The organism is Novosphingobium sp. (assembly GCF_036820275.1).
GTDB lineage: Bacteria > Pseudomonadota > Alphaproteobacteria > Sphingomonadales > Sphingomonadaceae > Novosphingobium.
The window spans coordinates 1-57671 of record NZ_DAISLT010000007.1 but is presented as its reverse complement, the minus strand read 5'-3'; the positions used below and the strand labels follow the sequence as shown (position 1 = coordinate 57671).

Annotated in this window: 43 protein-coding genes; 22 read left to right on the top strand and 21 right to left on the bottom strand. The window is 66.2% G+C overall.

Annotation, left to right across the window (positions count from 1 at the left end):
* The first annotated feature begins 14 nt into the window (after nucleotides 1–14).
* From V7066_RS07750 to lpdA, 6 genes are all read left to right on the top strand, one after another.
* Nucleotides 15–500: a HEAT repeat domain-containing protein gene (locus tag V7066_RS07750; RefSeq protein WP_334182489.1), complete on the top strand. Its 486-nt coding sequence runs from the start codon at nucleotides 15–17 to the stop codon at nucleotides 498–500.
* Between the two features lie 423 nt (nucleotides 501–923).
* A complete protein-coding gene (mdh, locus tag V7066_RS07745) occupies nucleotides 924–1886 on the top strand; it encodes a malate dehydrogenase (RefSeq protein WP_334182488.1) in 963 nt (320 codons plus the stop codon).
* A gap of 185 nt (nucleotides 1887–2071) precedes the next feature.
* Complete coding sequence (sucD, locus tag V7066_RS07740) at nucleotides 2072–2962, top strand: succinate--CoA ligase subunit alpha (RefSeq protein ID WP_334182487.1); 891 nt, start codon at nucleotides 2072–2074, stop codon at nucleotides 2960–2962.
* 189 nt (nucleotides 2963–3151) lie between these two features.
* Nucleotides 3152–6001, top strand: coding sequence for a 2-oxoglutarate dehydrogenase E1 component (locus V7066_RS07735; RefSeq protein ID WP_334182486.1), 2850 nt, complete (start codon nucleotides 3152–3154; stop codon nucleotides 5999–6001).
* An 8-nt stretch (nucleotides 6002–6009) separates the two neighbouring features.
* Nucleotides 6010–7242, top strand: a complete 1233-nt coding sequence (gene odhB, locus V7066_RS07730) for a 2-oxoglutarate dehydrogenase complex dihydrolipoyllysine-residue succinyltransferase (RefSeq protein ID WP_277666181.1) — start codon at nucleotides 6010–6012, stop codon at nucleotides 7240–7242.
* A gap of 114 nt (nucleotides 7243–7356) precedes the next feature.
* Complete coding sequence (lpdA, locus tag V7066_RS07725) at nucleotides 7357–8754, top strand: dihydrolipoyl dehydrogenase (RefSeq protein ID WP_334182485.1); 1398 nt, start codon at nucleotides 7357–7359, stop codon at nucleotides 8752–8754.
* A 164-nt stretch (nucleotides 8755–8918) separates the two neighbouring features.
* Here the strand turns inward: lpdA and V7066_RS07720 are convergent, their stop codons facing one another.
* The gene (locus tag V7066_RS07720; RefSeq protein WP_334182484.1) at nucleotides 8919–9227 is read right to left on the bottom strand and encodes a GIY-YIG nuclease family protein; all 309 of its coding nucleotides are present in this window, start codon (nucleotides 9225–9227) and stop codon (nucleotides 8919–8921) included.
* A gap of 147 nt (nucleotides 9228–9374) precedes the next feature.
* Complete coding sequence (locus V7066_RS07715) at nucleotides 9375–9998, bottom strand: hypothetical protein (RefSeq protein ID WP_334182483.1); 624 nt, start codon at nucleotides 9996–9998, stop codon at nucleotides 9375–9377.
* A 158-nt stretch (nucleotides 9999–10156) separates the two neighbouring features.
* Between V7066_RS07715 and V7066_RS07710 the strand changes: the two genes are divergently transcribed.
* The 5 genes from V7066_RS07710 to V7066_RS07690 all read left to right on the top strand — a co-directional run bounded on the left by V7066_RS07710 (nucleotide 10157) and on the right by V7066_RS07690 (nucleotide 14574).
* Complete coding sequence (locus V7066_RS07710) at nucleotides 10157–10582, top strand: VOC family protein (RefSeq protein WP_334182598.1); 426 nt, start codon at nucleotides 10157–10159, stop codon at nucleotides 10580–10582.
* A 125-nt stretch (nucleotides 10583–10707) separates the two neighbouring features.
* A complete protein-coding gene (locus tag V7066_RS07705; protein ID WP_334182482.1) occupies nucleotides 10708–11142 on the top strand; it encodes a hypothetical protein in 435 nt (144 codons plus the stop codon).
* Nucleotides 11143–11162: 20 nt separating this feature from the next.
* A complete protein-coding gene (locus tag V7066_RS07700; RefSeq protein WP_334182481.1) occupies nucleotides 11163–11918 on the top strand; it encodes a TorF family putative porin in 756 nt (251 codons plus the stop codon).
* Between the two features lie 72 nt (nucleotides 11919–11990).
* Nucleotides 11991–13502, top strand: a complete 1512-nt coding sequence (locus V7066_RS07695; RefSeq protein WP_334182480.1) for a DUF4403 family protein — start codon at nucleotides 11991–11993, stop codon at nucleotides 13500–13502.
* Nucleotides 13503–13596: 94 nt separating this feature from the next.
* Nucleotides 13597–14574 carry a quinone oxidoreductase family protein gene (locus V7066_RS07690; protein ID WP_334182479.1) on the top strand — a complete coding sequence of 326 codons (978 nt, stop codon included), beginning with the start codon at nucleotides 13597–13599 and terminating at the stop codon, nucleotides 14572–14574.
* Between the two features lie 7 nt (nucleotides 14575–14581).
* Here the strand turns inward: V7066_RS07690 and V7066_RS07685 are convergent, their stop codons facing one another.
* The 3 genes from V7066_RS07685 to V7066_RS07675 all read right to left on the bottom strand — a co-directional run bounded on the left by V7066_RS07685 (nucleotide 14582) and on the right by V7066_RS07675 (nucleotide 19027).
* A complete protein-coding gene (locus V7066_RS07685) occupies nucleotides 14582–16234 on the bottom strand; it encodes a dipeptidyl-peptidase 3 family protein (protein ID WP_334182478.1) in 1653 nt (550 codons plus the stop codon).
* Nucleotides 16235–16497: 263 nt separating this feature from the next.
* Nucleotides 16498–18159: a DNA repair protein RecN gene (gene recN / locus V7066_RS07680; RefSeq protein ID WP_334182477.1), complete on the bottom strand. Its 1662-nt coding sequence runs from the start codon at nucleotides 18157–18159 to the stop codon at nucleotides 16498–16500.
* A gap of 70 nt (nucleotides 18160–18229) precedes the next feature.
* Nucleotides 18230–19027: an outer membrane protein assembly factor BamD gene (locus V7066_RS07675; protein ID WP_334182476.1), complete on the bottom strand. Its 798-nt coding sequence runs from the start codon at nucleotides 19025–19027 to the stop codon at nucleotides 18230–18232.
* A gap of 157 nt (nucleotides 19028–19184) precedes the next feature.
* On the opposite strand from V7066_RS07675, the gene V7066_RS07670 reads away from it, so the two are divergent.
* Nucleotides 19185–20966, top strand: coding sequence for a cation:proton antiporter domain-containing protein (locus V7066_RS07670; protein WP_334182475.1), 1782 nt, complete (start codon nucleotides 19185–19187; stop codon nucleotides 20964–20966).
* Nucleotides 20967–20969: 3 nt separating this feature from the next.
* Here the strand turns inward: V7066_RS07670 and V7066_RS07665 are convergent, their stop codons facing one another.
* From V7066_RS07665 to smpB, 6 genes are all read right to left on the bottom strand, one after another.
* Nucleotides 20970–21902 (bottom strand): glutaminase, encoded by a 933-nt coding sequence (locus tag V7066_RS07665; protein ID WP_334182597.1) that lies wholly within the window; start codon nucleotides 21900–21902, stop codon nucleotides 20970–20972.
* Between the two features lie 25 nt (nucleotides 21903–21927).
* A complete protein-coding gene (gene alaS / locus V7066_RS07660) occupies nucleotides 21928–24600 on the bottom strand; it encodes an alanine--tRNA ligase (RefSeq protein ID WP_334182474.1) in 2673 nt (890 codons plus the stop codon).
* 195 nt (nucleotides 24601–24795) lie between these two features.
* Nucleotides 24796–25872 (bottom strand): recombinase RecA, encoded by a 1077-nt coding sequence (gene recA, locus V7066_RS07655; protein ID WP_147218946.1) that lies wholly within the window; start codon nucleotides 25870–25872, stop codon nucleotides 24796–24798.
* 97 nt (nucleotides 25873–25969) lie between these two features.
* Nucleotides 25970–28408: a hybrid sensor histidine kinase/response regulator gene (locus V7066_RS07650; RefSeq protein WP_334182473.1), complete on the bottom strand. Its 2439-nt coding sequence runs from the start codon at nucleotides 28406–28408 to the stop codon at nucleotides 25970–25972.
* 35 nt (nucleotides 28409–28443) lie between these two features.
* On the bottom strand, nucleotides 28444–29028 hold the full coding sequence (locus V7066_RS07645) for a DUF2062 domain-containing protein (protein ID WP_334182472.1): 585 nt from the start codon (nucleotides 29026–29028) through the stop codon (nucleotides 28444–28446).
* Nucleotides 29025–29507, bottom strand: coding sequence for an SsrA-binding protein SmpB (smpB, locus tag V7066_RS07640; RefSeq protein WP_147218941.1), 483 nt, complete (start codon nucleotides 29505–29507; stop codon nucleotides 29025–29027). The genes V7066_RS07645 and smpB overlap by 4 nt, the downstream gene beginning before the upstream one ends.
* Nucleotides 29508–29696: 189 nt before the next feature.
* On the opposite strand from smpB, the gene V7066_RS07635 reads away from it, so the two are divergent.
* Nucleotides 29697–31652: an alpha/beta hydrolase family protein gene (locus V7066_RS07635; RefSeq protein WP_334182471.1), complete on the top strand. Its 1956-nt coding sequence runs from the start codon at nucleotides 29697–29699 to the stop codon at nucleotides 31650–31652.
* A 56-nt stretch (nucleotides 31653–31708) separates the two neighbouring features.
* Here the strand turns inward: V7066_RS07635 and dapA are convergent, their stop codons facing one another.
* A complete protein-coding gene (dapA, locus tag V7066_RS07630; protein WP_334182470.1) occupies nucleotides 31709–32590 on the bottom strand; it encodes a 4-hydroxy-tetrahydrodipicolinate synthase in 882 nt (293 codons plus the stop codon).
* Between the two features lie 80 nt (nucleotides 32591–32670).
* Between dapA and V7066_RS07625 the strand changes: the two genes are divergently transcribed.
* Nucleotides 32671–34647: a lytic transglycosylase domain-containing protein gene (locus V7066_RS07625; protein ID WP_334182469.1), complete on the top strand. Its 1977-nt coding sequence runs from the start codon at nucleotides 32671–32673 to the stop codon at nucleotides 34645–34647.
* 197 nt (nucleotides 34648–34844) lie between these two features.
* Here V7066_RS07625 and V7066_RS07620 read toward each other — a convergent pair whose 3' ends face one another.
* Complete coding sequence (locus V7066_RS07620; RefSeq protein WP_334182468.1) at nucleotides 34845–36227, bottom strand: glycoside hydrolase family 27 protein; 1383 nt, start codon at nucleotides 36225–36227, stop codon at nucleotides 34845–34847.
* A gap of 134 nt (nucleotides 36228–36361) precedes the next feature.
* Between V7066_RS07620 and greB the strand changes: the two genes are divergently transcribed.
* A complete protein-coding gene (greB, locus tag V7066_RS07615) occupies nucleotides 36362–36847 on the top strand; it encodes a transcription elongation factor GreB (protein ID WP_334182467.1) in 486 nt (161 codons plus the stop codon).
* Nucleotides 36844–37344 carry a hypothetical protein gene (locus V7066_RS07610; RefSeq protein ID WP_334182466.1) on the top strand — a complete coding sequence of 167 codons (501 nt, stop codon included), beginning with the start codon at nucleotides 36844–36846 and terminating at the stop codon, nucleotides 37342–37344. The genes greB and V7066_RS07610 overlap by 4 nt, the downstream gene beginning before the upstream one ends.
* 256 nt (nucleotides 37345–37600) lie before the next feature.
* Here the strand turns inward: V7066_RS07610 and V7066_RS07605 are convergent, their stop codons facing one another.
* Nucleotides 37601–38269: an outer membrane protein gene (locus V7066_RS07605; protein ID WP_334182465.1), complete on the bottom strand. Its 669-nt coding sequence runs from the start codon at nucleotides 38267–38269 to the stop codon at nucleotides 37601–37603.
* Between the two features lie 267 nt (nucleotides 38270–38536).
* Between V7066_RS07605 and rlmN the strand changes: the two genes are divergently transcribed.
* A complete protein-coding gene (gene rlmN, locus V7066_RS07600) occupies nucleotides 38537–39874 on the top strand; it encodes a 23S rRNA (adenine(2503)-C(2))-methyltransferase RlmN (protein WP_334182464.1) in 1338 nt (445 codons plus the stop codon).
* 147 nt (nucleotides 39875–40021) lie between these two features.
* Nucleotides 40022–40948, top strand: coding sequence for a formylglycine-generating enzyme family protein (locus tag V7066_RS07595; RefSeq protein ID WP_334182596.1), 927 nt, complete (start codon nucleotides 40022–40024; stop codon nucleotides 40946–40948).
* A 91-nt stretch (nucleotides 40949–41039) separates the two neighbouring features.
* On the opposite strand, the gene V7066_RS07590 is transcribed toward V7066_RS07595, so the two are convergent.
* The 4 genes from V7066_RS07590 to V7066_RS07575 form a co-directional block, all read right to left on the bottom strand.
* A complete protein-coding gene (locus V7066_RS07590; RefSeq protein ID WP_334182463.1) occupies nucleotides 41040–41780 on the bottom strand; it encodes a response regulator transcription factor in 741 nt (246 codons plus the stop codon).
* A gap of 1022 nt (nucleotides 41781–42802) precedes the next feature.
* Complete coding sequence (locus V7066_RS07585; protein WP_334182462.1) at nucleotides 42803–43486, bottom strand: PIG-L deacetylase family protein; 684 nt, start codon at nucleotides 43484–43486, stop codon at nucleotides 42803–42805.
* 3 nt (nucleotides 43487–43489) lie between these two features.
* Nucleotides 43490–44395: a methionyl-tRNA formyltransferase gene (locus V7066_RS07580; RefSeq protein WP_334182461.1), complete on the bottom strand. Its 906-nt coding sequence runs from the start codon at nucleotides 44393–44395 to the stop codon at nucleotides 43490–43492.
* 16 nt (nucleotides 44396–44411) lie between these two features.
* Nucleotides 44412–45647 carry a glycosyltransferase family 4 protein gene (locus tag V7066_RS07575; protein ID WP_334182460.1) on the bottom strand — a complete coding sequence of 412 codons (1236 nt, stop codon included), beginning with the start codon at nucleotides 45645–45647 and terminating at the stop codon, nucleotides 44412–44414.
* 484 nt (nucleotides 45648–46131) lie between these two features.
* Here V7066_RS07575 and V7066_RS07570 point away from each other — a divergent pair, with 484 nt between their 5' ends.
* Genes V7066_RS07570 through V7066_RS07560 form a run of 3 tightly spaced genes read left to right on the top strand, consistent with a single transcriptional unit; the run spans nucleotide 46132 to nucleotide 50359 of the window.
* Nucleotides 46132–48231: a nucleoside-diphosphate sugar epimerase/dehydratase gene (locus V7066_RS07570; protein ID WP_334182459.1), complete on the top strand. Its 2100-nt coding sequence runs from the start codon at nucleotides 46132–46134 to the stop codon at nucleotides 48229–48231.
* A 14-nt stretch (nucleotides 48232–48245) separates the two neighbouring features.
* Nucleotides 48246–49514 carry a DegT/DnrJ/EryC1/StrS family aminotransferase gene (locus V7066_RS07565; RefSeq protein WP_334182458.1) on the top strand — a complete coding sequence of 423 codons (1269 nt, stop codon included), beginning with the start codon at nucleotides 48246–48248 and terminating at the stop codon, nucleotides 49512–49514.
* Complete coding sequence (locus V7066_RS07560; RefSeq protein ID WP_334182457.1) at nucleotides 49511–50359, top strand: sulfotransferase domain-containing protein; 849 nt, start codon at nucleotides 49511–49513, stop codon at nucleotides 50357–50359. Before V7066_RS07565 ends, V7066_RS07560 begins: the two co-directional genes overlap by 4 nt.
* A gap of 7 nt (nucleotides 50360–50366) precedes the next feature.
* Here the strand turns inward: V7066_RS07560 and V7066_RS07555 are convergent, their stop codons facing one another.
* The 3 genes from V7066_RS07555 to V7066_RS07545 form a co-directional block, all read right to left on the bottom strand.
* Entirely contained in the window at nucleotides 50367–51737 is a 1371-nt protein-coding gene (locus V7066_RS07555) for an aromatic ring-hydroxylating oxygenase subunit alpha (RefSeq protein ID WP_334182595.1), read from the bottom strand.
* A 192-nt stretch (nucleotides 51738–51929) separates the two neighbouring features.
* Complete coding sequence (locus tag V7066_RS07550; RefSeq protein ID WP_334182456.1) at nucleotides 51930–54398, bottom strand: PhoX family protein; 2469 nt, start codon at nucleotides 54396–54398, stop codon at nucleotides 51930–51932.
* A 144-nt stretch (nucleotides 54399–54542) separates the two neighbouring features.
* Nucleotides 54543–55268 carry a Crp/Fnr family transcriptional regulator gene (locus tag V7066_RS07545; protein ID WP_334182455.1) on the bottom strand — a complete coding sequence of 242 codons (726 nt, stop codon included), beginning with the start codon at nucleotides 55266–55268 and terminating at the stop codon, nucleotides 54543–54545.
* A gap of 354 nt (nucleotides 55269–55622) precedes the next feature.
* Here V7066_RS07545 and V7066_RS07540 point away from each other — a divergent pair.
* On the top strand, nucleotides 55623–57671 hold a 2049-nt coding region (locus tag V7066_RS07540), incomplete at its 3' end, for an HWE histidine kinase domain-containing protein (RefSeq protein WP_334182454.1).

Below are 57671 nucleotides of genomic sequence, written 5' to 3'. Positions count from 1 at the left end.
GGCATCGTGACGCCATGAGCGAACGCTATCTTCCACCTTCCGATTTTCTCCGGGCGATTATCGACGACACCGTCCCTTTCGGCGAGCACGACTTCGGCCAAACCAATCTCGTGCGCCTCATGGAAATGACGCGCGACCTCGACCCGGCCAATCGAGACTGGGCCACCATGCTTCTGTCGCAACTCGAACTCGACAGATCGGACGTTCGCGAGACCTTGATCGGCGCAACTTCGGACAAGGAACCTGCTGTCCGTGCAGAGGCGCTGTTGGGGATCGCCATGCTGGACCGTGCCGCTGCACTGCCCCTCGTGAAACGGGAATTGACGGGCGATGTCGTCAGCATGCCACTTCTTGAAGCCGCCATTCTGGTCGCCGACCCTTCACTGGTTGACGATCTCGAAGCATTTTCAGCCCCTTCCGATGACCTTATGCTCGACAAACTGGTGAACGAAGCCATCGAAGCCTGCCGTTCCCACGCAGGGTACGGCAACATTCGGTAAGACCGTCGACACCTGCGGTTCGCCTGCACCCTCTATAAGAGCCTGATACGCAATCTCTCCAAGCGACCGCCTGCCCTTTCTTCGGGGCGACTCGCTTGCCGCGACGCTTGCCGGTCATCGGGCCGTGCGAGACACTGGGACCGAATGCGGAGGATGCAATCTGCGCCCCCTCGGTTGCGAAAAAGAGGTCGAAACCCTCGTTTCGGACCGCGTTTTCCGCGCACTTGCGTGGCTTATTGCAATTGCGAACTATTATCAGTAAAAAGCGACATACCAGCCATCGCTGCGGACTTTTCCCGGTTGCAATGTCGGTTTCAGGGGCGTAGGCCGCGCTTCGTTGAACACCGGGACCTGCCTTAGCGGGACAGAGCAGGCCACCTTTTCGTCCGTTGGTCCCGCCTTTGGGAAGGACAAGCAAGCATCATGGCTCGTAAGAAGATTGCCCTCATCGGCGCCGGCAACATCGGCGGCACCCTCGCGCACCTCGCCGCGCAGAAGGAACTGGGCGACATCGTCCTCTTCGACGTGGCTGAAGGCCTGCCCCAGGGCAAGGCGCTCGATCTGTCGCAGTGCGGCCCCGTCGAGGGCTTCGACGCCAAGATCACCGGCACCAACGACTATGCCGACATCGCCGGCGCCGACGTCATCATCGTCACCGCCGGTGTCGCCCGCAAGCCCGGCATGAGCCGCGACGACCTGCTGGGCATCAACCTCAAGGTGATGAAGTCGGTCGGCGAAGGCATCGCCGCCAACGCACCCGACGCTTTCGTGATCTGCATCACCAACCCGCTCGACGCGATGGTCTGGGCGCTGCGCGAATTCTCGGGCCTGCCCCACAACAAGGTCGTCGGCATGGCTGGCGTGCTCGACTCGGCCCGCTTCTCGACCTTCCTCGCCTGGGAGTTCGGCGTCTCGATCCGCGACGTGAACACTTTCGTGCTCGGCGGCCACGGCGACACCATGGTGCCGGTCGTGCAGTACTCGACCGTCAACGGCATCCCGGTTCCGGACCTCATCAAGCAGGGCCGCACCACCCAGGAAAAGATCGACGCGATCGTGCAGCGCACCCGTTCGGGCGGCGGCGAGATCGTCGGCCTGCTCAAGACCGGCTCGGCTTTCTACGCCCCGGCCGCCTCGGGCATCGCCATGGCCGAAGCCTACCTGAACGACCAGAAGCGCATCCTGCCGATCGCCGCCTATGTCGACGGTCAGTACGGCGTTGACGGCCTCTATGTCGGCGTTCCCGCCGTGATCGGCGCGAACGGCGTCGAGGAAATCGTCGAGATCGAACTGGACGCCGAAGCCAAGACCAACCTTCAGGTCTCGGTCGATGCGGTCAAGGAACTGCTGGTCGCCTGCAAGGGCATCGACCCCTCGCTGGCCTGATCCAAGCCATGACGCCCCCGTCCGCCCCGTCATCGCACGGGGTGGGCGGGGTCTTCGGCCTATACGGCCCCCGATTTTACTACGCTGATTTTACCACTGGGGCGGTTGCACTTCGCGGAATTTGCGCCATGGCGCTATTCAAGCCGGAATCGGCCTACACCAGGAACAGGAATTAGGATCGACCTATGTCCATTCTCGTCAACAAGAACACCAAGGTCATTACCCAGGGTATGACCGGCAAGACCGGCAGCTTCCACACCGAAGCCGCGCTGGCCTACGGCACCCAGATGGTTGCCGGCGTCACCCCCGGCAAGGGCGGCACCAGCCACATCGGCCTGCCCCAGTACGACACCGTCGCCGAAGCCAAGGCTGCGACCGGTGCGACCGCCTCGTGCATCTACGTGCCGCCCGCAGGCTGCGCCGATGCCATCCTCGAGGCGATCGACGCCGAGATGGAACTGATCGTCGCGATCACCGAAGGCGTTCCGGTTCTCGACATGGTCCGCGTGAAGCGCGCCCTCTCGGGCTCGAAGTCGCGCCTGATCGGTCCGAACTGCCCCGGCGTCCTGACCCCCGGCGAATGCAAGATCGGCATCATGCCCGGCAGCATCTTCTCCAAGGGTTCGGTCGGCGTCGTCTCGCGCTCGGGCACGCTCACCTATGAAGCGGTGTTCCAGACCACCAACGCCGGCCTCGGCCAGACCACCGCAGTCGGCATCGGCGGCGACCCGGTCAACGGCACCAACTTCATCGACGTCCTGGAGCTGTTCCTGGCCGACGACGAAACCAAGTCGATCATCATGATCGGCGAAATCGGCGGCAGCGCCGAAGAAGAAGCGGCCCAGTTCCTCAAGGACGAAGCCAAGCGCGGCCGCAAGAAGCCCATGGCGGGCTTCATCGCCGGTCGCACGGCGCCTCCGGGCCGCCGCATGGGCCACGCCGGCGCGATCGTGTCGGGCGGCCAGGGCGGCGCCGAAGACAAGATCGCGGCGATGGAAGAAGCGGGCATCCGCGTCTCCGCCTCGCCGTCGCTTCTGGGTGAAACCCTTGTGGAAGTCCTCAAGGAACTCGCCTGACCCTATTCCCCGCGGGCGGCGCGTAGTCTTCGGACCCGCGCCGCCTCGGGACCCACGAACGATCCGGCACGCTCAGAGGCCGGACGCACATGCGAACGAAACGGCCCCTCCTCTCCTCCGGGACCATCGGACGCTCTATTTAGCTTGGTAGCGCCGGCCGTTTTCCGGCGCGACAAAAGGTGACACCCGATGGGCGACGAAAGTTTCGACTTCACCCCCGATGAAGCCCTCGACGGCCCGCAGGCCGGCCCGAGCTGGCAGCGCAAGAACTGGCCGCTTGTTGGAGCGGAATTCGAGGACGACCTGACCCAGGGCCTCGACCCCAGCGCGCTCAAGATCAAGATCGAGAAAGCAGCGGCAAAGGGCGGCCAGAAGGTCGACCAGTCCCGCATAGACGAAGCCGCGGCCGACGCAATCCGCGCCATGATGCTGATCCGCACATATCGCGTGCGCGGTCACCTGGCAGCCGATCTCGATCCGCTCGGCCTCAACCAGCGGAACCTTCCCGCTGACCTCACGCCCGAATACCACGGCTTCGTAGGCGCCGCGCAGGACCGTTCGGTCTATGTCGGCGGTGCGCTCGGCCTGGAGTGGACGACCGTTCGCGAGATCGTGCAGATCCTGCGCGCGAACTACTGCGGCAAGGTCGGCCTCGAGTACATGCACATCGCCGATGTCGAGGAACGCCGTTTCCTCCAGGAGCGCATGGAAGGTGCCGACAAGGAAATCGAGTTCACCGCAGAAGGCAAGAAGGCGATCCTTCAGGCCGTCGTGCGCGGCGAGCAGTACGAGAAGTTCCTCGGCAAGAAGTACGTCGGCACCAAGCGCTTCGGCCTCGACGGCGGCGAAGCGATGATCCCGGCGCTCGAAGCCGTGATCAAGTACGGCGGCGTGCAGGGCGTCAAGGAGATCGTCTACGGCATGGCCCACCGCGGCCGCCTGAACGTCCTCGCGAACGTCCTCGCCAAGCCCTACAAGGTCATCTTCCACGAATTCTCGGGCGGCACCGCCAACCCGGAAGACGTCGGTGGCTCGGGCGACGTGAAGTACCACCTCGGCACTTCGGCCGACCGTGAGTTCGACGGCATCAAGGTCCACATGAGCCTGATGCCCAACCCGTCGCACCTCGAAACCGTCGATCCGGTCGTGCTCGGCAAGGTCCGCGCCTACCAGACCATCGCCGACGACATCGGCGACGACATCGGCCCCGGCGCCAAGCACAAGCAGGTGCTGCCGGTCCTGATCCACGGTGACGCGGCCTTCGCCGGCCAGGGCATCATCTGGGAGTGCTTCGGCCTCTCGGGCGTGAAGGGCTACAACACCGGCGGCTGCATCCACTTCATCATCAACAACCAGATCGGCTTCACGACGAGCCCGCAGTTCGCGCGCAACTCGCCGTACCCGTCGGACGTGGCGAAGGGCGTTCAGGCCCCGATCCTGCACGTCAACGGCGACGATCCGGCTGCCGTGACCTTCGCGTGCAAGCTGGCGATCGACTACCGCCAGACCTTCGGCCGCGACATCGTGATCGACATGTGGTGCTATCGCCGCTTCGGCCACAACGAAGGCGACGAGCCCGGCTTCACGCAGCCGCTGATGTACCAGAAGATCCGCCAGCACCCGCCGGTCAGCCAGATCTACGGCGAGCGCCTGAAGAAGGAAGGCGTCATCGACGACGGCTTCCTGCCGCAGACGGAAGCGGAATTCACCGCGCACCTCGAAGAGCAGTTCGAGGCGGCCAAGACCTACAAGTCCAACCAGGCCGACTGGTTCTCGGGCCAGTGGAGCGGCTTCCACAAGCCCGCCGATCCGGAAACCGCGCGCCGTAACGTCGACACCACGATCGAGACCAAGCTGTTCGACAGCCTCGGCCGTACCCTGACCACGGTTCCCGAAGACCTGACCGTCCACAAGACCCTGGCCCGCGTGCTCGCGGCCAAGGAAGAGATGTTCAAGTCGGGCGAAGGCTTCGACTGGGCCACGGCGGAAGCGCTCGCTTTCGGCAGCCTCGTCACCGAAGGCTACAACGTGCGCCTGTCGGGCCAGGACTGCGAACGCGGCACCTTCTCGCAGCGTCACTCCGTCTGGGTCGACCAGAAGGACGAGCACAAGTACACGCCGCTGACCACCCTGCCCCACGGCCGTTTCGAGGTTCTGAACTCGACGCTGTCGGAATACGGCGTGCTCGGCTTCGAGTACGGCTTCGCCAGTGCCGACCCGAAGACGCTGGTGCTCTGGGAAGCCCAGTTCGGCGACTTCGCCAACGGTGCGCAGATCATCATCGACCAGTACGTCGCCTCGGCCGAGTCCAAGTGGCTGCGCGCCAACGGCCTCGTCATGCTGCTGCCCCACGGCTACGAAGGCCAGGGTCCGGAGCACTCGTCGGCGCGTCTGGAGCGTTACCTGCAGCTCTGCGCGCAGGACAACATCCAGGTCTGCAACATCACGACGCCCGCGAACTACTTCCACGTTCTGCGCCGTCAGATGCACCGCCCGTTCCGCAAGCCGCTGATCATCATGACCCCGAAGTCGCTGCTCCGCCACCCGCTGGCGAAGTCGGCTGCATCGGAGTTCACCGGCGGCACCTTCTCGCGCATCCTTTCCGATCCGAACGGTTCGGAAGATACCGCGACCAAGAAGGTCATCCTGTGCTCGGGCAAGGTCTTCTACGACCTGCTCGAAGCCCGCGATGCCGCAGAGATCGACGATACCCAGATCATCCGCATCGAGCAGCTCTATCCCTTCCCGGGCGAGCCGCTGGCCAAGCGCCTTGCGCGCATGCCGAACCTCGAAGAGGTCGTGTGGTGTCAGGAAGAACCGCAGAACAACGGTTCCTGGTTCTTCGTCGAATCGCAGATCGAGGCTGCCGCCATCGAAGCCGGAGCGGCCCAGCCGCGTCCGCGCTACGCCGGACGCAACGCCTCGGCCTCGCCTGCCACCGGCCTCGCCAAGCGCCACGTTGCCGAACAGGCCGCGCTGGTTGCAGACGCGCTGCATCTTTCCGTTCGTTCCGAACTCCGTCGCAAGCAGAAGGCTTGAGATAAATCATGACCACCGAAGTCAAGGTCCCCGTCCTTGGGGAATCCGTCGCCGAAGCCACCATCGGCCAGTGGCTGAAGCAGCCCGGCGAAGCCGTTGCCGCTGACGAGCCCATTGCCAGCCTCGAGACCGACAAAGTCGCGATCGACGTCATGGCGCCCCACGCGGGCGTCATGGGCCAGCAGATCGCCAAGGAAGGCGACACCGTCGTCGTCGGCGCGCTGATCGCCACGATCGAGGAAGGCACCGGCGGTGCCGCCGCGCCCAAGGCCGCAGCCGCTCCGGCCGCTGCTGCCCCGGCTCCGGCCCCCGCTGCTGCCGCCGTCGCCCCGGCTGCTGCCGCGGCCGATGAAGGTTCGGCCGGTTCCTCGGTTCTCTCGCCGGCCGTGCGCCGCGCGATCCTGGAACACGGCATCGACCCGGCCACCATCAAGGGCACCGGCAAGGACGGCCGCATCACCAAGGACGACGTCCTCGAAGCGGCCAAGAACAAGCCCGCCTCGGCGCCTGTCTCGGCTTCGGCTGCCGCTGCTCCTGCCGCGCGCAGCGAGGAACGCGTCAAGATGACGCGCCTGCGCCAGACCATCGCCAAGCGCCTGAAGTCCGCGCAGGACAACGCCGCGCTGCTCACCACCTTCAACGACGTCGACATGTCGGCCGTCATCGAAGCGCGTGAGAAGTACAAGGACGTGTTCCAGAAGAAGCACGGCATCAAGCTGGGCTTCATGTCGTTCTTCGCCAAGGCTTCGGTCCTCGCGCTCAAGGACATCCCGGCCGTCAACGCGCAGATCGACGGTGACGAGATCGTCTACCACGACTACGTCGACATCTCGGTCGCCGTCTCGGCCCCGAACGGCCTGGTCGTTCCGGTCGTGAAGGACTGCGACAAGCTGGGCTTCGCGGGCATCGAGAAGGCCATTGCCGAATTCGGCAAGAAGGCCAAGGAAGGCACGCTGACCATGGCCGACATGACCGGCGGCACCTTCACCATCTCGAACGGCGGCGTGTTCGGCGGCCTGATGTCGACCCCGATCATCAACCCGCCGCAGTCGGCCGTGCTCGGCCTGCACCGCATTGAGGACCGCGCCGTGGTGCGTAACGGCGAGATCGTGATCCGCCCGATGATGTACATCGCGCTGTCCTACGACCACCGCATCATCGACGGCCGCGAAGCCGTCACCGCGCTCAAGACGATCAAGGAAGCGATCGAGGATCCCACCCGTCTCCTCATCGACCTCTGAGTTAAAAGCCCCGCCTGCCCCGATCCGGTCGGGCGGGGTTTTCACTTGAGCCGAAACGACTATTTTCCGCTCGTAGCTATTAGTGCGAAGCACGAGCGTACGGAGGCCTGAACAATGGCTGATTACGATTACGACGTCCTTGTCATCGGTGCCGGCCCTGGCGGCTATGTCGCAGCGATCCGCGCCGCGCAGCTCGGTCTGAAGACCGCCTGCGCCGAAGGCCGCGAGACGCTGGGCGGCACCTGCCTCAACGTCGGCTGCATCCCCTCGAAGGCCCTGCTCCACGCTTCGGAATACTTCGATGCGGCCAAGGGCGGCGCGATGGCCGCGATGGGCATCAAGGTGACCCCCGAGCTGGACCTCAACACCATGCAGGGCCAGCGCAAGGACGCCGTGAAGGGCCTGACCGGCGGCATCGAATTCCTGTTCAAGAAGAACAAGATCGACTGGCTGAAGGGCTACGCCCAGTTCAAGGACGCGCACAGCGTCGAAGTGGCCGGCAAGACCGTCACCGCCAAGAACATCGTGATCGCCACCGGCTCCTCGGTGACTCCGCTTCCCGGCGTCGAGATCGACAACGCCGGCGGCGTGGTCGTGGACTCGACCGGCGCGCTGGAACTGGCTTCGGTTCCCAAGAAGATGGTCGTCATCGGCGGCGGCGTGATCGGTCTGGAACTCGGTTCGGTCTGGCGCCGTCTCGGTGCGGAAGTCACCGTCGTCGAGTACCTCGACCAGCTCCTGCCCGGCATGGACGGCGAAGTGCGCCGTGAAGCCGGCAAGATCTTCAAGAAGCAGGGCATGGTCCTGAAGCTCGGCACCAAGGTCACCGGCGTGACCGTTGAGGGCAAGACCGCCAAGGTCACCGTCGAGCCCGCCAAGGGCGGCGATGCGGAAGTCATCGAAGCCGACGTCGTGCTGGTTTCGATCGGCCGCCGCCCCAACACCGAAGGCCTCGGCCTCGACAAGATCGGCCTCGAACTGAACGCCCGCGCCCAGATCGAGACCGACCACGACTTCGCCACCAAGGTGGACGGCGTCTGGGCCATCGGCGACGTGATCCCCGGCCCGATGCTCGCCCACAAAGCCGAAGACGAAGGCATCGCCGTGGCCGAGAACATCGCGGGCCTGACCGGCATCGTGAACCATGACGTGATCCCGGGCGTGGTCTACACCCAGCCGGAATTCGCGGGCGTCGGCCTCACCGAGGAAGCTGCCAAGGAACGCGGCGCGATCAAGGTCGGCAAGTTCCCGATGCTGGCCAACTCGCGCGCCAAGACCAACCACGAGCCCGACGGCTTCGTGAAGGTGATCGCCGATGCCGAGACCGACCGCGTCCTCGGCGTATGGTGCATCGCTTCGGTGGCGGGCACGATGATCGGCCAGGCCGCGCAGGCCATGGAATTCGGCGCGACCTCGGAAGACATCGCCTACACCTGCCACGCGCATCCGACCCACTCGGAAGCGATCAAGGAAGCGGCCATGGCCGTACTGGGCAAGCCGATCCACATCTGATCGGCGCCTTCCTTTGAGGCTAGGAAAAAGCCGGCGGTGCAGGTGCATCGCCGGTTTTTTTCGTTTCGGTGCGCATGTTTAGCACCACGCTTGCAAACGTGCCTTCCACCGGAAAAAGGGGCCCGATAGCACCCGCCCCCCAAGAAAACGCCCTCTCCACCCGCTCAGGCTGAGCTTGTCGAAGCCCCCTGCGGCGTGGCGCTGCGAGCCAATTGGCTCACCAGCAGCCAGTCCCCGGCCATCATCGCCTCCTTCTTGGCACGGCTCCAGCCCTTGAGTTTGCGTTCTGCTGCAAAGGCCTCGTCACGGGTCTGGAAATCCTGTGCCCACAGGAAGATGACGGGCAGACGCCGGGACGTGTAACCTGGAAGTACACCGCTCTGGTGCTCCGCAATACGGCGTTCGAGGTCATCGGTATGGCCGACGTAGTAAGTCCCGTCGCGGCAGCGCAGGATGTAGGTATGGAACGCCATCGGGTTAAAAGTCTGGCGTTGCGGGTGGGCTTCGACAAGCTCAGCCTGAGCGGGGTTGGGTTAAAACCCGGCAAGCCTGAACCCGTTTTGCTGCGCTGACGTGCGTTCACTCCATCGGTCGGTACACTGCCCGACTGTCCACATCGCTCAGTGGTGATCCCAATTCCTGAACACCGAGTCGAGATCGGCGCCCGGCTTTGCCATGGCCTCTTCAACGCGCTTGCGGCCCTGCCAATAGAGCAGTCCGGGGTGGCTGGCCCCTCCCGCAAGCAGCTTCCGCGCCTCGGCATCGGAAAGCGTGCTTTCGCCCGCCACGAAGTCGCAATAGCCTTCGCGCAGCATCGCCGGATAAAGCGGATCTGCGAAAAACCCGAAATGGGCGCGGATCGAACCATGCGTCATCTCATGCGCAACGACACCGGCCAACCCGCGCACGCCGCCGAGGGTTCGCCCGTTGTACACCTTGCCGTCAGAGGAACGGTTGATGACGATCGCATCGGTCACAGGCCGTGTCAGCGCAAAAGCGCCGCCACTGGGCAGCGACAGCCACTTCCAGCGCCACCCTCCATCGGTCAGGTAGATTGGCTGGTCGGGCGCCCGAAAGCCCCGGCCGGGAGACCGGGCGACCCGCTTGTCCGCTTCGTGAAGCGATCGAACGAGATCCGGTGAGATTTCCTGCATCGCATAGACCCGGTGCAAGCCGACTTGCCCCCGATAGGGAAAGGCGAGCAAGCTGGGAGCAAACAACGGCATTGCGGCCAAAACCGCCATTGCCGTAAATCCCATTCCCAACCGAGATGCCTTCATCCCTATCGCTCTTCCTTTTGCAAAGACGGGAAAATCTTGAGCCGCTGCCACACCATTTTCAAGTGAAGCCTTTGAAATGACGGCACATGGCTATTCGTCCCCATCCCCGCTATCCAACCGCCATGAGCCTCCGCCCGTTCCATCTCGCCTTCCCCGTCCATGACCTTGACGCCGCGCGAGCGTTCTGGGGCGGGGTCATGGGGTGCCGTGAGGGGCGCAGCAGTGCGGCCTGGATCGACTTCGACTTCCATGGCCACCAGATCGTCGCCCATCTCGTGCCCGGCATGGCGCGCGGGGATGCCGGGTCCAATCCGGTCGACGGCCACGGCGTGCCGGTGCCGCATTTCGGGATCGTGCTGGCCATGGAAGACTGGCAGGCCCTCGCCGACCGCCTGCGCGAGGCCGGGATCGCCTTCGGCATCGAACCCTATATCCGCTTCGCCGGACAGGCGGGCGAGCAGGCAACGATGTTCTTCCGCGATCCTTCCGGCAATGCCATCGAAATGAAGGCCTTCGCCGACCTAGGGCAGCTCTTCGCAACCGACTGAGCATCCTCGAAGACCGGCAAATTCAAACCCTGGAAACAAACCGGACACGTTCTACTGCTACCTCTCGTGCATAACAATTGAGCAGATGATGCCTCATTTTTAGGCACAACGAGAGGATGTAAGACGTGAGCCTCCTTGCCCTGACCACCGCAGCCGCCGCCCTCATCGGCCCGGCCCCTGCCCATAGCGTCCAGATCGACCATCGCGGCGCCAGTTATGCCGTTGAATACGTCACCCATGTCGAGACCAGCGCCAAGGCCATCGGCATGTCGCCAGGAACGCGGCCGAGCACCCGCCGCTGCATCGTCAGCGCCGAAGTCAGCGTGGAGCGCCGCATCCAGCCCGCCGGCGGCGGCCGCGCCATCGCCTCGCGCCTGCCCGGTAGCCGCAGCTTCACCCAAAACCACCCCGGCGACTGCCGCAAGGGCAGCGACGATGGTGCAAAGCTGGTCGCCGCGCGCTCCGATGCGATCGAGGCCCATGTCCGCCAGCTCGCCTCGGCCGACCACCACGACACTCTGGCCGCTATCGATGCCGCCCGCGATTTCGCGGTGAACTGAAAACAGGCTACAGCCTGCGAATGAACCGTTTCCTGATTCCGGCGGCGCTCTCGGCCGCCGCTTTCGCCGCGCCGACGACCGTCCTTGCGCAGTCCGCCTCCCCCAGCCTCTCGGTCGAAGCGACCACGGACTTGCGCGAGCGCGGGCTGAGCTGGTCGGGCGGCAAGGCGGCCATGTCGCTCGACGCCACCCTGCCCGTCTCGCCAAGCATCTCGGTCGATCTCGGTGCCGCCAGCCTGCGTGACAGCGCCCGGCACGGCGGCGCCGATCTCGGCCTTTCCGTCGCGCCCGAAGTCTCGCTGCTGTCCACCGGCGGCTGGACGCTCTCGGCCGGCGCCACCGGGCATGTCTTCGTCGGCGCATCCGGCCTCAGCTACGGCGAGCTGAACTCAACCCTTGCCTATGCCATCGGCCCGGCCCAGCTCTCGTTCGGCGCCAGCTTCGCCCCCTCGCAGAAGGCGATCGGCGGCAGCGACCTCTATCTGGAGGGCAATGCCACCGTGGGCATTCCCGGCACCGCGCTGACCCTCTACGGCGGCGGCGGCTACAGCACCGGCTCCACCCGCGACACTGCGCTCGCCGCCGAGCGGGTGCGGCGCCTGCGCCCGGACGGCAGCTACTGGGATTACTATCTCGGCGTGGAGCACCAGATGGACCGCCTCGCGCTGGGCCTGCGCTTCACCGGCACGTCCATCGGCGACGACCTTGCGCCCGGCCGCTACCTCGATCGCGACACCGGCACGCGCCTTGCGGCCTACTTGCGCTTCACGCCGTAACGCGGGCTGGGAACCGGCGCATGTCTCGGGTATTGTGCCTAATTCAGGGGCCATATCCGGGGCATTCACGGCATGACGACACGAGGCGTCCGGGAAGCTATCACGGCGGGAGGGATCGCACTCTGCCTCGCCTTCTCGGTTGCAGGCTGCAAGCGCCATGCCGACCATGAACCACCCCCGCGCGCCAACGACACCATTGCCGTGGAACCCCGCGCCTCGCTGATTACGGTTCCGCTGCACGCCGACGTAACCGGTCTCGCCGCCGCGCTGGAAAAGGAAATTCCGCGCAGGCTCTGGGCGATCGACCGTCCCGAGACCACCTGCGTCCCTTCGAAGCGGGTGAAAGTGGCCTTCGTCAAGCTCAAGACCCCCACGCTGAAATGCCGCGTCGTCGGCGAAGTGACGCGCGGCGCCCTGCGTTTCCAGGGCAAGGGCCGCGACATCGTACTCACCATGCCGCTCCACGCCGTGGTCCGGGCCGAAGATATCGGCGGCGTGCTCAAGCGCGAGACCGCCACGGCCGACGCCAATGCCCAGGCCACGATCCGCCTGACGCTCGGCTCCGACTGGACCCCGCGCGGCACGGTAAACATCCGCTACGACTGGACGAATACGCCGCATCTCGACTTTCTCGGCCAGCGCATCGACTTCACCGACAAGGCCGACGAGAAGCTGAGGCCCGTGATCGCCCGGCTGGAACGCACCCTGCCCGGTCATCTCGCCCGGCTACAACTGCGTCCGCAGATCGAGAAAGCCTGGGCTGCGGCCTTCACCTCGCTCGAACTCAACGAGAAGAACCCGCCGGTCTGGATGCGGGTGTCCCCGGAGGAACTCCAGTACGGCGGCTACGAGCTTCAGGGCAATCGCCTGCTGCTGCGCCTCGGCCTGAAGGCCGTGACCGAGACCTTCATCGGCGAGCGCCCCGCCGACCCCAGGGTCAAGCCGCTTCCTCCGCTCCGGCCGCTCGAACAGCAGGCGGGCAGGCTGGCGTTCTTCATCCCCGTCATCGCCGATTACCGCCAGCTGGAACCCGTCCTGATGCGCGCCCTGCGCAAGCGGGCGCAGCGGCCATTCGAAGTGCCGCATTTCGGGCCGATCCTGGCGGATTTCGAGAAGGCGACGATCTACGGCACCACCGGCAGGCGCATCGCCGTGGGCGTGACCTTCACCGCCCGCGACAAGGCCGGACGGGTCAAGCCCGCCCACGGAACCGTCTGGATGACCGCCATGCCGGTGAATGCCGAGAACTCGCGCAAGGTCGATTTCGCGGACTTCCAGGTCAGCGGCACCACCGATGCCGTCGGCGGCGACCTGCTGATCGGTTTCGCCAATACGCCCGGCATGTCCGGCACGCTCGCCGCCGCGCTCGGGCAGAACTTCGAGAACGACTACCAGGAACTGCTCGGCAAGATCGCCCGCGCCATCGACGACAAGCGCGAAGGAGACTTCGTGATTCGCGCCGAAGTGCGCCAGGCCCATACCGGACGGATCCAGGCGACCGGCGGCGGACTCTACCTGCCGGTCTCGGCACAGGGCACGGCTTCCATCGTCCTGAGACCGGCAATCGGGAAGCATGCTCCGTAACGGGACGCAAGAACTATGCGACAGACTTGACGTGCAAACGATTTACACAGACTTGTCCAACATTCCGATTGTGGACCGACGACGGTAGGGTTGCTTGCAGGCTGTATTTTGCTCCGGGATCGGAGGACAATCGAAACTCACCTTCGGCGATGCACCGGAGCCGGAACTCACGGCGGACAAAGTCCTGATCCGGGTGGAACTGGTTTCGATCGAAGCCATCGACCTCGTGAAGCTGGCCCTCTATCGCACCGGAATGGCCGAAGTCCCTGCCGAGGGCGTGGTCGGCTGCCAGGCGACCGGCACGGTGATCGCGGTAGGTTCGCGAGTCACCCGGTTCCTGCCCGGAGACCGGGTGGTCGCCTACGACACCTGCGGCAGCCACGCCGAACTGTTCGCGGCGCCCGAATCCTCGACATGGCTGCTGCCGCAAGGCCTCGGTTCCGAGATCGGCGCGGCCCCCGCCTATACCCTCGCGGCGGCACACGGCACCCTGTTCACCCGCGGCGGCCTGCGCGCGGGCGAGACCGTGCTCATCAACCATGCCACCAGCAGCCTGGGCATCGTCGCCGCGCAACTGGCGGCGCAAGCCGGGGCCACGGTCATCGGCGTGACTCGCGACGGCAGCCGGCATCGGCGGCTTTCCGGCCTCGGCCCGCACCATCTGCTCTCCCTCCGCGGCGATGACGTGATCGCCTGCTGCCTGGAACTCACCGATGGCAAAGGCGTGGATTTCGTCTTCGACGTCAGCGCCGGAGAGCGCTTTTCCGAGCTGGCCCGTTTGGTGATCCCCGGCGGACGCTATGCCTCGATCTCGGTGGCGGGCGAGATATCACCGCCCGCCTACGGCCGGGAAGGCGCGAATGCCCCGCTCATCTCCCGCTTCACGATCACCCCCGCAGGACCGATGCGCGACCGCCAGGTCCATGCCGAAGTCACGCGCCTGCTGGATCAGGTGGGCGTCGGCGCGATCCAGCTGCCCATCGAGCACGAATTCGCGCTCTGCGAAGCCGCCGAGGCCTATGACTTCATCCTCGGCGGCCTGCCTTTCGGCCATGTGGTGATGCGCCCCTGAGAGGAATTCAGATCCCCTCGGGATAGACCGGACGGATATCCACCGGCAGGTCGGCCATGCTGGCGATCACGCCTTCCGCTTCGGGATCGAGCTTCGCCCAGCGCGCCATGAAGGCCTTGGTGCCCTCGTAGTCGCCCTTGGCCTGAAGCATCAGCATGTCGTGCAGCAGGTCGCGCAGGCCCGCTTCCATCTTCGCATCGTCATAGGTGTAGCGCTTCGTCGCCGCATCGTACGTGAAGGCGCCCTTCGCACGCAGATAGCCGTATTGCAGCGCCGCGCCCTTGCCGTGCGCCTCGACCGCGCCGAAACGCACCGCACGGAAGATCCCCGCAACGTAAGTGGCGAACAGCTGCGGACGCTCGGCAGCCGGGATCTCGCCCTTCTGCATCATCAGCAGGATATCCCAGACGCCCGCGACATCGGCCTTGGCTTCCTCGATCGCCGAGTTCTGCTCCTTGAGCGCCTTGTCGACCGTGGTCGTCTGGCCGTTCACCACGATCGTGCCCGGCCCGAGGCTGTGCGACAGTTCGTGGAACAGCGTTTCAAGCTGCATGTACTTGCGATCGACCTGCGCCGCCTGCGACGGCACCAGCACCAGCGCCCCCATCGGCTTCAGGATACGCTCGAACTTGGCGCCGAGCACGTTGGAAAGGATCACCTTCTTCGCACCCTTGGCCTCGCGCACGCGCTCGTCGTTGGGCAGGTTGAAAGCCACCGTCTGCGGCCCCGGCACATTGTCGCCGCCGCCGCGAATCTGCTCCGCCACGGCGATCGGGCTTTCGAAACCGCGCTGGAAGTTCTTGTACTCTTCCGCGATCGGCAGGTTCGCTTCCATGTCGCGCAAGTAGTTCTTGTACTTGGCGAGCGCAGCCGATTCCACCGGGTCCTTCAAGGTCACGAAGCTCTCGAACGAGGTCTTCGCGCCCATCAGGCGGTCGGTGTAGACCTCGTAAGGCCCGATCGCGACTTCGATCGGCGTGTCCTTGAGGTCCATCCACGCCAGTTCGCTCTGATAGTAGTCGTCCGTGCGGAAGGCCTTGGCGCGCAGCGAGAGGAATTTCTTCAGACTGGCGTTGCTCGTCCGCGCCGCCGCCTGGTCGAGCAGCTTCGCCGCAGGCTCCAGCCATTCCTTGTAGGCGACCGAGTAAGGCACCGCGACCAGCTTCGCGCCGTCACGCCGCACCACCGTGTAAGGGCTGGTCAACGCCGCCTTCTCGGCCGGATGCGCCGCAAGGTAAGCCTCGAAATCGGCGCGCGTCAGGTCCTCGGGATAGAACCCGGCACCTTCCGGCATCGGCGCGGTGCCCCAGAACGGATGGAGGTCGGCCAGCTCGTCCCACGGTCCGAAATTGCGATCGAACATCTCGACCAGCAAATCGCGGTCGGCACGGCGGTTCATCGATATCGCACGGCGCACCTGCGGGTTCTCGGCATAGCGCTGGCGCAGATAGACCTCGCTCATCAGGTCGGACGCCTTGATGAGCAGATTCACCACGTCCCGCTCCTCGGCCGAGAGGAACTTAGTGTCCACATCCATCGGGATCGTCGCCAGCTTCGCCTTCTGCGCGGCGAGGTCGTAAGCCGGTTCGGCAGCAAGCACCGGAGCCGAAACGAGGCTGGTCGCGGCCAGAAGCGCGGAGGCGAGGAGGAATTTGGGCATGGGGTATGGTCCGTCTGGGGAATTGTTGGGGCGGACCCTAGGCTTCCTGGGTGGCAGTGCAAAGGGAGGAAAAGGAAAAGCAGGGGAGCATAGCCCCCCTGCACCCCCAATACCGTCTAGGTCATGCCCAGCCTGTCCGTTGCGCGCCCATGGCAGCGTCGGGAGACATATTGGCTGCGCCACAAGGAGCGCACGACCGATAGGCGGCGCGCGGCGCTGACATTCCGAGGGTCCGGGGGATCATCCCCCGGGTCTTCCCCCTTCTAAACTTCCAGCAACCGATCCGCCTGCGCCCGCGCCTCGGCGGTCACTTCCGCGCCGGAGAGCATCCGCGCGATCTCTTCCTTGCGCTCGCCCTCGTCGAGCAGCGCCACCGAGGTCCGCGTAACGGTGCCTTCGCTGGACTTGGCGATCATGTAGTGCCGCCGCCCGCGCGCCGCGACTTGCGGGCTGTGGGTCACGGCGAGCAGTTGCCCGTCCGAAGCGAGCCGCGCCAGACGCTCGCCGATCGCGCTGGCCACCGCACCGCCGACACCGCGGTCGATCTCGTCGAAGATCACCGTCGCCGCGCCGCCTTCTTCCGCCAGCGCTACCTTGAGCGCGAGGATGAAGCGCGAGAGTTCGCCGCCGGAGGCGATCTTGGCGAGGGGTGCGAAGTCCGCGCCGGGGTTGGTGCTGATGAGGAATTCGACCGCGTCCATGCCCTGCGCGTTCCAGCGCTCCTCGGGCAGGCGGATCACCGAAGTCTGGAACCGCGCGGCGTCGAGCTTGAGCGGCGCGAGTTCGGCGGCGACCGCCTTGTCGAGCCGCTTGGCGGCGGAGCGGCGAAGGTCGTGCAGCGCCTCGGCCTGTTCGCGGTAAACCAGCGCGGCTTTCTGCGCGGTGCGTTCGAGGGCCGCGACATGGCCCTCCCCGCCCTCGATGGCGTCGAGCGCGCTGCGCATCTCGCGCATCTTTTCCGGCAAGTCGTCCACCTGGCAGCCCTGCTTGCGTGCGGCGGCGCGAAGGTCGAACAGGCGGGTCTCGATCCGGTCGAGTTCGTCGGGATCGAAGGCCAGCGCCTCGGCGGCACGGTCGAGCCGGTCTTCCGCCTCGCTCGCCTCGATCACGGCGCGGTCGAGCGCTTCCAGTGCCTCGGCCAGCAGGGGGTGCTCCCCGGCGATCCGGTCGAGCCGGCGCGAGGCCCCGCGCAAGGTCGCCAGCGCCGAATCGGAGCCGGTCCAGAGATGCTGGAGCGCGACGAGATCGTCCGAGAGCTTCTCGCCCTTCTGCATCCCCGCGCGGGCCTGGGCGAGTTCCTCTTCCTCGCCTTCCAGCGGCGAGAGGGCATCGAGTTCGGCAAGGTGCGCCAGCAGCAGGTCTTGGTCCTCGGCCGCCTTGGCGACTTGCGCGCGGGCGGTGTCGAGCGCCTGCTGGGCCGTGCGCCAGGCCTTCCACGCCGCCTCGACGCCCGCGACATCGCCCCCGGCGAAGCGGTCGAGCAGCGCGCGGTGGCCCTTGGCATTGACGAGGCCGCGATCGTCGTGCTGGCCGTGGATCTCGACGAGCGCAGGTGCGATCTCGCGCAGCAGGGCAACGCCGACAGGCTGGTCGTTGAGGAAGGCGCGGCTGCCGCCGTCGGCCTTGAGCTGGCGCTTGAGGATCAGCGGCTCGCCCGGCTCGATCTCCACATCGGCATCGTCGAGCACGGCGCGGACATTGGCGGGAAGCTGCGGAAATTCGAAACTGGCGGTGACGGTAGCGCGGGCTTCCCCGGCACGAACGAGGCCGCTGTCGGCGCGATTGCCGATGACGAGGCCCAGCGCGTCAAGCAGGATCGACTTGCCCGCGCCGGTTTCACCCGTGAGAACGCCCAGGCCCCTGGCAAAATCCAGGTCGAGCGCTTCGATCAGCACGATATTGCGGATGGAGAGGCGGTTCAGCATGTTCGCGATCCGTTCTAGCGAAAGAAGTTCCGCCCGTCACGCCTGTTTGCGCGCGCCTCTCTTCTCAACCTCAGGCCGTGACGTTCTTCGGCGCGTACTTGCCCATCAGCTTGTAGGCGCGGTCGTACCACTTGCTGTTCGGATAGTTGTGCTCCAGCACGGCCGCCGCCTTCTGCGCTTCGTCGGGAACGCCGAGTGCGAGGTAGCCTTCGACAAGGCGGAACAGCGCTTCGGGCGCGTGGCTGGTGGTCTGGAAATTGTCGACGACGTTGCGGAAGCGCAGCGTTGCCGCCAGCCACTTGCCGCTGGCCTCATAGGCGCGGCCGATGGTCATTTCCTTGCCCGCGAGGTGATCGTTCACGAGGTCGATCTTGAGCTTGGCGTCCGAGGCATAAGGCGAGTTCGGATAGCGGCGCATCACGTCGGTAAGCGCCTGCTTGGCCTGCTCGGTGGTCTTCTGGTCGCGCGTCACGTCGCTGACCTGCTCGTAGTAGCAGATGGCGATCAGGTAATAGGCGTAAGGCGCGTCCTTGTTGCCCGGATGGATCGAGAGGAAGCGCTGCGCCGACTGGATCGACTTGGTGTAGTCACGCGCGGCGTAGTAGCTGAAGGCGCTCATCAACTGGGCGCGGCGGGCCCAGGGCGAATAGGGGTGCTGGCGCTCGACTTCGTCGAACAGCGCGGCGGCCTGGCGGGTACGGCCCTGGTTCAGGCGTTCCTGCGCGGCGGCATAGAGCGTGTCCACGTCGCGCGCGACATAGGCGGTATCCTTGTTGCCGCCTCCACGCCCGGCACATCCGGCGGTCAATACGAGCGCCCCGGTAGCGGCGGCGGCGAGGGCGATCTTGAAGCGCGAACGTTCGAACATGGGGCCGGTCTATAGCCAGCGGTTTGCTGAACGCCAAGTGAAGTTGCGCGGGGATACACTTTAGCATCGACGACACGCCCGTCCTCGGCAGAAATACTCGGGAATAGGGCGGCTTCGCCATTGTCTCGCGCGCCGCGCCTGCCATAGTCGGCAGACAATGGCAGGCAGCAACGCACTCTCTTCTCCCGTCCTCTCCGACGCGCTCGTGATCCTCGGCGCGGCTGGCATCGTGATTCCCGTGTTCAACCGATTCCGCATCACTCCGGTGATCGGCTTCATCCTCGTCGGCCTGCTGGTCGGCCCGTTCGGGCTGGGCAGGCTGGTGTTCGACACGCCGTGGCTGTCCTGGGTGACCATAACCGACCCGGACGGGCTGGAGATATTCGCCGAGTTCGGCATCATCCTGCTGCTGTTCTCGATCGGCCTCGAACTCTCGTTCGGCCGATTGTGGGCGATGCGAAGATTCGTCTTCGGGCTGGGGTCGCTGGAACTGATCCTGACCGGCAGCGCCCTCACCTTCTTCTTCGCGGCGATCGGACAGGGCTTCTCCGGCGCCATGGCGCTCGGCCTCGCGCTGGCCCTCTCGTCGACCGCGCTGGTCCTGAAGATGACCGACACGACCACCCCGGTCGGCCGCGCGGCACTGGCGATGCTGCTGTTCGAGGATATCGCGCTGGTGCCGATCATCTTCCTGCTCGGCGCGCTCGCCCCCCATGCCAAGGGCGCGGGCGTGGACGGCCTGATCCATACGCTCGTCTGGGGCACCTTGGTGGTCACCGCCCTGCTGGTGCTCGGCCGCTACCTGCTGCCGCCGCTCTTCGCCCAGGCGGCGCGCACCAAGAGCCCGGAACTGTTCCTCGCCGCCAGCCTGCTGGTGGTGATCCTCGCCTCGCTGGCGACCGGCGCCACCGGCCTCTCCCCGATCGTCGGTGCCCTCGTCGCCGGACTGCTCATCGCCGAGACCGAATATCACACCGAAGTCGAGCAGATCATCGAGCCGTTCAAGGGCCTCGCGCTCGGGGTGTTCCTCATCACCATCGGCATGAGCATCGATCTTCGCGTCGTCTGGGAGAACCTTGCCTCCATCCTGATCGCGACGGTGGGCGTGGTTCTGCTGAAGTCCACGGTCACCGGCCTGCTGCTGCGTATGATGGGTGCCCGGCGCGGCACCGCGACCGAAACCGGCATCCTGATGTCCAGCCCTTCGGAGACCACGCTGATCGTGCTGAGCGCCGCCGGTGCGGCGCAGCTGATCCAGCCCGGCACCGCGATGTTCTGGCAGATCGTCACCGCTCTGGGGCTGACCGTCACGCCGCTGCTGTCGATGATCGGCAAGATGCTGGCCCGGCAGGTGGATAGCGTGGAAGCCCCGCACCAGCCCGCCGAGGCGCCGGACAAGCCGCGCGTGCTGATCATCGGCTTCGGCCGCGTCGGCCGTCTCGTCGCCGACATGCTGGCCCGTCACGGGCGCCCCTACCTCGCGGTGGACAGCAACACCGACCTCGTCACCGAGGGACGCCGCCACGGCTATACGGTGGCCTTCGGAGACGCCGGTCGCGGCGATGCGATGCTGCGCTTCGGCGCGGCGGGCGCGGCGGCAGTGATCCTGACGATGGACGAGCCGGTGACGGCCCAGCGCATCGTCCGCAAGCTGCGCGCCGACTTCCCCGACCTGCCGATCATCGCCCGCGCCCGCGACGCCGAACACGCCGCCGTGCTCTACCGCGCCGGGGCCACGCATTCGGTGCCGGAGACGCTCGAAAGCTCGCTCCAGCTTTCGGAAGCCGCACTGGTCGAGATCGGCGTGGCGATGGGCCCGGTGATCGCCTCGATCCACGAAAAGCGCGACGAATTCCGCGAGCAGATCATGCAGCAGGGCGGCCTCTCGCAGAAACCCGCGCTCAAGTCGGGGCAGTTGCGGGAACCGGAAAAGGCTTGAGAATCAGGGGATACGCGGTTCGAACACCGACCATCCGGTGCGCTGGACGAGCCGTTCGAGTGCCATCTGGCCGAGCCGGGAATTGCCGCTCTCGTTGAGACCAGGCGACCATACCGCCACGCTGGCGATCCCCGGCGCCACCGCCAGGATGCCGCCGCCCACGCCCGACTTTCCGGGCAGGCCGATGCGATAGGCGAAGTCGCCTGAGTTGTCGTAATGGCCGCAGGACATCATCAGCGCATTGATGCGCCGCGCCCGCTTCTCGCTGATGACGCGGTGCCCGTCAGAGCGCCCGCCGTCCATCAGGTAGCGCCCCGCGAGCGCCAGTTGGCGGCAGCTCATGGCAAGCGCGCAGAAGTGGAAATACGTGCCCAGCACGAGTTCGACGTCGCCGTGGATGGTGCCGAAGGCGCGCATGTAGTTGGCGAGCGCGCGGTTGCGAAAACCCGTCTCGCGTTCGGCGGCAGCGACCATCTCGTCGATGGCGATGCTGTCGTCGCCCGCCAGTTCGCGCACGAAGCGCAGCATCTGCCCGATCGCCTCGCGCGGTTGCAGACGGCCGAGCAGCACGTCGGTCACGACGATGGCCCCGGCATTGATGAAGGGATTGCGGGGAATGCCGTGCTCGGTCTCCAGCTGGACGATCGAGTTGAAAGCGCTGCCCGAAGGCTCACGCCCTACCCGCTCCCATAGCTGGTCGCCCACGGCTCCGAGGGCCAGGGTCAGTGCGAAGACCTTGGAGATCGACTGGATCGAGAACGGTTCTTCCGCGTCGCCCGCCGTGTGCACGGTGCCGTCCGCCATGACCACTGCCATGCCGAACTTGTCGAGCGGCACCGCTGCCAGCGGCGGGATGTAGTCGGCAACCGTTCCCCGGCTGCCGACTTCGCGCATTTCCTCGGCGATGGCCGTGACGATCTCGGCGATAGAGCCCATCGGCGAGGTCACGGCCTGACCGGGATCACCCTGCGAGCACGGCCTTGACCGCAGCGATGGCGTCCGCCGCCTTGTCGCCGTCGGGGCCGCCGCCCTGCGCCATGTCGGCGCGGCCGCCGCCGCCCTTGCCGCCTAGCGTCTCCACGCCCTTGCGGACGAGATCGACGGCGCTGATCGTGCCGGTGAGGTCTTCGGTGACGGCTGCGGCGATGCTCGCCTTGCCCTCGTTCACCGCGACGATCGCCGCGACGCCCGAACCCATGCGCTGCTTGGCCTGGTCGAGCAGCCCGCGCAGTTCCTTGGGATCGAGACCCTCAAGCACTTGCCCTGAGAACTTCACGCCGTTCACGTCCTCGTCGGCGCTCTCGGCCTTGGCTCCGCCGCCGCCGAGGGCCCCCGAAAGTGCAAGCGCCTTCTTGGCTTCGGCCAGTTCGCGTTCGAGCTTGCGGCGCTCGTCGAGCAGCGCGGTGACGCGGGCCTCGACGTCTTCCGGCGTGGTGCGCAGCGCGCTGGCCGCACCCTTGAGCGCTTCCTCGCGGGCCACCAGCCACTGACGCGCGCCTTCGCCGGTCAGCGCCTCGATGCGGCGAACGCCCGAGGAGACCGCGCTTTCGGAGACGATGCGGAACACACCGATGTCACCGGTGGCGCGCACGTGGGTGCCGCCGCACAGCTCGACCGAGTAGTTACGCTCGCCGCTTTCCGTCTTCGCGCTGCGCCCCATCGAGAGCACGCGCACTTCATCGCCGTACTTCTCGCCGAACAGCGCCATGGCGCCGGCTTCGATCGCGTCGTCGGGCGTCATCAGGCGGGTAAGCACCGGGTCGTTGGCGCGGATTTCCGCGTTCACTTCGGCTTCGATCGCCGCGATGTCCTCTGCTTCGAGCGCCTTGGGGTGCGAGAAGTCGAAACGCAGGCGTTCGGCGGCGACCAGCGAACCCTTCTGGGTGACGTGATCGCCCAGACGGTTCCGCAGCGCGGCGTGCAGCAAGTGCGTGGCCGAGTGGTTGGCACGCACCGCGTCGCGGCGCGCGACATCGACCGTGAGGTTGACGGCATCGCCCACCTTGATCGTGCCCGCCTCGACCGTGCCGCTCATCGCGTGGAGACGGCCGAGCGGCTTGGCGGTGTCGGAAACGACGATCTTCAGGCCGTTCGCGCCGAGGATCGTGCCGCGATCGCCTTCCTGGCCACCCGATTCGCCGTAGAACGGCGTCTGGTTGGTCAGCACCACGACCTCTTCACCTGCGGCGGCGGACTGGGCTTCCTTGCCGTCCTTCACCAGCGCCACGACCTGGCCTTCGCCGGTGGTCGAGGCATAGCCGGTGAACTCGCTGGCGCCTTCGCGCTCGGCGATGTCGAACCAGACTTCGCTGTCGGCAGCCTGGCCCGAGCCCTTCCACGCGGCGCGGGCGGCGGCCTTCTGCTGGGCCATGGCGGCGTCGAAGCCCGCACGGTCCACGGCGATGCCGCGCGAACGCAGCGCGTCTTCGGTAAGGTCGTAAGGGAAGCCGTAAGTATCGTAGAGCTTGAACGCGGTCTCGCCGGGGAGTTCACCGCCCTCGCCCATGGCGCCGGTGGCTTCGTCCAGCAGCTTGAGGCCGTTGGCGAGCGTGCGGCGGAACTGGACTTCTTCGCGCTCCAGGGTTTCCTCGATCAGCGGCTGGGCGCGGCCGAGTTCCGGATAGGCCTGGCCCATCTCGGCGACGAGCGCGGGCACCAGACGGTGCATCAACGGGTCCTTCGCACCGAGCAGGTGGGCGTGGCGCATGGCGCGGCGCATGATGCGGCGCAGAACATAGCCGCGGCCCTCGTTCGACGGCAGCACGCCGTCGGCCAGCAGGAAGCTGGTCGAGCGCAAGTGATCGGCAATGACGCGGTGGCTGGCGCGCTGCTCGCCCTGGGCGGCAACGCCGGTCAGGCTTTCGGACGCCGCGATCAGCGCCTTGAAGGTGTCGATGTCGTAGTTGTCATGCACGCCCTGCATGACGGCCGAGATGCGCTCGAGGCCCATGCCGGTATCGATCGAGGGCTTCGGCAGATTGCCGACGATCTCGCCCGCCGACTGCTCGAACTGCATGAACACGAGGTTCCAGATTTCGATGAAGCGGTCGCCGTCTTCCTCCGGCGATCCCGGAGGGCCGCCCCAGATGTGGTCGCCGTGGTCGAAGAAGATTTCCGAACACGGACCGCACGGGCCTTCGTCGCCCATCGCCCAGAAGTTGTCCTTCGTGGGGATGCGGATGATCTTCGATTCCGGGAGACCTGCGATCTTCTTCCAGAGGTCGAAAGCCTCGTCGTCCGTGTGGTAGACGGTGACGAGCAGCTTCTCGACCGGAAGGCCCCATTCCTTGGTCAGCAGGGTCCAGGCGTGGGTGATCGCCTGTTCCTTGAAATAGTCGCCGAACGAGAAATTGCCCAGCATCTCGAAGAAGGTGTGGTGGCGCGCGGTATAGCCGACGTTGTCGAGATCGTTGTGCTTGCCGCCGGCGCGGACGCACTTCTGCGAGGACGTGGCGCGCGGCGCGAACGGCGTTTCAAGACCCGTGAACACGTTCTTGAACGGCACCATGCCGGCGTTCACGAACATCAGCGTCGGGTCGTTGTAAGGAACGAGCGGCGCAGACTGAACGGCCTCGTGACCATTGCTGGCGAAATAGTCGAGGAAGGACCGGCGGATTTCGTTGGTCGTGTGCATAGATGGCGCCGATAATCCAGCGACGCGGCGGCGGCAAGCGGGTTGCTGCGGTCAGACTGTTCGGTTCCCGCGATAAGCGGCTACCGCTTCGGCAGTGTTGCACGCGCGCCACGAATTTGGACTCTGCGGCAACCCGAAACAAAAACCCCGGCACCAGGGCCGGGGTTTTCTTGGTTCTGCGGGGATGCGCAGGACTTATTCGACGTCGTCTTCCGCGGAAGGGCCGACCATCATTTCCTCAGCCAGCCCGGCGGTCTGCGCGCGGATCGCCTTTTCGAGGCGGTCGCAGATTTCGGGGTTGGTCTTCAGATAGGTCTTCGCGTTTTCACGGCCCTGGCCAATGCGGATCGAATCGTAGCTGAACCAGGCGCCCGACTTCTCGACGATGCCGGCCTTGACGCCGAGGTCGAGGATCTCGCCGATCTTGGAAATGCCCTCGCCGTACATGATGTCGAATTCGACCTGCTTGAACGGCGGCGCGACCTTGTTCTTCACGACCTTCACGCGGGTGGCGTTGCCGACGATATCGTCGCGGTCCTTGATCTGGCCGGTGCGGCGAATGTCGAGGCGGACCGAGGCGTAGAACTTGAGCGCGTTGCCGCCCGTGGTCGTCTCGGGGTTGCCGTACATGACGCCGATCTTCATGCGCAGCTGGTTGATGAAGATCACCATGCAGCGCGAGCGGCTGATCGAGCCGGTCAGCTTGCGGAGCGACTGGCTCATCAAGCGGGCCTGGAGGCCGACATGGCTGTCGCCCATCTCGCCTTCGATTTCGGCGCGGGGAACCAGCGCGGCGACCGAGTCCACCACCAGCACGTCGATCGCGTTCGAACGGACCAGCGTATCGGTAATTTCCAGCGCCTGCTCACCGGTATCCGGCTGCGAGACGATCAGTTCGTCGATATTGACGCCCAGCTTCTTCGCATAGACCGGGTCGAGCGCGTGCTCGGCGTCGATGAAGGCGGCGGTGCCGCCCGACTTCTGCGCCTCGGCGATGACGTGGAGGGCGAGCGTGGTCTTGCCCGAGCTTTCCGGTCCGTAGACTTCGATCACGCGGCCGCGCGGCAGGCCACCGACCCCCAGCGCGATGTCGAGCCCGAGCGAACCGGTGGAGATCGCCTCGACCTGCATCGCTTCCTTCGAACCCAGCTTCATCGCGGAGCCCTTGCCGAACGCCTTGTCGATCTGCGCAAGCGCGGCTTCGAGCGCCTTCTGACGGTCCATGTTGTCCTTTTCCTTGCCTTCCTGGATCAGCTTGAGCTGAGCAGCCATGTCACTTCCCCTTTGCTACCGGCCTGACCGGAAAGGTCAACGTCGTGGGAAGCTATGTATCTTCTTTGTTCTCATGGAACAAGAGGGGAACAGCGGCTTATTTCCTATTTTTAACGCCGCCTGCGGTACGGGCCAGAACATCCCCGACTTTTTCCGAGAGCTGCTGCACGGAGAACGGTTTGGGCATGAACCAGGCGTTGGCGATGCCGATTTCCTTGCGCAGCTGCTCCTCGGCATAGCCCGACATGAACAGCACCGGCAGGTCCGGGGCGATGCGGCGGATCTCACGCGCCATGCCGGGGCCGTCGAGCGTGGGCATGACCACGTCGGAGATCACCAGGTCGAACCGGCCGCCCTCCTCCACGAGTTCCAGCCCTTCCTCGCCGTCGCGCGCGCATGTCACCCGATAGCCCTGCCGGGTGAGCGCGCGTTCGGCGACGATGCGCACCGGGTCCTCGTCCTCGACCAGCAGGATCGCGCCGCCGCCCGCCCACTGGCTGGGCTCGACCTCGGGTTCCTCGACCGGCGCGGGTTCGGGCGCGGTGCCGGGCGCGATGTGGTGAACCGGCAGGTAGACGACAAAGCGCGTCCCCCGGCCCGCCTCGCTCTCCGCGAAGATGAAGCCGCCCGATTGCTTGACGATACCGTAGACGGTCGAGAGGCCGAGGCCGGTGCCCTTGCCCTGCTCCTTGGTGGTGAAGAACGGCTCGAAGATCTTGCCGAGGTGTTCGGGCGGAATGCCGCCGCCGGTATCCTCGACGATCAGCGCGGTATAGTCGCCCGCCGGAATGATCTCGCTGCGCATCGCCCGCACGTCGGTATTGCTGATGCGGCAGGTGGCCAGCGTGAGCGTACCGGCGCCGTCGCCCTTCATCTGCATCGCGTCGCGCGCGTTCACCGCGAGGTTGACGATCACCTGCTCAAGCTGGGTCGGATCGGCGCGGACCGGGCCGAGGTCGCGATCGTGGGTGACGACGAGCTGGATCTTCTCGCCGATCAGGCGGCGCAGCATCTGCGAAACGTCCGCTACCACGTCGGGCAGCTGAAGCACTTCGGGGCGCAGGGTCTGCTGGCGCGAGAAAGCCAGGAGCTGGCGGGTCAGCGAGGCGGCGCGGTTGGAGTTGGCGCGGATCTGCTGGATGTCGTCATAGTCCGAATCGCCCGGCGTGTGGCGCATCAGCATGAGGTCGCAGGTGCCGAGGATCGCGGTCAGCACATTGTTGAAATCGTGCGCAACGCCGCCCGCGAGCTGGCCCACCGCCTGCATCTTGGTGGCCTGCGCCACCTGCCGCTTGAGCCGGGTTTCCTCCGAAGTATCGGTGAGGCCGAGCAGCACGGCCGCCTCGCCGAGACCGCGCACGCCCGCAAGGCTGAGCGAGACCGGATCGTCGGGCTGGGTCGTCAGCCGCACGGCGATGTCGCCTGCTGCGGCGGGGCCTTGGGCGAAGCGGCGGATCGCTTCGGACAGCGCGCGCTTGTCGTCGCGAACGACGAGGTCGGTCGGATAGCTCGGCGGGTGCTGGCCCTCCTGCCCGGCAGCACGCATGAAAGCGGGATTGGCGAACAGCAGTCGCCCGTCACGGTCGGCCATGGCCAGGCCGAGCGGCAACTGGCTGATCAGCGCTTCCAGATGCGGTGCAGCCGTGCCGCCGCCGCCACCCGCGCCGATGCCCTGCCCGGCCTCGACCACCAGCATCAGCGACGGCGTGACATGGGGATCGGGTTCGCCCGGCGCATCGGGATCGGCGATCGGGACGTGGTAGAGCACGAGCGGCCCGCCGCGCCCGGAATCGCGCGCCCAGCCGATGCGCTCGCCTTCCTCCTGGCTGATCAGCGAGACGAAATCGAGGCCGGTCATGTCGGCCAAGGCGTCGCCGGTGGCGCGCTGGGAAAAACCGGCGCTGGCCGCGCGGATCATGCCGTCGGGATCGACGACCGCCGCCGAGATACCTGCCCGCGCGAGGCCTTTTCCGAGTTTTCCATCTATCTGGCGGACCATCTCGCCTACTAGATCGACCGAGTTGACGGGCTGGAAGCGCCAGACGAGAAAGTCGTCACCCCGGCCCGAGCGCTGGATTTCCACGCGCCAGTCGGCGGCGGCATCGCCTTCGGTACGCACTTCGGCACGGGCATGCCCGTCACGCCAAGCGGCACGGACGGCTTCGGTCAGGCGCTCCATCGCGGCATCGCCCACCGGCAGGCGCGGCGGCGGATTGGCGGTGCCGAACCACTGCTCGAAACTGCCGTTGGCGCAGGCGAGGCGCCCGGCGCGGTCGGTGACGGCAATGGCACTGTCGGCGCGGTCGATCGCCGCGACGGTAACCGACCAGTCGGGCTGCGCGAACTCCACGTCGGCGGCTTCGGTCCGGCGATTGGCGACCATCCAGGCGAGACCCGCGAAGACCAGCAAGGTGCCGGTGAGGATCGCGGTAAGCAGTCCGTCACCGCTCACCAGCCAGACCAGCGCGGCGCTGAGCACCAATGCGATGCCGACGACGGCGGTGTCGGAAAGACCGCCGATTTTACCAGTCGTCATGACTTCGCCCGTTTCCCGCTCCCGCTGGCCTGCCTTCATGCAATTCCTTCCGTATCGGCGGGCTTCGCCGCAGCCGCGCGGTGGCGGCGGGCGCGGTGCTTGCGCCCGATCCAGTAGCGCCAGAACCAGATCGTCAGGAAATAGCTGACGAAAGCGGCGACGACCGACTGGATGAACAGGCCGATGACGACGGCAGGCGCGGTGTCCGACAGCAGCCAGTTTCGCCACTGCGCAAGGCCCGCGCCTTCGCGCACCATGGCCTCCACGGTGGCGATGTCGGCGTGGTAGCCGAAGCTGTTGCCGATCGCGACCGCCACCGGCAGGATGATCAGCAGCGTCGTCACCGGGTTGGAAATGAAGGTGATCGCGGCGGCGAGCGGGATATTCCCGCGAAACGGCACGCACATGAGCGCCGCGCCGACGATCTGGACGCCGGGAATCAGCGCGAAGATGCCGATGAACATGCCCACGGCCACGCCGCGCGGCACCGAGCGGCGGGTGAAGCGGAACAGTTCGGGGCGGCGCGTGAACGGCGCGGTGAAGCGATTCGCCTCAAGCTGCGCATGCGTGGGCATCTGGCCGTGCAGCCAGGCGCCCAGGCGGTGCAGCAGCGCGCTCACTTGTGCTCGCGCAGGATGCGGCCCTGCTCCCGCTTCCAGTCGCGTTCCTTGATCGTGTTGCGCTTGTCCGCCGCGTTCTTGCCCTTGGCCAGCGCCAGTTCGACTTTCGCGCGGCCCCGGCCGTTGAAGTAGATCGACAGCGGCACCAGGGTCATGCCCTTGCGCTCCACCGAGCCCTGGAGGCGGGAAATCTCCCGCTCATGCAGCAGCAGCTTGCGCGGGCGCTTGGGCACGTGGTTGTAGCGGTTGCCGTGGCTGAATTCCGGTACGTTGGAGTTCACCAGCCAGCATTCGCCGTTCTTGACCTCGGCGTAAGCCTCCGCGATCGAGCCTTCGCCGAACCGCAACGATTTCACCTCGGTGCCGGTCAGCGCGATGCCGGCCTCGAAGGTTTCCTCGATGTGGTACTCGAAGCGGGCTCTGCGGTTTTCCGCGACGCTCTTGTGCTTGTCGAATGTCTTGTGCTGCGGACGTGCCATGATGTCCCGGCATGTAGGGATTCGCGCGCAAAAAGGAAACGCCCCGTTTGCGCGATTTCGTCATGCCGGAGACGGTACGTGCTCCGACCGAGGCGATGAAGGCATTTTAACCGCAACGGCGCCCAAGATTGTCCTTGCCAAAGCAGCCCGCCGATTTGAATAATCTGGAACAAACGGGGGTAATTCAACGTGCGTCTGATACTTCGGTCGGCTCTTCCGGCCGCCTTTCTCATTGCCGAATCCATGGTGTCCGCAGCCGTCGCCGCACCGGGCGCGGTCCAGCCACCACCGCTGGACGCCTATGGCGAGCTGCCGCAGGTGGAGGATGCCGCGATCTCGCCGGACGGCACCTCGATCGCCAGCGTCACCCACACGGGCGGCGAACGGCGCGTCATCATACTCAAGAACAACGAGGTCGTGCTGAACGGCTCGCCCGGAACCACGAAGGTTCGCGCGATCGAATGGGCGGACAACGACACCGTGCTGCTCACCAACAGCGCCACGGTGCCGCTGTTCGGCTTCACCGCCGCCAAGTACGAGATGAACGGCACGATCATCCTGCCGTTGAAGCCGGGCGGCGAATCGGGGTTGGTCTTCGGGAAGAACCAGGGGATCGCCAAGACCACGCGCGGCCGCTACGGCATCCGCACGATCGACGGACGGACGGTCGGCTACTTCGGCGGCATCGCCCTCGATGTCGAAGGCAGCCAGCCCCGCTGGCGCCATGGCCGCTCCACGCTCTATGCCGTGGACCTCAAGACCAACCGCGCCCGCGTCCTCGCCCAGCCCCCTTCGGAAGACCATTACCGGGACTGGCTGATCGACCGCAGCGGCAACGTTGCGGTCATCCTCGACATCTCGGAGACGAGCGGCACCTGGAAGATCAATGTCCCGCGCGGGGCGGAGCTGGCGCGCGGGGTCGATCCGACCGGCAACGTCAGCCTGATCGCGTTCGGCAAGGGCGGCGCCACCGCAGTCTACGCGATCGAGGATGAGGACGGCGCCTCCCGCTGGTTCGAAGTGCCGCTGGCCGGCGGGGAAGCCAAGGAAATCCTCTACGACACCGGCATCGAGCGTCTCTTCGTCGACCGCAGCAGCGGCGACATGATCGGCTATCGCACACAGGGCGAAACGCCGCAGACGGTCATGGACGACCCGGCCCATCAAAGCGCCATCACCCGCATCTTCAAGGCCTTTTCCGGCCGCGAGGCGCACCTGATCGACTGGACGCCGGACTTCGCGAAAGTGCTGGTGCGCACCACCGGCAACAAGGACAGCGGCACCTGGTATCTCGTAGACGTGCGCGCCAAGCGGGCGGATCCGATCGGCTACGAGCGCGCGGCCATCTCGCCGGAGCAGGTCGGGGCGATCTCCGTCGTCGGCTACAAGGCGCAGGACGGCCTCGACATGGACGGCATCCTGACGCTGCCGCCCGGCCGCGAGGCGAAGAACCTGCCGGTGATCCTGCTGCCGCACGGCGGCCCCGCCGCGCATGACAAGGCAGAGTTCGACTGGTGGGCGCAGGCCTTCGCCTCGCGCGGCTATGCGGTGTTCCAGCCGAATTTCCGCGGTTCGACCGGACGCACCGATGCCTTCCGCCATGCCGGGGACGGCCAGTGGGGCCGCAAGATGCAGACCGACATCTCGGACGGCCTCGCCGAACTGGCCAAACAGGGCATCGTCGACCCGAAGCGCGCCTGCATCGTCGGCGCAAGCTATGGCGGCTATGCGGCGCTGGCCGGGGTCACCCTGCAACAGGGGCTTTACCGCTGCGCGGTCTCGGTGGCGGGCGTCGCCGATCTCAAGCTGATGTATTCCACCGACATCCGCGAAAGCGGCGATTCGAAGATGCTCACCAAGTCGCTGCGCGAACAGCTTGGCGACCCCAAGCTCTACGACGAAGTGTCACCCCGCCGCTTCGCCGGGCGTGCCGATGCGCCCGTGCTGCTGATCCACGGCAAGGACGATACGGTCGTCGGCTACAAGCAGAGCCAGGTCATGGCCGATGCGCTGAAGGACGCCCGCAAGCCCTACGAATTCGTCACGCTGGCAGGCGAAGACCACTGGCTGTCGCGCGAGGAAACGCGCAAGCGCATGCTGTCCGAGGCCGTGCGCTTCGTAGAGAAGAACAATCCGGCGGATTGAGGGCCGACCTATAAACGTCGTCCCGGATCAGGTCCGGGACGACGACATATTCACTTTCAGACCAGTCCGGCGTGGACCAATGCTTCGTCCACGGCGGTGCGGGCCTTGTCGCTGCACGGGACAAGCGGCAGGCGCAGTTCGTTCTCGATCCAGTCGTGCACCTGGGCCAGCGCGTACTTGCACGGTCCCGGCGAGCTGTCCTCGAACATCGCGTAGTGCAGCGGGTAGAGCAGGTCGTTCAGGCGGCGCGCTTCCTCAAGGTCATTGGCCGCGCAGGCTGCCTGGAACTCGGCACAGAGCTTCGGCGCGACGTTCGCCGTCACCGAGATGCAGCCGACGCCGCCCGCCGCGTTGAACGGCAGTGCCAGTTCGTCGTCGCCGCAAAGCTGCACGAAATGCTTGCCGATGCCCATGCGGTGGTCGGTCACGCGGCTGAGATCGCCGCTGGCGTCCTTGATGGCAATGAAGCGATCCGGGAAGCGGCGTGCCAGTTCGCAGACCGTTTCCGGCAGCAGGTCGGTGACGGTGCGGCCGGGCACGTTGTAGAGCACGATCGGCAGGTCGTTGTTTTCCGCCAGATAAGTGAAATGCGCCAGCAACCCTTCCTGGCTCGGCCGGTTGTAGTACGGCGCCACCAGCAGCGCCGCCGAGGCGCCGCACTTCTTGGAAAAGTTCATGTGCAGCAGCGCGTTCATCGTATCGTTGCTGCCGCAGCCGGCGATCACCGGCACCCGGCCCGCCGCCTGCTCCACGCAGAGTTCGATGACGCGGTGGTGCTCGGCGTTCGAAAGCGTCGAATTCTCGCCGGTCGTGCCGCAGGGAACGAGCGCCGAGGACCCCGATTCGATCTGCCAGTCCACGAGTCGCCGAAAGGCCTGTTCATCGAACGCTCCATCGCGAAACGGTGTAACAAGCGCAGGAATGGAACCCGAGAACATGGACTTTACCTCACCTGATGTTCAATGATCGGATCCGACGGACCCGATGTTCAGCGCCTGATAAGGAGCCTTTTCCCAAAATGTCCAGCATGCAGCGTGTCGCCCCCCTCGTCTTGCTTGCTTCGACCGCCCTCTTCGGCATCGCTATCGGGACCCCCGCAGCCGCACAGGACGGCCGCGAATGGGACCTGGCGAAGGCGCGTTCCATGCAGTCGCACGACATGGCCGTCCACCAGTCGATCGATCGCTGGCGCCAGCTCGTGGCTTCGGACGGATTCGATTTCGGCAGCTATTCCAGCTTCCTGCTGACTTATCCCGGCTATCCGCAGGCCGACAAGATTCGCGGCTCGGCGGAGCGTGCGCTGGTCAATCAGTCGCCGGACGCCAATTCCGTGGTCGCGTTCTTCACCCGCTATCCGCCGCTCTCGAATCAGGCCGCCGGGCGCTATGCCACGGCGCTGACCACCTTGCGCCGCCCTGAGGCCCAGCAGCGCGCACTCGCCGCCTGGCGCGGCGGCACCCTGGCGCCAAGCGACGAGGCGCTGATCCTCTCGACCTGGCGCGGCGCCCTCACCCCGGCAGACCACGACGCCCGCATGGACCGCCTGCTCTGGCAGGGCGAGACATCGCAGGCCGAGCGACAGATCTCCTTCGTCTCCACCGAACGCCGCGCGCTGTTCATGGAGCGGCTGACGATGCTGCAAGGCTCGCCCCCCGGCACGCTGGGCCTGACGCTGACGCCGCAGATGAACGCCGACGGCGGCTATATCTACGCCCGCGCCGTCCAGGCCCGCAAGACCGGCAATCTCCCCGCCGAGATCGCCCTGCTCGCCAACCGCCCCACCCTGACGACACCGGTGCCCGAACCGGAAAAGTGGGTGCGCGAACTGCTCACCGCCGCCAAGGGCGCGGGCGCCGATTCGGCGGTGCGCATCGCCGGCGGCATCGACGACGCCTTCGCCCCCGGCACCGACATCAGCCAGCTCTCGTTCCGCCTGCGAGACGACTACACGACGCTGGTCTGGCTGGGCGGCACCAAGGCGCTCTGGCAGCTGGGCGACGCCCGCCGCGCCGCGCCGCTGTTCTACCGCTACGGCGCCGCCGCGCAGACGCCGGGCACGCGCTCCAAGGGCTTCTACTGGGCAGGCCGCGCGCTCGCCAAGGCCGGGGACACGGCCGGCGCCAACCGCTACTTCCAGATGGCCGCCGCCTATCCGCACTACTTCTACGGCCAGCTCGCCCTCGAACGGCTGGGCCGCCCCCTGCCCGACCTCGACACCCGCCCGCGCGGCGTGCCGACACAGGCCGAACGCAGCGCCTTCTTCGCCAAGCCGCTGACCAATGCCGTGCGCGACGTCGCCCGCGACGGCGACTGGCGCACCACCGTCCAGTTCTTCCGCGAAATCTCCGACCAGGCGCAGAGCGAGAGCGACCACGTTCTCGTCGCCGAACTCGCTCGCGAGATCGGCCGCCGCGACCTTGCCGTGATCCTCGGCCAGAGCGCGCACGGCGACGGCTACCAGGACTTCGGCCAGATCGCCTATCCGCTGATCCCGGTGCCGCCGGGCGCCGACTTTGCCATGGTTCACGCCCTCACCCGGCAGGAGAGCCAGTTCGCCCAGAACGCGCTCAGCCACGCCGGAGCACGCGGCCTGATGCAGCTCATGCCCGCCACCGCGCGCGAACAGGCGGGCAAGCTCGGCCTCGCCTACGACCAGAACCAACTGGTCAGCGACGCCACCTACAACATCCGCCTCGGCGACGCCTACTTCACCCGCATGCGCAACTACTTCGGCGGCTCGCTGCCGCTGGCGGTCGGCGCCTACAACGCGGGCGCGGGCAATGTGAACAAGTGGCTCGCTGCCAACGGCGACCCCCGCACCGGCGCAGTAGACTGGATCGACTGGCTGGAGCAGATCCCGATCTACGAGACCAAGAACTACATCCAGCGCGTGCTGGAGAACGCCGTGGTCTATGAGTCGATGTATCCGACCCAGTCGGGCTATCGCGGGAATACGCCGCTTACGCAGTTGATCGGGAAGCGGGCGCCGGGGTGAAGGTTTAAGGGAAGAAGCAGGGGAGCATAGCCCCCCTGCACCCCCAATACCGTCCAGGTCATGCCCAGCCTATCCGTTGTGCGCTCATGGCGGCGTCGGGAGACTTAATGGCTGCGCCGCAAGGAGCGCACACCGAATAGGTCACGCGCGACGCTGACATTTTGAGGGTCTGGGGGATCATCCCCCAGGACTTGCTCTTAAATGCCCTTCACCCTGAACAACCCCGCCCCATGCGAAGCAAGCCGCGCCGAAACGCGCCCTTCGACCTGGCCAAGCTCTTTGCCCTCCCACAAATCGCGCACCGAAGCTCTCCCCCCGAGACCAAGCAGCGAGAGCGCCACGCTCACCTCGCGCTCCTTGTCCGACACGTTGAACAGCGCCACGTAGCGATCGCCGCCTTCCGCGCGCGCGGTCCAGACCTTGGTGCCGTCGTCGAGGAACAGCGGCGCGTTGTCGGTGCTCGACTGGTTCACTGCCAGCACCTCGCGTTTGGTCAGCAGCGCCAGCGTCGGCGCGTCGAGGTGGCGCAGGTCGCCGCCCATGATCAGCGGCGAGCGAGCGATCGACCAGAGCGTCATCAGCGTGCGCTGCTCGTCCGGCGTGAAGCGGGTGTCGCGGTCGCCGAGAGCGAGGCGGCCAAGGGGGAGCATGTCGGCGTCGGGCCAGGAGCCGGGGCCGCGGAACGGGGTCCAGTTTTCCAGGCGCGTGAACTGGGCGTAGAGTTGCGCCCACTCGTCCCAGAAGTCGTCGGAGATGCGCCACATCTGCGCGTGCTGGCGAACGTGGGCACCGCGCAGGACGGGGGTTTCGCCGGGGGAGAGGCTCAGCACCATGGGGCGGCCGCAGCGGGCGATGGCCTTGGCGGCGGCCTCGATCTCCGGCGCGTGGGCGTCGTAGGGGCGGCTCATGTCGTCCATCTTGACGAAATCGACGCCCCACGAGGCGTAGAGTTTGAACACGCTGTCGTAGTATTCCTGGGCGCCGGGCTTGCTCATGTCGACGCCGTACATGTCGGGATTCCACGAGCACACGCTGGAGGTATCGGCGATGTCCTGCGCGCGCAGCTTGGTGCCGAGCACCGGCAGGTTGAGCTTCACGGCGTGGCGCGGGATACCGCGCATGACGTGGATGCCGAACTTCATGCCCATGGCGTGGACTTTGGCGGCGAGCGGCGCGAAGCCCTTGCCGCCCTTGGACGAAGGGAAGCGGTTCGGGGCGGGGATTACCCGGCCATGGGCGTCGAGCGCCGGGACCGGGTTGGCGTTGTAGGTGTAGCTGCTCGCCTCCGGCTCGTACCACTGGATATCGACGGTGAAGACGTCGTAACCGAAGGGCAGCAGCTTTTCGCGCATGATCGCGGCGGTTTCGAGGGCCTGTGCCTCGGTGATCGTCCCGGCGAAGCTGTTCCAGCTGTTCCAGCCCATCGGCGGGCGCGGCGCGAGAGCAGCGCCGGGGGCGGGTTCGAGGGCAACAGAAGGCGCAATTGTCGGGGCACCGGCCTGAGAAGCAGCTTTTCCTGCAAGTCCCACCAGCGGCGCGGAAGCGGCGGCAAGCAGCGCGGTGCGGCGTGAAAATTCCATGATCTGTCCTTGCTCCCAAATTCGTAGATCGCTCTTTTGTCGGACTAATAGAGGCGACGCAAGGCCGTGGAGAAGCAAGCGAGGGTCTTGGCCGGGCCTTGGCGACGCGGGCAATGCTTTATATGGATTGCGCCATGAAACCCGCCGGTCCTCCGATCTCGCCTTCAGGCATGGCCGCGCTGCGCGCCCGCTACGACCATCTGCTCGGCAAGGAGCGCCCGGAGATCGTCGAGATCGTGTCCTGGGCGGCGGGCAACGGCGACCGCTCGGAGAACGGCGACTATCTCTACGGCCGCAAGCGCATGCGCGAGATCGACCGCGAACTCGGCTACCTCGCTCGCCGCATGAAGGCGCTGCGGGTGGTGAACCCGGCCGACCAGACCGAGCGCGGCAAGGTCTTCTTCGGCGCCACGGTGACGATCGCCGACGAGGACGACAACCACAAGACCCTCACCATCGTCGGCGACGACGAGCAGGACGCCGCCAAGGGCCTGATCGGCTGGAGCGCCCCCCTCGCCCGCGCCCTGCGCGGCGCCGCCGTGGGCGACCTCAAGCTGGTGCGCCTGCCGTCGGGCGAGAAGGAGTGGGAAGTCATGGAGATCGAGTACCCGGCCTCGTGACCGGGCGCCTGTGCGCGATCGGGCTTGCCGTGGTGGTCGCCTGCCTCAACGGGCCCGTGCTCGCCCGCGAGAGTCTGGGTATCTACGCAGGCTGGGGCGCATTTCGCGATCCGGTGATCCCGCGCTGCTACGCCATCGCCATGGCCGAGCCGAACGCGGCGGCGCGCGAGTACCAGCCTTTCGCGGCGATCGGCACCTGGCCGCGGCGCGGCGCGCGCGGGCAAGTCCATTTCCGGCTCTCGCGGCGGCTTGCCCAAGGTGCACAGGTCACCCTCTCGCTTGGAGGACAGCGCTTCGTCCTCGCGGCGGGTGAAGGCGATGCCTGGGGGCGGGACGAGAAGGACAATGCCGCGATCGTCGCTGCCATGCGGTCCGCCCCGCGCATGACCGTCACTGCACGGGACCGGCAGGGGAAGCGCTTCGTCAATGCTTGGGCACTGTCGGGAGCCGCCTCGGCGATGGACGCCGCGCTGATCGGCTGCGCCAAGCTGCAATAGCGCGCGGTCGGGGTTGCCGTTCCGCGATTTGCCCGCTCTCGGCCTCCCACTCCGCTCATCCTGAGCTTGTCGAAGGATGGGAGCCACAGCGCCACGCCGCAGGGGGCTTCGATAAGCTCAGCCTGAGCGGGTTGGGAGGTGGGCGTCTGGGGGTTTGGAGGTTGGGACAGTGATTGGCCTGGCAGCCGCCCTTGCCCGCCCACGAAAAAGGGCGGGAACTTTCGTCCCCCGCCCTCTTCTCCGATCCGATGCCCGCTCAGAAGCGGACGCCGGCGCCGACCATGACCTGATGCCGGTCGGTGTCGAGATTGAAGCGGGTGCCGTCCGGCACGTCTCCGGTATAGTCGATCTCGCCCTTGCTGTAGTTCGAGTAGCGGTATTCGAACTTCACGAAGGCATTGTTGGTGACGGCCTGCTCCACGCCCGCGCCGATGCGCCAGCCGTCGGCATCGATGTCGCGGTTGGTCTCGACCGTGCCGAACGTGCTGCGCACGTCGAACTTGGCATTGGTGTAGCCACCCTTGGCGTAGACCATCGTCGTCGGCGTGACGACATAACCGAGGCGCGCACCGACGTAGAGGTCGCGGTTGGTCTTGACGTTGCCGATGCCGAAGCCCTCGAAATCGCCGTCATTGAACTTGGTCTTGGCGGTGGACCAGGTCACTTCCGCCTCGGGGCCGAAGACCAGGTTGCCCGAGCGGAAGTCGTAGCCCGCGCCGACGCCATAGGCGAAGCCGTCGATCGACTGGTCGTTGTCGACATTGACATCGTCATCGACGCTGCTGCCGGCCTTGGTCACATCGTAACCAGCCAGCGCCTCGACGTGAAAGCCCGAGAAGGGCTGCGCCGGCCCGGTATCCTGCGCCATGGCGGGAACCGAGGCGAATGCCGAACCGGCGGCGAGGCAAACGAGAATCTTCTTCATGCGATGCTCCATTCGTTGTTCTTTTCGGCGGGCATCCGTTTCGGCGACCGGCCCGTCCGGACTGGTCAAATGCTCGTCATAGAGGGCCGGTTTCCTGAACCTAACACAACGAAAATGCTGATGTTTTTCGGTCACACTTGATCGATGGAGCGCCTTTCGCGAGCGCCCGGCGGCGGGAACTCCAAGGGCTATTGCGAGGTTCGCGCGGGCACCTCTGCGCGCGCATCTTCCGTTTTGGCCGCGGATGCACTATATGGCCGCCCAATCATGACAGACGCGACCCAGACCCTTTCCGGCACCATCGGTGCTGCCCCGATGCCGATCCCGGGCCATATCGACCCCGTGCCGGTGCCCCGCCCGAACCTCGTGGAGGGTGTGACCCCGCGCGAGGACGGCCGCCTGGACCTGATCGGCCTGCCGAAGAAGCGGATCGCGGAACTGTTCGAAAGCGCCGGTCTCGACGCCAAGGCCGCCAAGCTGCGCGCCAAGCAGGTCTATCACTGGCTCTACCACCGGGGCGTCACCGAGTTCGAGGCGATGACCGACATCGCCAAGACCATGCGCCCCTGGCTCGCCGAGCGCTTCGTGATCGGACGCCCGGAAATCGTCGAAGCCCAGCACTCCAGCGACGGCACCCGCAAGTGGCTGCTGCGCACCGCCGATGCGCACGACTTCGAGATGGTGTTCATCCCCGACGCTGATCGCGGCACGCTCTGCGTGTCCTCGCAGGTCGGCTGCACGCTCAACTGCCGCTTCTGCCACACCGGCACCATGCGCCTCGTGCGCAACCTGACGGTCGGCGAGATCGTCGGCCAGGTCATGCTGGCGCGCGACACGCTGGGCGAATGGCCCAAGGGCCGCATGGACTTCGCTTTCGCCGACGGCGTGGACGGCGCAGAAATCAGGGGCGCGGATGGGGCCGACGACGAAGAGGAAGGCAGCTACACCTCCGACGGCCGCCTGCTCACCAACATCGTGATGATGGGCATGGGCGAGCCGCTCTACAACTTCGACAATGTGCGCGATGCCCTCAAGCTGGTGATGGACGGCGACGGTCTGGCGCTTTCCAAGCGCCGCATCACGCTTTCGACCTCGGGCGTGATCCCGCAAATGGCGCGCTGCGGCGAGGAAATCGGCGTGAACCTGGCCGTCTCGCTCCACGCGGTGACCAAGGAAGTTCGCGACGAGATCGTGCCGGTCAACAAGAAGTACGGCATCGAGGACCTGCTCCAGGCCTGCGCCGACTATCCAGGCGCCTCGAACGCGCGCCGCATCACGTTCGAATATGTGATGCTGAAGGACAAGAACGACAGCGACGCGGACGCGCACGAACTCGTCCGCCTGCTCAGGAAGTACGACCTGCCCGCCAAGGTCAACCTGATCCCGTTCAACCCTTGGCCCGGCGCGCAGTACGAGTGCTCGACGCCGGAGCGGATCAAGGCGTTCTCCGAGATCGTGTTCAAGGGCGGCATCTCCGCCCCGGTGCGCACTCCGCGCGGGCGCGACATCGACGCGGCCTGCGGCCAGCTCAAGACCGCCGCCGAGAAGAAGAGCCGCGCCGAACTGGAACGCCTCTACGCCGAGAAGGAAAAGGAACTCGGCTGAGGTTCCGGTCGATCTCCTCGCTTTGGAATTACGCATTTGGCGCAGAATCAAAGCGGCTCTAGACAGGGCGGAGATCGACCGAGAGGACCTTGAATGACCGAGACCCTGCCCCCGCGTTTGGCCGAAGGCAGTACGCTGCTGCGCGGCATGATCCGCGTGCCGGGCGGCCCGTTCACGATGGGTTCGGAGCGGTTCTACCCCGAGGAAGCGCCGCTGCGGCACGTCTCCGTCGATGCCTTCTGGATCGATGAAGCGCCGGTGACCAACCGCGATTTCGCGCGCTTCGTCGAGGCGACCGGCCATGTCACCGTGGCCGAGATCGCCCCCGATCCCAGGGACTATCCCGGCATGTCGCCGGAGATGGCGCATGCAGGCTCGCTGGTGTTCCGCAAGACGGCGACGCCCGTGGATACCGCAAACCCCGCCCATTGGTGGAACTTCGAATTCGGCGCCAGCTGGCGCCATCCGCTGGGTGCAGGCAGCGATATCGACGCACTGGACTTATGGGACCACCCGGTGGTCCACGTCGCCTACGCCGATGCCGAGGCCTATGCGAAATGGGCTGGCAAGGATCTGCCGACCGAAGCCGAGTTCGAATTCGCCGCCAAGGGCGGGCTGGAGGGCGCCGACTATGCCTGGGGTGACGAACTCGCGCCCGAGGGGCGGATGATGGCGAACTACTGGCAGGGCCTGTTCCCCTTCGCCAACCAGTGCCTGGACGGCTGGGAACGGACTTCGCCGGTGCGCAGCTTCCCGGCCAACGGCTATGGCCTCTACGACATGATCGGGAACACCTGGGAATGGACGCGGGACTGGTGGTCGGAGCGTCCTGAAGGCGGCAAGAAGCCGGGCGGATCATGCTGTGCGATCAGCAATCCGAAGGGCGCGAAGCTGAAGGAAAGTTTCGATCCCGCGCAGCCGCTGGTGAAGATCGGCCGCAAGGTCATCAAGGGCGGTTCGCACCTCTGCGCGGCCAACTATTGCCAGCGCTATCGCCCCGCCGCGCGCCACCCCGAGATGATCGACACGGCGACGACGCATATCGGCTTCCGCTGCGTCGTCCGGGAAAAGTAGAACCCTGTTCGAGTGGCCGACCGGAACTCCCGGTCGGCCCCCTGTTCATTGCCCCGTTCCGCCTCAGCGGGCGATAGTCCGTGTGCCCGCCTCAGCGGGCGATGGCCAGCGCCACCGGTGCGCGGACGGTTTCCTCTACCGGCACGTAGTCGCCGGTCTCGCGGTAATCGCCGCCATGGGTGATGAGGCCCTGGTTGACCGCCCAGATCGCCGCCTGCGTGCGGTTCTGCACCATCAGCTTGCGCAGGATCGCCTTGACGTGGACCTTCACGGTCGCCTCGCTGATATCGAGGCGGTAGGCGATCACCTTGTTGGGATAGCCCATGACCAGGCAGCGCAGCGTGTCGATCTCGCGTTCGGAGAGCAATTCGCTGAGCTGGACCTGCACTTCGGCCTTGCCCTCGGCGATGATCTGCTTCTGCGGCAGGTGCTGCAGCAGCGCGCTCGGCAATACCTTTTCACCCTGGTTAACCAATCGCAGGGACTCGATCAGCGGTTCGGAGCCGATTTCCTTCAGCAGGAAGGCATGGGCGCCGAGTTGGAAGGCTTCCACCATCTGGCCGAAATCGAATTCGTCGGTCAGCAGCACAGCCCGCATATGGGGATGGCGCTCCTTCATGGCCGGAAGGCATTCCAGCAGGTCTCCGCAGGTTCCCATGTCGAAAACCGTGAGGCCGACCGGCGGCATGTCACTGTCGCTCAGCACCGCATCGCAGTCCTTGAAGAACCGGGTGCACTTGAATTCGCACTTGTCGAGGATCTTGCAGATCCCCTCCCTGACGAGGGAGTTGAAACCGACAATGCTCACGGACACTTCATCAAAAGTCGACATCGTCTTTCTCTCCTGAATAACGGAAATACGGACGACCCATTTTCTTTTTTTCATTTTTTTGGGGCACAATCCATCAAGCGGATGCGCAAGACGGATCGGCCAAGGATTTCACCTAAGGAAATCCCATATCAGAAAATCAACGACAATCGCCGGATGACCGTGCCAGAAATGGCGAGCCCCCTTTGTATGCCCCCTATTTCCACCCACTCCTTAGGTAGATCATCTTAGAACATATCCTCGCGTTCAAGTCGAGGGGGCGCTGTGGTGCAATTGAGCCCCCTAACAGTCATTACGAGCTTTTCGAATTCCCCCTATGATCAGAGAGATAACCAGGCTTTCCAAATTTTCATTCTCGTCCTGCGGGAGTCGAATGTATAATTCTGGTACAATCTACCTCAAAAGAGGTAGTTACTGGATTAAGTTCACCGTTTTCAACCGGTTAGCTTACGAAAGTTAGCTACCCCCTTCAGAAGCGCCGATCGGCAAGGTGAATCGGTTTCAACTTTTCCGGCTCGCCGGCATCGGCCGAATCCCCCTAAAGCCAGCATTTCCGCGGTGCGACTCGCTCTGACTTTTGCAATCGACTGCGCTTCCCACGACACGCGGTGCCGCGCATTGAAATTTGCGTCACGCACGCCCTCGATCGAAGCCGATTCACGAAAGCTGTCGGGACCCTTCGTCTGGGTTATGCGGCACTGCCGCATCGGCCATACGCCCTGAACGACATGCTTATTCGGTAAACTAACCAAACTTCCACATGCAGCCACTCGGGCGCGTGTCGCGATCCGGATCAGGCCCATGGATGCGACCGTTCGCGAGATGCGCAGGACCGGTCCGGAAAAGTATTCACGTACTATACATGAAAACATCTTCCGAATAATCCGGATATCTGCTTGCCGGAAGGCCGGTAACAGCCCGGCGTTATTTCACCGGACCACGCCTTGGGGCGCCACGGCACCGCGCAGGCAGCCCGGCTTCAACGTCCGTTTGCGATGTCCATCGGGGCATTTCCCAACACGTTCTCAGCGTTCGATGGCGCGGACCAGCACGAAACCTTCGGCGGCTTCGGCAAAGACCGTCGATCCGCGCAGACGCGCCAGCGCCTCGATGGTGATGAGCGAGCGCTCGTCGGGAAAGTCGCGGAGCTGGCTTTCGAACATCGCGAAGGCATCGAGTTTGCGTTGCAGCGTGGCAGCAATGTCGATGTGGACATTCGGCACGAAAGGCGGCGTCATCGGCGCCGCATACCAATTGGTCTCGGAAAGCGTCTCGTAGGCCAGAATCCGCGTCGGCACCGTGCGGTCGCGCGGGCGGGCGGCAACCATCGCGGCGAGAAACGCCAGCTGATGATCCTGATGGATGTCCCCCAGGAACGGTATGAAGAGCGTGTCCGGCTGCACCGCGCGCACCACCCGGCCAAGCGCGGCATTGAGTTCGGCCGCAGGCACGATGTCGAGCGAGGCGGCCGGGAAATCCAGCATGTGCACTTCGCCGACGCCGATATGTTTGTGCGCCCGGCGCATCTCCGCCTGGACCTTTGCCACGCCCTCTTCCGAGAAGGCCGGGGGCCGTCCGCTGGTGACGACCACGACCTGCACGTCCATCCCCGCCGCCGCCATGCGCGCCATCGTGCCGCCGCAGCCGAGGATCTCGTCATCGGGATGCGGCGCGACGACCAGCACCTTTCCATAGTGATCGAGAGGCACCGGTTATCCTTTCAGCACGGCATGGAGGGCCGGAGGCTTGCCCTCGGCAAGCTCCCAGTCGGTCAGTTCGAGAAGGCCATCGCCGGTCTGCACGGTCAGGACGCCGTCGCGGCTGGCCATGACCTGACCCGGAATGGCGTGGTGTCGCTCGCCGCCGCCGACCGGGCGGGTCGCCCAGACCGTCAGCTTGCGCCCGGAAACATGGGTGAAGGCGCCCGGATAGGGCCGCCCCACCGCGCGGACGAGACGGTCGATGGTCGCAGCCGGATCGCGCCAATCGATCAGGCCGTCGGCGGGGGTGCGCTTGGTCGCCCAGGTAGCGTAGCGCTCGTCCTGTACCTCGCGCGGCTGCTCGCCTGCCGCCAGCCGGGGCAACGCCTTGCGCAGCATCGCGCGCAGGGCGTCCATGTGCTTGTCGTAGAGGCTTTGCGCGGTTTCGTCTCGGGCGAGGTGGAAGTAATGCTGGTCGAGGATGTCGCCATCGTCGGTGCCTTCCGCGATCCAGAACAGGCTGGAGGCGGAAATCGGCTCGTCCAGCAGGATCGTCCAGGGAATCGCCGCCCGCCCGCGCAGGCGCGGCAGCGGTGCCGGATGATAGCCGATCGCGCCTTTCGCAGCGATCGACAGGAACTCCGGCCCGACGATCTGCGACCAGCCGACCACGAAGACATAGTCCGGCCGCTCGGCGCGGACCTGTTCGAGAACCTCGGGATCGTTGGTGCGCGCGATCGGGAACAGCCGCGCCCCGGCCCGCTCGGCGAACGGCGCCATGTCCACGAGGTCGGAATGGCGCCCGTGGAGTTCGGGCGGCAGGGTTCCGACCATGGTCAGGTCCCAGTCCGCCGCGGCGGCGAGTTCTTCCACGAGGACCTGGGTACTTCCCACGGCCCCGATCACGACAGCCCGCATTTGCCCCCTCCCGATCTCAGCCCGCCACCGCCCGCGAAGGCCCGGCGCTGTGCACGGGGGCGGTTTCGGGCGGAAGGTCGTCAGAGGGCGAAGGCTGCGTGCGGATCGTCGCCGGTTCGTTCCAGGGTTCGCGCAGGAGGTCCATCTCGTCGAGCAACTGGTGGTTCACCTTGCGCACGTCGTAGATCTTCTCGGCAAGGTCGCGCGAACGGGCGGCCATGCTCGTCACCAGCGACGGCGCCTCGATGAAACGCTGCATCGCCGCCTTGAGTGCACCCACGTCGCGCGGCGCCACCAGGAAGCCGTTCTCGCCCTCGATCACCGGTTCGCGGCAGCCGGGCATGTCGGTGGTGATGATCGGGCGGCCGGTCGCCATGGCTTCCAGGATCGTGCGCGGCAGGCCCTCACGGTAGTAGGACGGCAGCACGAAGACCGAGCTGCTGGCCAGATAGGGGCGCACATCGCTGGTGCCGGGAATGAACTGCACCGGGAACTGACGCGCCAGCCGCGCGCATTCCACTTCGTCGATCCCGGTGGGGTTGGCGCGCTCGTAATGGCCGAGCACGCAGAACTCGACTTCCGGATGATCCAGCTTGAGCTGCCTTGCCGCCTCGACGAATTCGTAGATGCCCTTATCGCGCATCAGGCGGCCGACCAGCAGGAACCGCAGGCGGCCGCGCGGCAGCGGTTCGAGCCGGAAGCGTTCGAGGTCGATGCCCGAGCCGGGCACCTGGATCACGTTCTGGCGCGGGGTGACGATGCCGAGGTCGATCATGTCCTGCCGGTCGTCGGCATTGAACACGAAGACCCCGCGCGCCCGTCGCACCGCCTCGCGGTAGAGCCGCGTCACCGCCCAGCGCAGCCCCTTGCGGGCCTTGCTGTCCTCGCTGAAGACATAGCCGAGACCCGACATCAGCGCGAAGAAGCGCGGCACGCAGAGCATGCGCGCGGCGATCCCGCCGTAGATGATCGGCTTCTGCGTATAGGCCAGCACGAGGTCCGGCTTCTCGGCCATCATCAGCTTCACATAGGCGGAGAGCAGGCCTGCGTCCTTCACCGGATTGGTGCCGGTGCGCGCCATCGGCACGAGGCGGAAGGCGATTCCCCAGGCGGCGAGGTCCTGCTCCACCGCGGCATTCCGGTCGGGCGCGACGGCGACGACCTCGTGCCCGTTCGCTTTCAGTTCCCGCAGCAGGGCGCCCCGGAAATTGGTGAGCGAATAGGCCAGGCTGGAAAGGACGAGTATTTTCATGCGTGATCGAGCCCCAGGCTGATAGCCAGACTTGCGGCCTGACTGGCGGATGGTGTGCCGTGAGGCTGTCACCACGCCCCCGCGTGTGTGCCCCCATCCCTTCGCCCTGAATGATGGCCCTCGGACCGCCGACCGCAAGCCGACTAATCGGCTGATAGCCCTTCGAGATGACCTGCGGCGATTAAGGGCGGGATATCCGCCGCCCCGCCCGCTCCCTTTGGATCAGGCCCATGTCCGACAGTCGAAATCGCGCCTCCTTCGCAAGGGGGGCGGCAATTACGGCTGATGGCTTCATGCACAAGTGCGCGGCCTAAAAATGGTCAATAGATCATGAATCCATGAGGCCGGGTGCGGCCCCGTGCTTGTTTCCCGGCCCCGACGACCAAGTCCCGCAAGGGTCGGTCCGAAAAACCGGAAGGAACGAGAGCATGGCGGCGAAGCGCGATCCGGGACCTGACCAGACAAAGCCGAGAAGGTCGACGCAATGAGTCATGCCGCTACGCCAAGCAGTGCCGCGACGGTTGCCGCAGGGTCCGGGAGCCGGTTCCTGCGGGTGCGCAAGCTCGGATCGGCGAGCGGGCGCTCTCGGGGCGGATCCGCGCAATTCAGCCTGCGCCGCACCTTCCGCAATACCGTGCTGATGACGATCGACTTCGTGGTGCTCTCGCTGACCCTGGCGCTGGCGTTCGAGCAGATCGGCAAGACCGGCTTTCCCAAGTCGGACGGCCATCTCGGCGCGATCCTGTCCTTTGCGCTGGTGGTGATCGGGGTGTTCTACACCGCCGGGATCTATCGTCGCTCCTGGCGCTTCTTCAGCTTCTCCCACGCGATCCAGCTGGCGATGCTGACGGTTCCGGCTTTTGCGCTCGCCTGGGTGGCGATCATGATAGTACCGGGCGTACGGGCCGAGCGCGGCCAGCTCATCGATATCGCGCTGGCCCAGTGGCTCTTCGCGATGACCGCGCTGTTCTTCGTGCGCGGCGCCCGCCGCGCCCTGCGCGAGAAGCTGACCCATACCGCCAAGGTCCTGCCCGCCCATGTCGACAGCAAGAACCTGCGCGGCGCCCTGCTGGTCGGCTCGCCCGACTGGGTGCTCTCGATCATCGAGATGCTCAAGCGCGAGACCACGCCCAGCTTCTTCGTCACCGGCATCCTGCTGCCCGCCGACAACGACACCCTGCAACAGATCGCCAGCGTGCCCGTGCTCGGCAGCCACGACGACCTTGCCCATGCGGTGGAGACCCTGGAGCTGCAAGGCCGCCGCCCCTCGCTGGTGATCGCCTGCGACGACGGCACCGACCTGTCCAACCGCGAAATGGCGCGGCTCACTTCGCGCACCCGCAACCTGGGCCTCGAACTCTCGCGCATCCGCGACGGCTGGAGCCATATCCTCCAGCGCAACCACGGCGCCTCGCCGGACGAGCTTTCGGTGAAGGACCTGCTCGGCCGCAGCGAGTTCACGCTGGAAGGCGAGCAGATCACCAGCCAGATCACCGGCAAGTGCGTGCTCGTAACCGGCGCCGGCGGCACGATCGGCGGCGAACTGTGCTGGCAGCTCGCCAGCTTCCGCCCCTCACGCCTGGTGCTGGTGGAGCACAGCGAATACCACCTCTACGCCATCGAGATGAAGCTGCGCGAGCAGTATCCCGATCTCGACGTCCAGCCCGAGCTTTGCAACATCCGCGAGCGCGACGACGTGCGCCGGGTGTTCGAGAAGCACCGCCCGGTGATCGTCTACCACGCCGCCGCGCTCAAGCATGTGCCGATCGTCGAGGCCAACCCCTGCGCCGGGGTCCATACCAATATCCTCGGCACCCGCATCGTCGCCGACGCCGTCTGCGAATTCTCGGCCAAGGCCATGGTCCAGGTCTCCACCGACAAGGCGGTGAACCCGGTGGGCATGATGGGCGCCACCAAGCGCGTGGGCGAACTCTACAGCCAGGCGCTCGACATGTGCGGGGTGGACGATCCCGAGGCCCCGCGCTTCATGACCGTGCGCTTCGGCAACGTGCTGGGATCGAGCGGCTCGATCGTCCCCCTGTTCCACCGCCAGCTGCGCGAAGGCCGCGCGCTGACCGTCACCCACCCGGACATCGAACGCTTCTTCATGACCGTGCGCGAGGCGGTGCAGCTGATCCTCCAGAGCAGCTCGGCGGCGCTCAGCCAGAATTCCCAGCGCGGCACGATCTTCGTGCTCGACATGGGCAAGGCGGTGCGGATCGTCGACCTCGCCTACCGGATGATCCGGCTCTACGGCCTCCAGCCGGAGATCGACGTGCCGGTGGAATTCGTCGGCCTGCGCCCCGGCGAGAAGCTCTACGAAGAGCTGTTCGACATCTGCGAGGAGCAGCTGCCCTCCGGCATCAAGGGCATCTTCGAGGCCCAGTCCAAGCCGATCCCCCTGCCCTTCATCTCGCGCAGCATCGACCGGCTCGCCCGCGCGGTGGAACTTGGCGACCATATCGAGGCGCGGCGGATCACCCATACCCTGGTCAAGGTGCCGAGCGGCAGCGCCGGGTTCGAGGTGGTCGAGAACCCCGGCCTGAGCCGTCCGCAGGGCACCGGCGAACCTGTCAAGGTCTGAGGGAGAAACCATCCGTGAATCTGGCAAGCCTCCCCGGAATCGAGGATTCGTCCCCGGCTCTGGAAACCTTCCGCAGCGAACCTGCTCCCCGCGCCGTGCGCTCGCTCTGGCCCCGGCACGAACCGGACGAGATCGAGGCGGTCGCCCATGTCCTGCGCTCGGGCAAGGTCAACGCCTTGGTCCACGGCGAGCAGAACCGGGCGTTTGCGGCGGACTTCGCGCGCTTCGTCGGCATGCCGGAGGGCCCCCGTCCCAAGGGCATGTGTCTCGCCAATGGTACGCTGACGCTGGAAGTGGCGCTGCGCGCGCTCGGCGTCGGACCGGGGCATGAGGTAATCGTCCCCGCCCGCAGCTTCTTCGCGACGGCCAGCTGCGTGCTCGCGGTCGGCGCGCTGCCGGTCTTCGCCGATGTCGATCCGGTCAGCCAGAACATCGATCCCGCCTCCGTCGCGCGCATGGTGACGCCCGCCACCCGCGCGGTGATCTGCGTCCACCTCGGCGGCTGGCCCTGCGACATGGATGCGCTCGGCCGAATCTGCGATGCCCACGATCTCCACCTGATCGAGGACTGCGCGCAGGCCCACGGCGCCAGCTGGCGCGGGCGGCAGGTCGGCTCTTTCGGCGCAGCCTCGTCCTTCTCGTTCTGCACCGACAAGATCATGTCCACCGGCGGCGAAGGCGGGTTGCTGCTGCTGCGCGACCACGAGGCCTGGCTGCGCGGCTGGTCGTTCAAGGACCACGGCAAGAGCTACAGCAAAGTCACCGACGGCGCGGGCACCCCCGGAGCCTTCCGCTACATCCACGATACCCCCGGCTCGAACTACCGCATGACCGAGATGCAGGCCGCGCTCGGTCGCTGCCAGCTCGGCAAGCTTCCCCGCTGGCTGGATGCGCGGCGCCGCAATGCCGAGGCACTGTGCAAAGCCCTGGCCGACGTGCCCGGCCTGCTGCTGCCGCAGCCTCCCGCCGAAGTCGGCCATGCCTGGTACAAGTTCACCTTGCGCCTCGAAGGCCCCGCAGACCGGGTGGAGGAACGCCGCCGCGCGGTGCTGGCGGGCCTGATCGCGCGCGGCATTCCGGCGGGCAGCGGCTCCTGCCCGGACATGAGCCGCGAGCACGCGCTGTCCGGCCTGCCGATCCGCCGCGACGGTGCGCTGCCCCAGGCCGTGGACCTCGGCCGCCGGACGCTGCTGTTCCCGGTCGACCACACACTGGACGAACAGGACATGCTGCGCATGGCCGAAGCCCTGAAGCAGACGATGATGGAGACGAGTTCGCAATGATGGCTCCCGACTGGCAACCCCGCTTCATCGTCATCGGCGCGATCAAGGCCGCCACGACCTGGATTCAGGCGCGGCTACGGGACAATCCGGCGATCTACATGCCCGATCCGGAGCCGCATTACTTCAGCTCGGAATTCGATCGCGGCGAGGACTGGTATCGCGGCTTCTTCGCGGATCGTCCGGAGGGCGTGCAGCTGATCGGCGAGAAGTCGGCCGACTATCTCGCCCACCCCCTCGCCGCCCAGCGCATCGCCCGCGCCCTGCCGCAGACCCGCCTCGTGCTGCAGCTGCGCAACCCGGTGGAACGGGCCTATTCCGACTACAAGATGCTCTACCGGCGCGGCACCGTGAAAGGGCCACCGGAGGAATATCTGCGCTCGCTCGACAATCCCTATCCGCGCTTCCTGGAATACGGTCTCTACGCACGCCATCTCGCCCGCTGGTACGACCTGTTCCCGCGCGAGCAGATCCTGATCTATCTTTACGAGGACGTCGCCGAGCAGCCGCAGCGCATCGTCGAGGCGGTGTCCCGGCATATCGGCATCACCCCGGTCTTCCGCCCGGAAAATGCCGCCACGGCGGAAAACAGCAGCCGCTCCGCCATCCTGCCGCTGCCACTGCGCAAGGCGCTGGCCCCGCTCAAGGACACGGTACGCCCGCTGCGCGGCACGGCGATGTTCGAGAACGTCCGCTCGCTGCTCGCCCGCGAGATCGCCTATCCGCCGCTCGCGCCGGGCCTGCGCGAGCAGATCCAGGATTTCTACGCACGCGACGTGGAAACGCTGGAAGCGATCTGCGGGCTGGATCTCTCGCGCTGGAAGAACGCCACGCGAACGGCGGCGTGACGCTTCTTCACTCCACTTCCAGCCGGGTCGGCGCGCCCATGCCGTCCATGAAATTCGCCAGGTTGCGGTGGAGGTTGATGACCTTCTGCTCCTGGTGCGGATTGGGCAGCGGCCCGCGGAAGCCGGAGGACTTCATGCCCTTCTGCACGAACTGCATGTTCGAGAAGTCCTGCGCCAGCACCGACCCCCAGTTCTCACCGATGGGATCGGCATAGACCCACTCGGTCTGCGGCACCGCGCCCTCGGGGAAGCGTTCGAGGGCATAGCTTTCGAAAATGCACTTGTCCGGATCGTCGCCATAGGGGCGCACGCGGTAGCAGAGCGCGAACGTCTCGCCGTGGAGGATGTTCTGGTTGGGGAACAGGCCCCAGGCAAGGCCGCCCTCCTTCTTGATCTCCGGCGGAACTTCGGGCCAGACCACCCCGCGCGCGGCGTCGTCGGCGCGGGCGGACTTGAGCCAGTGCGCGATGATCTCGCCCGGCGTGGCGGTTTCGGGCAGTTCGTCCACCAGGCGGCTGGCGGCGTTGACCAGCGTTTCGGTGGAGGCGGAGTAGTTCACCGTCTCGTAGTTCTCGCGGATGAGTTCATAGGTGGAGACGCGCGCATCGTCCCCCTTGCCGGCGCGGGTGGTGCCGGCGCTTTCGCTCATCTGGAACTTGCTGTCGCGGGTGTCGTAGCTGGACACCGAGTGGAGGCCGTACTGCTTCGACAGCGCATAGTAGTCGCCATAAGCGAGCAGCTGCGTGTGGGTGCCGGCGACGTGGTAGGGTTCCAGGAACGCCTCGATCGCGGTCTTCCAGTTGCAGTCGTAGATCGCCCACTGGCGCCACTTGTAGTGCATGCCGGCAAGGTCGAAATGGTCGAGAATCTCGCCCGCGCGGCCCATCCATTCCTTCAGCGGCACCGCGTCCGGGTCCATCGAAATGTAGATGTAGCCGCCCCAGGTATCGACCTGCACGTCCGACAGGCAGGTCATCTCCGGCGTCAGCTTGTGATGCCAGTCCTGCGGGTCGAGGATGTAGGTGTTCCGGCCCTCGAGGTCGAAAGTCCAGCCGTGGAAGCCGCAGATGAAATTGCGCCGATTGTTGCCGCGCACGTCATGGACTTTACCCGGCAGCATGTCGGGCACCGAGACGAGCTGGCGGCCGCGATGCGGGCAGACGTTGTGGAAGGCCTTCAGCGAGCCGTCGTCCCGGCGCAGGACGATGATCGATTCGTCGGCGACATCGTAGGTCATCCAGTCGCCGGGATTGGGCAGGTCGCTCTCGCGCTCCACCATCTGCCAGACCTTGGGCCAGAGCAGCCTCTTCTCCGCGGCAAGATAATCCTGCGAGAGGAATGCAGTAGTGGGATAGGTGGCGAGGCGTTCCTCGTCCATGTCCTGTGCGGTCAGCGTAATCTTGGTGCCCGTCTCGTTCACGTGGCCTCTCCTGTTATCAACAGGACTGTTCATTAAGCCATCGGGAACGCCGTTTCCAGCTGCAGTACGGGATCGGCACAACGCCCCTGCGATACACATCGAAAAGGGCGCGCCCGGAGACGCGCCCTTTCCTTCGATCCGGTTCGACGATCAGAGCGCGATCACGCCGCCATCGTCCTTGGTGATCGCGATGACCGCGGAACGCGGGCGCACGGTCGCCGCAGGCGTGCCGGTCTGGCTGTCGGGCCAGTGGCTCGATGGGGCCGCCGGGGTGCCGTCCTCGCCGGGATGCTGGATGCCCACGAAGAGCGTGCGGCCGTCCGGGGTCGAATCGATGCCGGTGATCTCGCACTGGACCGGGCCGACCAGGAAGCGCCGCAGGTTCGCCGCCGTCGCCGGAGCGCCGACCACCGTCGCCTGGGTGGCGGTGGCGCCGGTCGAGGCGGTGTTGGTGATGGTCTTCGCGCCGCCGTCCCCGACATGGCCGGGGATCGCCGCCAGCAGCATGCAGTTGGTGCGATCGGTCAGGGCGCCGTCGTCGGTCTCGATCCAGAGCACCGGATTGAACTGCCCCGCCGGGTTGGTGGCGCGCGAGAAGTAGGCGCCGTCCGGGCTGGAGAAGTCGTTGTCGGCGGTCAGGCCCGAAATGTTCACGTTGGCACCGGCATCGGCGGCATCGGCGCCGAACAGGTAGATGTCCCACGTGAAGCTCGTGGCGGCGGTGGTGTCGCCGTCCTCGCGCAGGCGGACGATGTGCCCGTTCGGGTTGCCGTACTGCGCCGTGTTCGAAGCGCCCTTGGGGTCGTTGTAGTGGCGCGGATTGGCGGCATCGGTGCCGTTGATCGGACGACCGGCGGCGTTGTTGTTGGTGAGGGTGAGATAGATCTCGCCGGTCACCGGGTTGCCCGCGGTCCATTCCGGGCGGTCCATCGGCGTCGCGCCCAGGGCGTCGGCGGCGAGGCGGGTGTTGACGAGGATGTCGGCCTGGTCGGCGAAGACATATTCCGGCGTCGTGCCCACGGCCGCGCGGTTCGGCACCGAGCCGAAGACCATCGGCAGCCACTGGCCCGTGCCGTCGGCATTGAACTTGGCGACGTAGAGCGTGCCCGTATCGAGGTACTTGTCGCCCATGGCGAGGCGGCTGGTCGTCGCCGCGTCGGCAGCGGCATAAGTCGCCGAGGAGACGAACTTGTAGAGATATTCGCGGCGCGAGTCGTCGCCCATGTAGACGCCCAGCTTCTGCCCGTTGACGGCGCGCACGAAGGCGCCCTCATGGCCGCAGCGGCCGAGCGCGGTGCGCTTGCGCGGGGTCGAGGCGGGATCGTAGGGATCGATCTCGACCACCCAGCCGTACTGGTTCGGCTCGTTGCGATAGTCTTCCGCCGCCGTGGCGCCGATGATCGACGCGTTCCACTTGGTGTAGATGGAGTCGGTGGAGTCGGCGAAGGACCAGGCGTAGTTGCCGGTGCGGCTGGTCACACCGAAACGGGCAAAAGCAGTCATCTCGCGGGCGCTGCGCTTGGCGTCGTCGGCGGCATCGCGGCGGAAGTATCCGGCCCAGTTTTCCTCGCAAGTGAGGTTGGTGGCCCAGGGGGTCATGCCGTTGGCGCAGTTGTTGATCGTGCCGCGACCGGCGGTGCCGTTCGTGGAATAGGCGGTGACGAGCATCGCCGATCCCGCAGCCGGGCCGTGGAAGCTCATCGGCGTGTTCGGGGTGATGCGGCGGTTGTAGCTGCTGGTGGGCACGTAGGACCACTTGCGGCTGCCCGCATCCACGTATTCCGACACCGAAACGCCGTGGGCCTCGATCTCCTTGATCGCCTCGGCCGCCGGGCGCGGGCCGGTGGAGACGTTGGTCGGACCGTTCGGGTGGAGGTACTGGACGTTCAGGTTCTCGTGGTTCTGCACCATGAGGCCGCGCGTCGAGCTGTTGTCGTCGCGCCCGCCTGCTGCTGCGAGACCGAAGAAGTGCAGCCCGTCGCCGTGATCGCCGATGCGCTGGGCGAAGTTGCCGTCGCTGCCGTCGTTGGCGTAAGTCGAAACCCCGGTGGCGAGCGGATCGCCGAGGCGGGTCATCACCGTCACCGAATAGCCGGTGGGCACTTTCACCACGTCCGCCAGGCTATGGGCAACGGCGGTGAAGCCGAGCACGCCCGGCGAGACGCGCACGGTGGTCGTGGCGGTGCGCACTTTCCCGAGGCTGCTGGTGGCGGTGAACGTGAAGACCAGATCGGTCGCCGCGGCGACGCCAGGCGCGATGAACGTGACGGTGGAGCCGGAGCCGATCAGTTCGACCGTAGTGCCGGAGGTCTGTGCCCAGCCGGTCCGGTAGCCGCCGTAGCCGTTTTCCGGGCTGCCGGTCAGCGTGACGACGCGGCCCGCGCTCGTCGCGGCATTGGCACCGGCGCTGACGGACACGCCTTCCTGGTCGTCATCGTCGCCGCAGGCTGCCAGCAGGGCCGTGCCCATGAAGGCCATGGTCGTGGCACCGGCGCCGCGGAACAGGGCCTGACGGCGCGAATAGCGCTCCGCCGCCATGCTTTCCAGCGAGCGTTCGGTGGTGGAATTGGTATCGACGTCGCCATCGGTATAGCCGTTGGCGGGAAGCCCTTCAGTCATGGATGATGCCCCTGTTCTTTCGACATTCGCAGGGGCTTGCTAGGGGCGCTTCATGGCAATTGAGCGCAATTTCCGCGTCAGTTCGATGGCGATTTCACGACAGCGGTGTCGCGGAAAATTCGGGAAGCGCGGGACGCTTGCGGATCACGCCTCGGGGTAGACCCCGGCCAGCACTTTCTCGAAATGCGCGGCGACGTGATCGTTGCACGAACAGGCCTTCGCCTTGAGGCTGGCGCGGTCGACCACGGCGATGCCGCCGCGCCGGGTGCGCACCAGTCCGTCGCGCTTGAAGCGCTGGAGCACGCGGCTGGCGTAGCTGCGGCCGATCCCCATCATCGAGGCGAGTTGCTCCTGCGTCATCGTCACGTCGCTGCGTCCGATCCGGTCGACCGCCGCGATCAGCCACTTGGCCGCGCGCTCCTCGATCGTGTGGACGGCATTGCAGGCGATCGACTGGAACACCTGGGCCATCATGCAGTCGGCATAGCGTGAAAACAGCCCGGCGATCGTCGGCACCCGCTCCTTCACATCTTCCAGCTGCCGGGTGGGGATGCGCCAGAACAGGCCGCCGTGCAGCACGTTGGCGCGGGCATAGGCGGGCAGGCTGCCCTGGCTGACCACCCCGCCCAGCGCGCCCTCGCGCCCGACCAGGATCGTTTCCACCGAAATGCCGCTGTCGAGTTCGACGAAGAACGAGCAGATCGAGGCACCGCGCGGCAGGTAGCAATAATCCACCTGATCGCCGGGATGGTAGATCACCTCGCCGGAACGCAATTGCACTTCGCTCAGATAGGGTTCGAGCAGGGCGAATTCGCCCGGACGCAGCGCCGCGAGCAGATCGCTTTGCTCCTGGCTGGTCTGTGACGCCATTTTCACCGGCTCCCTGATATTCCGCACCGAATTCTCCCGCGCCGGGGCGGCGCCATTCTCCTGCGCCGAAGCGACGTCCCAAGGCGAACAATGCGGCAGGCCGCTTGCGGTTCCCGGCCCGAGCGTACAGAAGTGAACAGACGCAAGGGCGCGAGGTTGCTAAAGCGTTCCTCAGGAACATTTCTCTGGCGCCGGAGTTGTGGCCCCTTGAGCGGGGGGCTTGCGCGTTACGGCGAGTGCGTCCAACCGCCTGTAGATATTCCCAATTTTTTTAGGCGAAACGATTGATGCGGACCGTGGATCTGACTGCCCTGCAAGCCGGCCCGGCCGCTGTTCGGATGGAAAGCGCCCTGCGTGGCTGACGGCGTGCATCAGGTAGACCTCAGCACTTGCGATCTCGAGCCGATCCACATCATCGGCCGCATCCAGAGTTTCGGCTGGCTGCTCTCGTTCTCCAGCGACTGGATCATCAACCACGTCTCGCTCAACTGCGAGGAGCTGTTCGGCGCGTCCGCGCGCGACATGGTGGGGCTGCCCGCCATGCAGTTCCTCTCGCCCGACGCCATGCACGACGTGCGCACCCGCCTTCAGGTGCTCGGCGGCGCCAGCACGGTGGAGCGTGTGTTCGAGGTGGACCTGCGCGGCGACGGCCGCCTGTTCGACATGGCGATCCACGTCTCCGGTCGCTCCTACGTGCTGGAGATCGAGCCGCACGAAGGCGGCCGCCGCCGCGATTTCGTCAGCTACGTCCGGCCGATGATCGACCGGCTGCGCCAGTCCACCTCGATCGAGCAGCTCTGCGCCAGCGCCGCCCGCCACTTGCGCGGGCTGACCGGGTTCGACCGGGTCATGGTCTACCGCTTCGAAGGCGACGGCGCCGGGGAGGTCGTGGCCGAGAGCCTGAACGGCATGGTGGACAGCTTCAAGGGCCTGCACTTCCCCGCCTCCGACATTCCCGCCCAGGCCCGGCGCCTCTACACCCGCAACATGCTGCGCATCATCAGCGACGTGAACGACCCGACGGTGCCGATCCACCCGGCCACCGACCCCAACGGCGATCCGCTGGACCTGTCGATGTCGGGCCTGCGCGCGGTCTCGCCGATCCATGTCGAATACTTGCGCAACATGGGCGTGAAGGCGTCGATGTCGGTCTCGATCATGCGGCGCGGCAAGCTCTGGGGCCTGATGGCCTGCCATCACTACTCGCCGCTGACGCTCTCCTACTCGGTCCGCACCGCCAGCGAGCTGTTCGGCGAGTTCTTCGCCTATCTGCTGGAGCAGAAGGAAACCGACTTCGCGCTGGAGCAGCGCTCCGCCTCGATGCGGCTCCACGACGAGATGATGTCGCGCGTCGCCGCCGGCGGCTCGCTGCTGGAAGCCTTCGAGGACTTCTCCGATTCGATCGCCCGCGTCATTCCCTTCGACGGGATCATCGGCTGGGTGGACGGGCGCTTCGTCAGCCACGGCTCGACTCCCAGCGAGGCGCAGTTCTCGCAGCTCGCCCGCTTCCTCAACACCGCGGGCGCCAGCACCGTCTGGTCCACCGACACGATCGGCGCGGTCTATGCCCCCGCCAGCGAGTGGGCCGACCGGGCGGCGGGCCTGCTCGCCCTGCCCGTCAGCCGCACCCCGCGCGACTACATCGTGCTGTTCCGCCGCGAACAGCTGCGCGAGGTGAGCTGGGCGGGCAATCCGGAAAAGGCCATCGAACTCGGCCCCAACGGCCCGCGCCTGACCCCGCGCAAGAGCTTCGAGATCTGGAAGGAAGAACGGCGCGGCCAGTCCCGCCCCTGGACCGAGGAAGAGACGCTCGCCGCCGATGCCTTGCGGGTGACCCTGCTCGAAGTCGTGCTGCGCCTCGCCGATGCCGCCCATGTCGAGCGCGAGCAGGCGACCCGCCAGCAGGACATGCTGATCGCGGAACTCAATCACCGCGTGCGCAATATCCTCAACCTGATCCGCGGCCTCGTTGCCCAGAGCAAGGAAGGCGCCAGCACGATCGACGAATTCGCCGAGATCGTCGGCAGCCGCATCCACGCCCTCGCCCGCGCGCACGACCAGGTGACGCAGAAGGACTGGACGCCCTCCTCACTTTACGACCTGATCCGCACCGAGACCGCCGCCTATGTCAGCGACGGCGCCGACCGGGTGGTGATCGACGGTCCCGACGCGCTCGTCGCGCCCAGCGCCTTCACCACGCTGGCGCTGGTGTTCCACGAGCTGATGACCAATTCCTGCAAGTACGGCGCCCTGTCGGATTCGCGCGGAACGGTGACGATCACGCTCAATCGCGGCGACGACGGCGCGCTGGAGATCGACTGGCGCGAATCCGACGGCCCGCCGGTCAAGACCCCGACCCGGCGCGGCTTCGGCTCCACCATCATCGAGCGCACTATACCGCAC

What these genes read in the sequence shown, in the direction of transcription:
- V7066_RS07570 (WP_334182459.1), top strand. Translation starts at nt 46,132, where the DNA reads ATGAGTCATGCCGCTACGCCAAGCAGTGCCGCGACGGTTGCCGCAGGG.
- dapA (WP_334182470.1), bottom strand. Translation starts at nt 32,590, where the DNA reads ATGTTCTCGGGTTCCATTCCTGCGCTTGTTACACCGTTTCGCGATGGA.
- V7066_RS07685 (WP_334182478.1), bottom strand. Translation starts at nt 16,234, where the DNA reads ATGCCCAAATTCCTCCTCGCCTCCGCGCTTCTGGCCGCGACCAGCCTC.
- V7066_RS07590 (WP_334182463.1), bottom strand. Translation starts at nt 41,780, where the DNA reads ATGTCGACTTTTGATGAAGTGTCCGTGAGCATTGTCGGTTTCAACTCC.
- mdh (WP_334182488.1), top strand. Translation starts at nt 924, where the DNA reads ATGGCTCGTAAGAAGATTGCCCTCATCGGCGCCGGCAACATCGGCGGC.
- sucD (WP_334182487.1), top strand. Translation starts at nt 2,072, where the DNA reads ATGTCCATTCTCGTCAACAAGAACACCAAGGTCATTACCCAGGGTATG.
- V7066_RS07575 (WP_334182460.1), bottom strand. Translation starts at nt 45,647, where the DNA reads ATGAAAATACTCGTCCTTTCCAGCCTGGCCTATTCGCTCACCAATTTC.
- V7066_RS07580 (WP_334182461.1), bottom strand. Translation starts at nt 44,395, where the DNA reads ATGCGGGCTGTCGTGATCGGGGCCGTGGGAAGTACCCAGGTCCTCGTG.
- V7066_RS07720 (WP_334182484.1), bottom strand. Translation starts at nt 9,227, where the DNA reads ATGGCGTTCCATACCTACATCCTGCGCTGCCGCGACGGGACTTACTAC.
- V7066_RS07560 (WP_334182457.1), top strand. Translation starts at nt 49,511, where the DNA reads ATGATGGCTCCCGACTGGCAACCCCGCTTCATCGTCATCGGCGCGATC.
- V7066_RS07700 (WP_334182481.1), top strand. Translation starts at nt 11,163, where the DNA reads ATGAACCGTTTCCTGATTCCGGCGGCGCTCTCGGCCGCCGCTTTCGCC.
- smpB (WP_147218941.1), bottom strand. Translation starts at nt 29,507, where the DNA reads ATGGCACGTCCGCAGCACAAGACATTCGACAAGCACAAGAGCGTCGCG.
- V7066_RS07595 (WP_334182596.1), top strand. Translation starts at nt 40,022, where the DNA reads ATGATCCGCGTGCCGGGCGGCCCGTTCACGATGGGTTCGGAGCGGTTC.
- lpdA (WP_334182485.1), top strand. Translation starts at nt 7,357, where the DNA reads ATGGCTGATTACGATTACGACGTCCTTGTCATCGGTGCCGGCCCTGGC.
- V7066_RS07675 (WP_334182476.1), bottom strand. Translation starts at nt 19,027, where the DNA reads ATGTTCGAACGTTCGCGCTTCAAGATCGCCCTCGCCGCCGCCGCTACC.
- V7066_RS07620 (WP_334182468.1), bottom strand. Translation starts at nt 36,227, where the DNA reads ATGGAATTTTCACGCCGCACCGCGCTGCTTGCCGCCGCTTCCGCGCCG.
- V7066_RS07715 (WP_334182483.1), bottom strand. Translation starts at nt 9,998, where the DNA reads ATGGCGGTTTTGGCCGCAATGCCGTTGTTTGCTCCCAGCTTGCTCGCC.
- V7066_RS07650 (WP_334182473.1), bottom strand. Translation starts at nt 28,408, where the DNA reads ATGACGACTGGTAAAATCGGCGGTCTTTCCGACACCGCCGTCGTCGGC.
- V7066_RS07735 (WP_334182486.1), top strand. Translation starts at nt 3,152, where the DNA reads ATGGGCGACGAAAGTTTCGACTTCACCCCCGATGAAGCCCTCGACGGC.
- V7066_RS07605 (WP_334182465.1), bottom strand. Translation starts at nt 38,269, where the DNA reads ATGAAGAAGATTCTCGTTTGCCTCGCCGCCGGTTCGGCATTCGCCTCG.
- V7066_RS07750 (WP_334182489.1), top strand. Translation starts at nt 15, where the DNA reads ATGAGCGAACGCTATCTTCCACCTTCCGATTTTCTCCGGGCGATTATC.
- V7066_RS07555 (WP_334182595.1), bottom strand. Translation starts at nt 51,737, where the DNA reads ATGGACGAGGAACGCCTCGCCACCTATCCCACTACTGCATTCCTCTCG.
- V7066_RS07550 (WP_334182456.1), bottom strand. Translation starts at nt 54,398, where the DNA reads ATGACTGAAGGGCTTCCCGCCAACGGCTATACCGATGGCGACGTCGAT.
- V7066_RS07625 (WP_334182469.1), top strand. Translation starts at nt 32,671, where the DNA reads ATGTCCAGCATGCAGCGTGTCGCCCCCCTCGTCTTGCTTGCTTCGACC.
- recA (WP_147218946.1), bottom strand. Translation starts at nt 25,872, where the DNA reads ATGGCTGCTCAGCTCAAGCTGATCCAGGAAGGCAAGGAAAAGGACAAC.
- V7066_RS07710 (WP_334182598.1), top strand. Translation starts at nt 10,157, where the DNA reads ATGAGCCTCCGCCCGTTCCATCTCGCCTTCCCCGTCCATGACCTTGAC.
- rlmN (WP_334182464.1), top strand. Translation starts at nt 38,537, where the DNA reads ATGACAGACGCGACCCAGACCCTTTCCGGCACCATCGGTGCTGCCCCG.
- V7066_RS07665 (WP_334182597.1), bottom strand. Translation starts at nt 21,902, where the DNA reads ATGGGCTCTATCGCCGAGATCGTCACGGCCATCGCCGAGGAAATGCGC.
- odhB (WP_277666181.1), top strand. Translation starts at nt 6,010, where the DNA reads ATGACCACCGAAGTCAAGGTCCCCGTCCTTGGGGAATCCGTCGCCGAA.
- V7066_RS07670 (WP_334182475.1), top strand. Translation starts at nt 19,185, where the DNA reads ATGGCAGGCAGCAACGCACTCTCTTCTCCCGTCCTCTCCGACGCGCTC.
- recN (WP_334182477.1), bottom strand. Translation starts at nt 18,159, where the DNA reads ATGCTGAACCGCCTCTCCATCCGCAATATCGTGCTGATCGAAGCGCTC.
- alaS (WP_334182474.1), bottom strand. Translation starts at nt 24,600, where the DNA reads ATGCACACGACCAACGAAATCCGCCGGTCCTTCCTCGACTATTTCGCC.
- V7066_RS07695 (WP_334182480.1), top strand. Translation starts at nt 11,991, where the DNA reads ATGACGACACGAGGCGTCCGGGAAGCTATCACGGCGGGAGGGATCGCA.
- V7066_RS07545 (WP_334182455.1), bottom strand. Translation starts at nt 55,268, where the DNA reads ATGGCGTCACAGACCAGCCAGGAGCAAAGCGATCTGCTCGCGGCGCTG.
- greB (WP_334182467.1), top strand. Translation starts at nt 36,362, where the DNA reads ATGAAACCCGCCGGTCCTCCGATCTCGCCTTCAGGCATGGCCGCGCTG.